At 38.3% G+C, this 42,894-nt stretch carries 37 protein-coding genes, 1 tRNA gene and 1 pseudogene; 29 read left to right on the top strand and 10 right to left on the bottom strand.

Annotation, left to right across the window (positions count from 1 at the left end; all coding sequences use genetic code 11):
• Window positions 1-229: 229 nt before the first annotated feature.
• The 24 genes and pseudogenes from guaC (at window position 230) to holA (ending at window position 28,654) form a co-directional block, all read left to right on the top strand.
• Window positions 230-1,207, top strand: a complete 978-nt coding sequence (gene guaC, locus HMPREF2731_RS03425; protein WP_002313834.1) for a GMP reductase — start codon at window positions 230-232, stop codon at window positions 1,205-1,207.
• A 134-nt stretch (window positions 1,208-1,341) separates the two neighbouring features.
• The gene (locus tag HMPREF2731_RS03420; RefSeq protein ID WP_002320073.1) at window positions 1,342-2,766 is read left to right on the top strand and encodes an aminotransferase-like domain-containing protein; all 1,425 of its coding nucleotides are present in this window, start codon (window positions 1,342-1,344) and stop codon (window positions 2,764-2,766) included.
• A 460-nt stretch (window positions 2,767-3,226) separates the two neighbouring features.
• On the top strand, window positions 3,227-4,336 hold the full coding sequence (pdhA, locus tag HMPREF2731_RS03415) for a pyruvate dehydrogenase (acetyl-transferring) E1 component subunit alpha (protein WP_002292209.1): 1,110 nt from the start codon (window positions 3,227-3,229) through the stop codon (window positions 4,334-4,336).
• A gap of 2 nt (window positions 4,337-4,338) precedes the next feature.
• Window positions 4,339-5,316, top strand: coding sequence for an alpha-ketoacid dehydrogenase subunit beta (locus HMPREF2731_RS03410; protein WP_002292208.1), 978 nt, complete (start codon window positions 4,339-4,341; stop codon window positions 5,314-5,316).
• 24 nt (window positions 5,317-5,340) lie between these two features.
• A complete protein-coding gene (locus HMPREF2731_RS03405) occupies window positions 5,341-6,984 on the top strand; it encodes a dihydrolipoyllysine-residue acetyltransferase (protein WP_002313832.1) in 1,644 nt (547 codons plus the stop codon).
• A 7-nt stretch (window positions 6,985-6,991) separates the two neighbouring features.
• A complete protein-coding gene (lpdA, locus tag HMPREF2731_RS03400) occupies window positions 6,992-8,398 on the top strand; it encodes a dihydrolipoyl dehydrogenase (RefSeq protein ID WP_070872330.1) in 1,407 nt (468 codons plus the stop codon).
• A gap of 162 nt (window positions 8,399-8,560) precedes the next feature.
• Window positions 8,561-9,163 carry a hypothetical protein gene (locus HMPREF2731_RS03395; RefSeq protein WP_002309457.1) on the top strand — a complete coding sequence of 201 codons (603 nt, stop codon included), beginning with the start codon at window positions 8,561-8,563 and terminating at the stop codon, window positions 9,161-9,163.
• Window positions 9,164-9,362: 199 nt separating this feature from the next.
• Complete coding sequence (locus tag HMPREF2731_RS03390; RefSeq protein WP_002313830.1) at window positions 9,363-9,638, top strand: UPF0223 family protein; 276 nt, start codon at window positions 9,363-9,365, stop codon at window positions 9,636-9,638.
• Between the two features lie 5 nt (window positions 9,639-9,643).
• Window positions 9,644-10,411, top strand: coding sequence for an inositol monophosphatase family protein (locus tag HMPREF2731_RS03385; protein ID WP_002313829.1), 768 nt, complete (start codon window positions 9,644-9,646; stop codon window positions 10,409-10,411).
• A gap of 166 nt (window positions 10,412-10,577) precedes the next feature.
• Entirely contained in the window at window positions 10,578-12,407 is a 1,830-nt protein-coding gene (gene typA / locus HMPREF2731_RS03380) for a translational GTPase TypA (protein WP_002292204.1), read from the top strand.
• Between the two features lie 258 nt (window positions 12,408-12,665).
• Window positions 12,666-14,465 (top strand): DNA helicase RecQ, encoded by a 1,800-nt coding sequence (gene recQ, locus HMPREF2731_RS03375; protein WP_070872328.1) that lies wholly within the window; start codon window positions 12,666-12,668, stop codon window positions 14,463-14,465.
• Window positions 14,466-14,550: 85 nt separating this feature from the next.
• Window positions 14,551-14,853 carry an Fpa/YlaN family protein gene (locus tag HMPREF2731_RS03370; protein WP_070872326.1) on the top strand — a complete coding sequence of 101 codons (303 nt, stop codon included), beginning with the start codon at window positions 14,551-14,553 and terminating at the stop codon, window positions 14,851-14,853.
• 2 nt (window positions 14,854-14,855) lie between these two features.
• Window positions 14,856-16,019 carry an FtsW/RodA/SpoVE family cell cycle protein gene (locus HMPREF2731_RS03365; RefSeq protein ID WP_002309450.1) on the top strand — a complete coding sequence of 388 codons (1,164 nt, stop codon included), beginning with the start codon at window positions 14,856-14,858 and terminating at the stop codon, window positions 16,017-16,019.
• Window positions 16,020-16,044: 25 nt separating this feature from the next.
• Complete coding sequence (locus tag HMPREF2731_RS03360; RefSeq protein WP_070872324.1) at window positions 16,045-19,473, top strand: pyruvate carboxylase; 3,429 nt, start codon at window positions 16,045-16,047, stop codon at window positions 19,471-19,473.
• 20 nt (window positions 19,474-19,493) lie between these two features.
• The gene (locus HMPREF2731_RS03355; RefSeq protein ID WP_002309448.1) at window positions 19,494-20,618 is read left to right on the top strand and encodes a CAP-associated domain-containing protein; all 1,125 of its coding nucleotides are present in this window, start codon (window positions 19,494-19,496) and stop codon (window positions 20,616-20,618) included.
• On the top strand, window positions 20,599-21,039 hold the full coding sequence (locus HMPREF2731_RS03350; protein WP_002313826.1) for a YlbF/YmcA family competence regulator: 441 nt from the start codon (window positions 20,599-20,601) through the stop codon (window positions 21,037-21,039). The genes HMPREF2731_RS03355 and HMPREF2731_RS03350 overlap by 20 nt, the downstream gene beginning before the upstream one ends.
• Window positions 21,029-21,367: a YlbG family protein gene (locus tag HMPREF2731_RS03345; protein WP_002309446.1), complete on the top strand. Its 339-nt coding sequence runs from the start codon at window positions 21,029-21,031 to the stop codon at window positions 21,365-21,367. Before HMPREF2731_RS03350 ends, HMPREF2731_RS03345 begins: the two co-directional genes overlap by 11 nt.
• A 130-nt stretch (window positions 21,368-21,497) precedes the next feature.
• Window positions 21,498-22,058 (top strand): 16S rRNA (guanine(966)-N(2))-methyltransferase RsmD, encoded by a 561-nt coding sequence (rsmD, locus tag HMPREF2731_RS03340; RefSeq protein ID WP_002313825.1) that lies wholly within the window; start codon window positions 21,498-21,500, stop codon window positions 22,056-22,058.
• Complete coding sequence (coaD, locus tag HMPREF2731_RS03335; protein ID WP_070872322.1) at window positions 22,055-22,546, top strand: pantetheine-phosphate adenylyltransferase; 492 nt, start codon at window positions 22,055-22,057, stop codon at window positions 22,544-22,546. Before rsmD ends, coaD begins: the two co-directional genes overlap by 4 nt.
• Entirely contained in the window at window positions 22,536-23,579 is a 1,044-nt protein-coding gene (locus HMPREF2731_RS03330; protein ID WP_002309443.1) for a SepM family pheromone-processing serine protease, read from the top strand. The genes coaD and HMPREF2731_RS03330 overlap by 11 nt, the downstream gene beginning before the upstream one ends.
• Before the next feature lie 429 nt (window positions 23,580-24,008).
• Window positions 24,009-24,587: a helix-hairpin-helix domain-containing protein gene (locus HMPREF2731_RS03325; protein ID WP_225479099.1), complete on the top strand. Its 579-nt coding sequence runs from the start codon at window positions 24,009-24,011 to the stop codon at window positions 24,585-24,587.
• Between the two features lie 179 nt (window positions 24,588-24,766).
• Entirely contained in the window at window positions 24,767-25,306 is a 540-nt protein-coding gene (locus tag HMPREF2731_RS03320) for a ComE operon protein 2 (protein WP_002309439.1), read from the top strand.
• Window positions 25,299-27,571 (top strand): annotated as a pseudogene (locus HMPREF2731_RS15250) (DNA internalization-related competence protein ComEC/Rec2). Before HMPREF2731_RS03320 ends, HMPREF2731_RS15250 begins: the two are co-directional and overlap by 8 nt.
• A gap of 36 nt (window positions 27,572-27,607) precedes the next feature.
• Window positions 27,608-28,654 (top strand): DNA polymerase III subunit delta, encoded by a 1,047-nt coding sequence (gene holA / locus HMPREF2731_RS03310; protein WP_002335668.1) that lies wholly within the window; start codon window positions 27,608-27,610, stop codon window positions 28,652-28,654.
• Window positions 28,655-28,741: 87 nt separating this feature from the next.
• On the opposite strand, the gene rpsT is transcribed toward holA, so the two are convergent.
• From rpsT to HMPREF2731_RS03275, 8 genes are all read right to left on the bottom strand, one after another.
• Window positions 28,742-28,996, bottom strand: a complete 255-nt coding sequence (gene rpsT / locus HMPREF2731_RS03305; protein ID WP_002292188.1) for a 30S ribosomal protein S20 — start codon at window positions 28,994-28,996, stop codon at window positions 28,742-28,744.
• Window positions 28,997-29,394: 398 nt separating this feature from the next.
• Complete coding sequence (locus tag HMPREF2731_RS03300; protein ID WP_002289125.1) at window positions 29,395-29,664, bottom strand: hypothetical protein; 270 nt, start codon at window positions 29,662-29,664, stop codon at window positions 29,395-29,397.
• Between the two features lie 244 nt (window positions 29,665-29,908).
• The gene (locus HMPREF2731_RS15245) at window positions 29,909-30,037 is read right to left on the bottom strand and encodes a hypothetical protein (RefSeq protein ID WP_002292186.1); all 129 of its coding nucleotides are present in this window, start codon (window positions 30,035-30,037) and stop codon (window positions 29,909-29,911) included.
• 80 nt (window positions 30,038-30,117) lie between these two features.
• A complete protein-coding gene (locus HMPREF2731_RS03295) occupies window positions 30,118-30,573 on the bottom strand; it encodes a DUF441 domain-containing protein (RefSeq protein ID WP_002292185.1) in 456 nt (151 codons plus the stop codon).
• A gap of 136 nt (window positions 30,574-30,709) precedes the next feature.
• Window positions 30,710-32,638, bottom strand: a complete 1,929-nt coding sequence (locus HMPREF2731_RS03290; protein WP_070872320.1) for a heavy metal translocating P-type ATPase — start codon at window positions 32,636-32,638, stop codon at window positions 30,710-30,712.
• A gap of 196 nt (window positions 32,639-32,834) precedes the next feature.
• A complete protein-coding gene (locus HMPREF2731_RS03285; protein WP_002309434.1) occupies window positions 32,835-33,668 on the bottom strand; it encodes an undecaprenyl-diphosphate phosphatase in 834 nt (277 codons plus the stop codon).
• A 191-nt stretch (window positions 33,669-33,859) separates the two neighbouring features.
• Complete coding sequence (locus tag HMPREF2731_RS03280; RefSeq protein ID WP_002309433.1) at window positions 33,860-34,564, bottom strand: histidine phosphatase family protein; 705 nt, start codon at window positions 34,562-34,564, stop codon at window positions 33,860-33,862.
• A gap of 23 nt (window positions 34,565-34,587) precedes the next feature.
• Window positions 34,588-35,214, bottom strand: coding sequence for an MBL fold metallo-hydrolase (locus HMPREF2731_RS03275; protein WP_002292180.1), 627 nt, complete (start codon window positions 35,212-35,214; stop codon window positions 34,588-34,590).
• Between the two features lie 326 nt (window positions 35,215-35,540).
• Between HMPREF2731_RS03275 and HMPREF2731_RS03270 the strand changes: the two genes are divergently transcribed.
• Window positions 35,541-37,916: an ATP-dependent DNA helicase gene (locus HMPREF2731_RS03270; protein WP_070872318.1), complete on the top strand. Its 2,376-nt coding sequence runs from the start codon at window positions 35,541-35,543 to the stop codon at window positions 37,914-37,916.
• A gap of 24 nt (window positions 37,917-37,940) precedes the next feature.
• Here HMPREF2731_RS03270 and HMPREF2731_RS03265 read toward each other — a convergent pair whose 3' ends face one another.
• Window positions 37,941-38,432, bottom strand: a complete 492-nt coding sequence (locus tag HMPREF2731_RS03265; protein WP_002309430.1) for a YajQ family cyclic di-GMP-binding protein — start codon at window positions 38,430-38,432, stop codon at window positions 37,941-37,943.
• Between the two features lie 184 nt (window positions 38,433-38,616).
• Here HMPREF2731_RS03265 and HMPREF2731_RS03260 point away from each other — a divergent pair, with 184 nt between their 5' ends.
• Both HMPREF2731_RS03260 and HMPREF2731_RS03255 read left to right on the top strand, forming a co-directional pair.
• Window positions 38,617-39,537 (top strand): YitT family protein, encoded by a 921-nt coding sequence (locus HMPREF2731_RS03260; protein ID WP_002316215.1) that lies wholly within the window; start codon window positions 38,617-38,619, stop codon window positions 39,535-39,537.
• A gap of 151 nt (window positions 39,538-39,688) precedes the next feature.
• On the top strand, window positions 39,689-40,033 hold the full coding sequence (locus HMPREF2731_RS03255; RefSeq protein WP_002292174.1) for a metal-sulfur cluster assembly factor: 345 nt from the start codon (window positions 39,689-39,691) through the stop codon (window positions 40,031-40,033).
• A gap of 188 nt (window positions 40,034-40,221) precedes the next feature.
• On the opposite strand, the gene HMPREF2731_RS03250 is transcribed toward HMPREF2731_RS03255, so the two are convergent.
• Window positions 40,222-40,722 (bottom strand): GNAT family N-acetyltransferase, encoded by a 501-nt coding sequence (locus HMPREF2731_RS03250; RefSeq protein WP_002292172.1) that lies wholly within the window; start codon window positions 40,720-40,722, stop codon window positions 40,222-40,224.
• Between the two features lie 297 nt (window positions 40,723-41,019).
• On the opposite strand from HMPREF2731_RS03250, the gene HMPREF2731_RS03245 reads away from it, so the two are divergent.
• On the top strand, window positions 41,020-42,540 hold the full coding sequence (locus HMPREF2731_RS03245; protein ID WP_002292170.1) for a coiled-coil domain-containing protein: 1,521 nt from the start codon (window positions 41,020-41,022) through the stop codon (window positions 42,538-42,540).
• Window positions 42,541-42,563: 23 nt separating this feature from the next.
• A tRNA-Leu gene (locus HMPREF2731_RS03240) sits at window positions 42,564-42,645 on the top strand.
• The last annotated feature ends 249 nt before the right edge of the window (window positions 42,646-42,894 follow it).

The following is a 42,894-nucleotide window of genomic DNA, read 5'->3' as shown; positions in this document are numbered from 1 at the left end:
AATGATGTTCCCCTCTAATCTTAGTATGTTTTCGCTAAAAGCGAACATTCATTGCTTCGTTTGTATAGACTAAAAATAATATATGTTTTTTATCCATTCGTATAAATTCTCTTTTTGCTCTTGATTTTTTCGCTTAATTGAGTTAAATTACATAGGGCGCTAAAAAAAGCCCTGATTAAATTAATAATGTTCGTGTTTTACTGGATGTGAACATCAGGAGGATAATGTAATGAAAGTATTTGATTACGAAGATATTCAATTAATTCCTAATAAATGTATCGTAAATAGCCGTTCTGAATGTGATACAACGGTCACATTAGGTAAACATACATTCAAAATGCCAGTAGTGCCTGCCAACATGCAGACGATTATTGATGAAACGATTGCAGAATTCTTAGCGGAAAATGGTTATTTCTATATCATGCATCGGTTTGATGAAGTAGCCCGAATTCCGTTTATCAAAAAAATGAAAAAGCGCGGATTGATTACCTCAATCAGTGTTGGCGTCAAGAAAGAGGAATATTCCTTTATAGAGAAGTTGGCAGAAGAATCGCTAAATCCTGATTATATCACTATCGACATCGCACATGGACATGCTAACTCAGTTATTGATATGATCCAGCATATTAAAAAATATTTGCCTGAAACTTTTGTGATTGCCGGTAATGTTGGTACACCGGAAGCCGTCCGTGAATTGGAAAATGCGGGTGCAGATGCAACAAAAGTCGGGATTGGTCCAGGAAAAGTATGTATTACAAAAATCAAGACAGGCTTTGGAACTGGAGGCTGGCAACTGGCCGCTCTTAGATGGTGTGCGAAAGCAGCTCGTAAGCCGATCATCGCTGACGGTGGGATCAGAACACATGGCGATATTGCAAAATCTGTCCGTTTTGGAGCGACAATGGTTATGATTGGCTCATTGTTTGCCGGTCACGAGGAATCTCCTGGCGAAACAAAAGTCGAAAACGGAATTGTATATAAAGAATACTTTGGTTCTGCTTCAGAATTCCAAAAAGGTGAAAAACGAAATGTTGAAGGAAAGAAAATCTGGATCCAACATAAAGGATCTTTGAAAGATACACTAGTGGAAATGCAACAAGACCTTCAGTCATCTATTTCGTATGCTGGAGGAAGAGATCTGGAATCCATTCGGAAAGTTGATTATGTCATCGTGAAAAATTCGATTTTTAATGGAGATACGATCTAAATAATGAGTAAAATATCAGCGGAAGGTTCATAACAGAACCTTCCGTTTTTTATGTTTTGCAAAAAAAGCTTTTCTTTTTTCTCGTAAATTCGGTAAAATCAATAGAAAGAATGGACAACAGAAAAGAGAGGACTATGTGGGGAAAAGTAGAGAAAAAACAAGGACCGATTTATCGTCAAATCATGGAACAGATCATGAGAGAAATCGAAAGTGGAAGAATCAATCCTGGAGATCAACTTGAATCGGAACGAAAACTAGGGCAATTTTTTGGTGTAAATCGTTCCACCGTTGTTCATGCATTGGAAGAACTTAGAGAGCTTGGCGTATTAACAAGTAAACGTGGTAGCGGTTGGTTCGTCAATCAGACTGAATGGGGGAAATTCGCCGTTCCAAGAATCGATTGGCGAAAAATGATCTCACCTCGCTATGAACAGACGGATTGGTATGAACAAAAAATAAAAGAAGCAAAGCAGAGCCAAAGAACATTGTTCCTTGACTTATATGCGAGTGAGATGCCAGATGAGCTTTTGCCGAATTTTGAGTTTCCTTCTTATTCTCTTGAAGAAATCTTAGTGGAAGAAAAAGAAATGGATCTTTTAGGCTATACTCCGTTACGTAACAAAATCAAACAGTATTTGGAAAGTAAATTTGAACTGACCTTTTCCCTAAACCAGCTTCTGGTGACTGGTGGTGGTCAGCAAGCAATCTTTTTGATCTTACAAACGATTCTTTCTGCTGGAGAGGGGATAGCTGTAGAGTCACCTTCTTTTTTTTACCGATTACCTCTTTTCAAAGCTTCAGGAACGCGTTTATTTGGGATACCGATGGATGAAGAAGGGATCGACTTAGAAAAACTGAAAGAATCGATCCATAAAAATAAATTGAAAGCAGTGCTGATCAACCCCAATTTTCAAAACCCTACAGGAAAAGTGATGAGTCAAAAGCGACGAGAAAAGCTAGTAGAATTGTGTCGGCAGTATCGGCTTCCAATTATTGAAGACGATGTATTTACGGACCTTTCATTTCTAAACCAAGATGAAGTTCTTCCTATACGAACGATTGATCCGGATAATGTATTATATGTCGGTTCGTTATCTAGAATTTTAGGAAAAACAACGAAAATCGGTTGGTTGATCGGACCAGAGGCCTTTATCTCGCAACTAGCTAAAGCGCAAGAAATGATGGAGTTTTCGATGAACATCCTTACACAAATCACGGCCGCTAATGTATTTGATGAAGCAATTGATTTGAAAATGTTGGATGTAAGAAAAAAATTGAAAGAAAAAAGCCAACTGATAAGCATTTGGGCGGAGTCTCAATCGTTTTTCAAGCTTCATTCGATTTTAGGTGGTTATTATGCTTGGATCACTTGGGATGGAAAAAAGCTGGACCCCCAACTAGCAGAAAAAGTAGTAGATTTGGGTCTAGGAATCGCACCAAGTCTACTTTTTGGGCAAGATATAAATGGAATCAGAATCAATTACAGTCGTCTAGATGAAGCCAACATATCGTTGTTTTATTCAAAGATGAAAATTTTAGAACAGTGGTTAACAGAATAATTTCACAAAGTAAAAAGATTAAAGAATATAACAGCTGGGATTTAAATTTCCGGCTGTTTCTTTTTTTTCGTAAAAAGAAGACGAGGCAAAGTATTAGAGAAAAATACACTCTTTGTATAGCCATTCACGATGTCTTAAGAAAATAAATAGTTGCAGCAAAACTGTATAACACCAGCGTTTCTAAATAGAAACAGATCATTGCAAGTTTGATTAGAAAATAGAAAAAACACAGCCTAAATATAAAACGCTTTCCTCATTGTGATTATATTCACTAAAGCTGTTAATATGCGGATTGACATAATTTCCTTTCATCGTGAAAATTTGTGCTTTTAGCTTGTATTTCTCATAAATCCATGATAATTTATTAATGAAGACGGTTAAATAGTGATACAGTTTTATTCGCTGTTTCAATCGCAGAATGAAGAGATTTTCTTATAGATGAGAGAGGAATGTGTGACAAATGGCAAACAAAAAAGCACCGATCGACTTCCAAGCACTGCTAGATGAAGTCAATGCAGATTTCCCAGTATATCAAGCACTTGATCAAGATGGAAACGTAGTTAACAAAGATTTAGTACCTGATTTATCCGATGATGAACTCGTTGAATTAATGACTCACATGGTATGGTCTCGTGTATTAGACCAACGTTCCACAGCGCTGAACCGCCAAGGACGCCTAGGCTTTTTTGCACCAACTGCAGGACAAGAGGCAAGTCAGCTGGCCAGCGCGTATGCATTTGATAAAGAAGATGTTCTTCTTCCAGGTTATCGAGATGTCCCTCAACTAGTAAAACATGGTTTACCTTTATCACAAGCATTTTTATGGTCTAGAGGACATGCTGCAGGTAATTCTTATCCAGAAGAATTGAAAGCTCTACCACCACAAATCATCATCGGTGCACAATATGTACAAGCAGCCGGTGTTGCATTAGGTTTGAAGAAACGCAACAAGAAAAATGTTGTCTTCACTTATACTGGTGATGGCGGTTCATCACAAGGTGATTTTTACGAAGCAATCAATTTCGCTGGCGCTTACCATGCAAATGCTGTGTTTTATATCCAAAACAACGGGTATGCGATCTCTACACCTCGTGAAAAACAAACCGCAGCAAAAACACTTGCACAAAAAGCTGTCGCAGCTGGGATTCCAGGTATTCAAGTCGATGGAATGGATCCGCTTGCAGTGTATACTGTATCTAAAATGGCACGGGAATGGGCGATCAGCGGAAATGGACCAGTCCTAATCGAAACACTGACTTATCGTTACGGACCCCATACACTATCTGGGGACGATCCAACACGCTACCGTACAAAAGACACAGATGACGAATGGCAGAAAAAAGATCCATTGATCCGCTTCCGTAAATATCTGACGGAAAAAGGACTTTGGTCTGAAGAAAAAGAAGAACAAGTGATTGAAGCAACTAAAGAAGAAATCAAAGCAGCTATCGCAGAAGCCGACAAAGTTCCAAAACAAAAGGTTTCAGATTTCTTGAAAAACATGTTCGAAGTATCTCCACAATCAATCAAAGAACAAATTGCAATTTATGAAGCGAAGGAGTCGAAATAATCATGGCACAAAAAACAATGATCCAAGCAATCACCGATGCCTTAGCACTTGAACTAGAAAATGACGAGAATGTCGTTGTTTTTGGTGAAGATGTTGGGAAAAACGGAGGAGTTTTCCGGGCAACTGAAGGATTGCAGGAAAAATTCGGAGAAGACCGAGTATTCGATACTCCTTTAGCTGAATCTGGAATCGCAGGGTTGAGTTTTGGGCTTGCGTTGGAAGGATTTCGTCCAGTTCCTGAAATCCAATTCTTTGGTTTTATTTTCGAAGCAATGGATGAAGTAGTAGCTCAAATGGCTCGTACAAGATATCGAATGAGCGGTACTAGAAATCTACCAATCACGATCCGTTCACCATTTGGTGGCGGTGTTCATACACCAGAACTGCATTCAGATAATTTAGAAGGTTTGATTGCCCAGTCTCCTGGTATTCGAGTAGTGATCCCATCAAATCCTTACGATGCAAAAGGACTATTGATTTCTTCTATTAGAAGTAACGATCCAGTTGTTTTCCTAGAACACATGAAACTATATCGCTCATTCCGAGAAGAAGTGCCGGATGAAGCTTACGAAGTTCCTTTGGACAAAGCAGCAGTTACTCGTGAAGGAACAGATGTATCTGTTATCACATACGGGGCAATGGTGCGTGAAGCAATCAAAGCAGCAGATAATCTTGCAAAAGAAAATATCTCTGTTGAAATCATTGATCTTCGTACAGTTGCGCCATTAGATGTAGAAACGATCATTCAATCCGTGGAAAAAACGGGTCGCGTAGTCGTTGTCCAAGAAGCACAACGACAAGCGGGTGTTGCTGCGCAAGTAGTTTCTGAGATCTCAGAACGCGCTATCCTTTCATTAGAAGCCCCAATCGGACGAGTTTCTGCACCTGATACAGTCTTCCCGTTTGGACAAGCAGAAAATGTTTGGTTACCAAACGCAAAAGATATCGAAGACAAAGTAAAAGAAATCGCGGAATTTTAAGAAAAGAAGGGACGAAACAAAGTCATGGCTTATCAATTTAAATTGCCGGATATCGGTGAAGGAATTGCAGAAGGTGAAATCGTCAAATGGTTCGTCAAACCAGGAGATACGATTAATGAAGATGATACATTATTAGAAGTTCAAAACGACAAATCAGTAGAAGAAATCCCCTCACCTGTAACAGGAACGGTTAAAAATGTCATTGTTCCAGAAGGTACAGTAGCAAATGTTGGGGATGTATTGGTAGAAATCGATGCACCAGGACACGAAGACAATGAAGGGGACAGTGGTGTAGCCGCAGAATCCCAAACTCCAGCTAACCCGGCTGCTGAACCAACTGTTGATACAGGATCAGCTGGATCGTCAAGCGAAGGAGTCTTCCAATTCAAGTTACCGGATATCGGTGAAGGAATTGCAGAAGGTGAAATCGTCAAATGGTTCGTCAAACCAGGAGATACGATTAATGAAGATGATACATTATTAGAAGTTCAAAACGACAAATCAGTAGAAGAAATCCCGTCACCCGTAACCGGGACAGTTAAAAACGTGATTGTCCCAGAAGGCACAGTAGCAAATGTTGGGGACGTGTTAGTAGAAATCGATGCTCCTGGACACAATGGTGCACCATCAACTAGTGCGCCATCAGCTGAAGCACCAAAAGAAAAAGTGGAAACATCAGGTTCAGCAAGTGTCGTTGAAGCTGCCGATCCAAATAAACGTGTATTGGCTATGCCATCTGTTCGTCAATTTGCCCGCGAAAAAGATGTAGATATCTCACAAGTAACTGCAACTGGAAAAGGTGGCAGAGTAACAAAAGAGGACATCGAAAACTTCTTGACAGGTGGTCCAAGCAGTGCACCAGCGAAATCAGTAGCGCCAGAAGCGGCAGCGCCGAAAGAAGCAGCTGCTGCAGCAGAAAGCAAACCAGCTGCAACAGCAAAACCATTCAAGTCCAACTTAGGAGATTTGGAAGAACGTGTAGCAATGACACCAACACGTAAAGCTATTGCTAAAGCAATGGTCAACAGTAAGCATACAGCTCCACACGTGACATTGCATGATGAAGTAGAAGTGTCTAAACTATGGGATAACCGGAAACGATTTAAAGAAGTTGCTGCTGCAAATGGTACGAAACTTACTTTCTTGCCATATGTCGTGAAAGCTTTAACAGCGACTGTGAAGAAATACCCAGTATTGAATGCATCTATCGACGATGCAAACCAAGAAATCGTTTATAAACATTACTACAATATCGGTATTGCAACTGATACGGATCACGGACTATATGTACCAAATGTGAAAGATGCAGACCGCAAAGGAATGTTTGCTATTGCAGACGAAATCAATGAGAAAGCAAAATTAGCTCATGACGGCAAACTATCTGCAGAAGATATGCGCAATGGAACGATTACGATCAGCAATATCGGATCTGTAGGTGGCGGTTGGTTTACACCAGTCATCAACTATCCAGAAGTAGCTATTTTAGGTGTAGGAACGATTGCACAACAACCAATCGTAAATGCTGAAGGCGAAATCGTTGTCGGTCGTGTGATGAAACTGTCATTAAGTTTCGATCACCGTATCGTAGATGGAGCAACTGCGCAACAAGCAATGAATAATATCAAACGTCTTTTAGCTGATCCAGAGCTATTAATGATGGAAGGATGATAAACAAATGGTAGTTGGAGATTTTGCTGTAGAATTAGATACAGTTGTAATCGGTGCGGGACCTGGTGGCTATGTAGCTGCCATCCGCGCTGCTGAAATGGGACAAAAAGTAGCAATCATTGAAAGAGAGTATATTGGCGGTGTTTGTTTGAACGTCGGCTGTATTCCTTCAAAAGCACTGATAGCTGCAGGACACCATTATCAAGAGTCACTAGATTCTGAAATGTTTGGAGTAACTAGTGAAAATGTCAAACTAGATTTTGCGAAAACACAAGAATGGAAAGAAAACAAAGTTGTTCATACGTTGACTTCTGGTGTTGGTTTCCTATTAAAAAAACATAAGGTTGAAACAATCGAAGGAGAAGCGTTCTTCGTAGATGATCACACACTACGCGTCATTCATCCAGATTCAGCTCAAACTTATTCGTTCAATAACGCAATCATCGCAACAGGTTCCCGTCCAATCGAGATTCCAGGATTTAAGTTCGGAGGACGTGTGTTAGATTCTACTGGCGGATTAGCATTGAAAGAAGTACCTAAGAAATTTGTGATCATCGGTGGCGGTGTGATTGGTGCCGAATTGGGCGGAGCGTACGCAAACTTAGGAGCAGAAGTAACGATCCTTGAAGGCTCACCACAAATTTTACCAACTTACGAAAAAGATTTAGTAAAATTAGTAGAAGATGATTTCAAGAAAAAAGGCGTAACAGTCGTAACGAATGCAATGGCGAAAGAAGCAGTCGATAACGGCGACAGCGTGACAGTGAAATATGCAGTGGATGGGAAAGAAGAATCCGTTACTGCTGATTATGTGATGGTCACTGTAGGTCGTCGTCCGAATACGGATGATATGGGCTTAGAACAAGCAGGCGTCGAAGTAGGAGAACGAGGATTGATCATGGTAGATAAACAAGGACGTACGAACGTACCTAATATCTATGCCATCGGTGATATCGTTCCAGGGGCGGCATTAGCACACAAAGCCAGTTATGAAGCAAAAATCGCTGCTGAAGCAATCTCTGGCAAAAAAGTAGCTGTAGATTATAAAGCAATGCCGGCAGTAGCCTTTACTGATCCTGAATTGGCTTCTGTAGGTATGACGATCAAAGAAGCAAAAGATGCTGGTATCGAAGCAAAAGCATATAAATTCCCATTTTCAGGGAACGGTCGAGCATTATCGCTTGGTAAAACAGAAGGATTCATCCGTCTAGTTACGACGATTGAAGATAACGTGCTGATTGGTGCACAAATCGGGGGAGTCGGTGCAAGCGATATGGTTTCTGAATTAGCTTTAGCAATCGAATCAGGAATGAATGCTGAAGATATCGCCTTGACGATTCATCCGCATCCATCTCTTGGCGAAATCGTCATGGATGCTTCGGAATTAGCATTAGGCTTGCCAATTCATATTTGATTTGAATAATATAGGCGAAACGCAACTGAGAAATCAGTTGCGTTTTTTTCTTTTTCTGGAAAATAATGGTACGTATTTTTATTACATAAACTGATATCATAAAAAATAAACAGAAATATTTGAGTAATGTAATCCATCAAATGGGAAAGAAGGAAGTTAGAAATGAAAATTCCAGGAACTGAGGTAGGCGCAAGCATCCAAATTGACCCATCGTTATCACTTGATCAACAACCACAAATAGAACAGATTAGACAATTGATTCGTAGAACTGAAGAGCGCTTCTTTGATCATTTGTCTGATTTGTTTGACGCAGATTCCGAGAAATACGCAAAGATTGAAACTATCATGCTCCGAAATGCTAATATCGATGGACCTTCTTTGCTCGAGGTACTTGAGCGTAAAGGTAAAGGAATTGAACGAAGCCAAGTAGTATTTGCAGATGATTCTGAATTGATTTGGTATAAAAAAAATACGATTATAGCGCTTAGAGAACAATCTGATATAGAAGCAAGTAATACATTATGGGAAACATACGCTAAAAATCAAGATCATACCCTTCGTGAAATCATGAACCCTAGCTTTGATAAACTTATCAATGAAGAAAAAATTTTTATAAATAATGGAGTACAAGAAAGGCTAAGAAGGAAAGCAGAACGTCAAATGGAAGAAAAAAACAAAAACGGCCAGACAATCCGAGTGATTAACTCTCAATTACTCGCCAAGAGTAGAAAAACAAGCAATCTTACACGTGATCATCTAAGATAAATCAAGTTTTTTTGGAATTAATACGAAGAAACTCAATAATAGATAAGAATGATAAAAAGGAGTAAGTTTTCAGTCTCCTTTTTTATTTCTTTTTTATTATCAATAATTTAATTATGTAAACTTGTGATACGACTACTTCTTGGTTTATTACCGTCTCCTATGCTACACTAAAGAAGAATATGAAATAGGAGAGTTGAAGATGCAAGAATATCAGTATCCACTTGATTTAGACTGGACAACAGATGAAATGGTCATTGTAATGAAGATGTGGGAAGATCTGGAACGTGCGAACGAAAAAGGGATAAACAATGAAGATTTTTTGAAGACCTATCAGCAGTTCAAAACAGTTGTCAAATCCATCGGAGAAGAAAAACGATTGGGTCGGGAATTTGAGAAAGCTTCCGGGTACTCCTTATATCGTACAGTGCAGCAAGCAAAAAAAAATCCAAACAAAACTTTGAGAATGAACGGGTGAGATAAATGGAACAGATGATTGATCATATCAAATCCTGGCTAGAAGAAGCTGGTGAGAAAATCCAATCTTCTCAACAAACATTAACGATCTCGCAAAAATCAAATCGAACGGATCTAGTGACAAATGTTGACCGTAACATCCAGAATTTTCTAATCGAAAAAATCCATTCCTATGATTCAGAGGCGAAAATATTGGCAGAAGAAGAAGGGTATAATCAACTAGCAGATCTTGATGGAAGAGTCTTTATCATTGATCCTATTGATGGCACATTGAATTTCGTGATTGAAGGGGAAAATTTTTGTATCATGCTCGCTGTTTATGAATCCGGCGTTGGAAAACTTGGTTTCATTTATGACGTCATGAGAAATGAGCTTTTTTGGGGTGGAAAAGGAATAGGTGTTTACAAAAATGATAAACCAATGCCTAAACCAGCAAATAAATCTTTATCAGAAGGCTTACTTGGTGTGAATAGCTATCTTTTCGGTCATAATAAATATGGAATCCGAGAGATTGCGGAAAGCAGCATGGGAACACGTATGTACGGGTGTGCAGGTCTTGAACTAGCCGCAATCTTGAAAGGAAACCATATTGCTTACATTTCGAACCTCAGTCCTTGGGATTATGCAGCGGGAAATGTCTTATTGGAAGAGTTTGGTATGGTAACAAGCGGTCTTTTTGGCACTCCATTGACCTTTGATAAAAGGGAATACTATTTAGCAGGGACTCCTTGTGCATATGCAGAAATCGCAGACCTTTTGAAAAAAGAAGGCTGAAAAAAGGTAGAAAACATTCACAAAGATGATAAAAACGGGCAAAAGATTAATTTTCTCGAAAAAATGAAAACATTTTACTATATTTCATGAAAAAAGTCTGCTATAATTAGCAGTCGAGTAAAATTTGCCCTGTCATAAAGAACCAATAAAAAAGGAGTTAGTTACATTGAATTATAGAAACGATATCCGTAACGTCGCAATTATTGCCCACGTTGACCACGGAAAAACAACATTAGTTGATGAACTGTTAAAACAATCAGATACATTAGACGCACATACACAATTGCAAGAACGTGCGATGGACTCAAATGCGCTAGAAAAAGAACGTGGTATCACGATTTTAGCCAAAAACACAGCTGTAGACTATAAAGGAATTCGCGTAAATATCATGGATACTCCAGGACACGCGGACTTCGGTGGCGAAGTAGAACGGATCATGAAAATGGTTGACGGCGTCGTGTTGGTCGTAGATGCATATGAAGGAACAATGCCTCAAACACGTTTTGTATTGAAAAAAGCATTGGAACAACATATCACACCAATCGTTGTCGTAAACAAGATTGACAAACCTTCTGCTCGTCCTGAGCATGTCGTTGATGAAGTACTTGAACTATTCATCGAATTGGGAGCAGATGATGATCAGTTAGACTTTCCTGTGATTTATGCGTCTGCACTGAATGGTACGTCAAGCTTATCAGACGACCCTGCAGATCAAGAACCAACAATGGCACCTATTTTTGACACGATCATTGAAAAAATTCCTGCTCCTGTCGATAATAGCGACGAACCATTACAATTCCAAGTTTCATTACTTGACTACAACGATTATGTAGGTCGTATCGGAATCGGACGTGTATTTAGAGGAACAATCAAAGTAGGCGACCAAGTAGCATTAATTAAATTAGACGGAACAGTTAAGAAATTCCGTGTAACGAAATTATTTGGTTTCTTTGGACTAAAACGTCTAGAGATTCAAGAAGCAAAAGCTGGAGACTTGATTGCTGTCTCAGGTATGGAAGACATCTTTGTCGGTGAAACAGTTACTCCTGTGGATCATCAAGATGCGTTACCTATCCTTCACATTGACGAACCAACATTGCAAATGACTTTCTTAGTTAATAATTCGCCATTTGCCGGTCGTGAAGGTAAATATGTAACTGCTCGTAAAATTGAAGAACGTTTGATGGCAGAACTTCAAACAGATGTATCTTTACGAGTTGAACCAACAAACTCTCCAGATGCTTGGACTGTTTCTGGTCGTGGAGAATTGCATTTGTCTATCTTGATTGAAAACATGCGTCGTGAAGGATACGAATTGCAAGTATCTCGTCCAGAAGTTATTGAAAAAGAAATCGACGGTGTAAAATGCGAACCGTTTGAACGCGTACAAATCGACACACCAGAAGAATATATGGGTAGTGTCATCGAATCCTTGAGCTTACGTAAAGGTGAAATGCAAGATATGGTCCATACAGGAAACGGACAAATCCGTTTGACATTCTTGACCCCTGCCCGTGGTTTGATCGGTTATTCAACTGAATTCCTTTCAATGACACGCGGTTACGGAATCATGAACCATACTTTTGATCAATATTTGCCAATGCTTCCTGGTCAAATCGGTGGACGTCACCAAGGTGCGCTTGTTTCAATCGATACCGGAAAAGCAACGACCTATTCTATCATGAGTATCGAAGAACGCGGTACAGTCTTCGTAGAACCAGGTACAGAAGTATATGAAGGAATGATTATCGGAGAAAACAGCCGTGATAATGATTTGACTGTCAACATCACGAAAGCAAAACAAATGACAAACGTACGGTCTGCTACTAAAGACCAAACATCTGTTATCAAAAAACCAAAACAATTGACGTTGGAAGAATCTTTGGAATTCTTGAATGATGATGAATATTGCGAAGTAACACCAGAAAGCATTCGCTTGAGAAAACAAATTTTAGAGAAAAATGCTCGTGAAAAAGCATCTAAAAAGAAAAAATAATCTGTAAAAGGATGAAGAGAGAAACCAGCTTGTTATAAAAAATAGCTGGTTTCTTTTTTTGTCCAACTCATTTCTGTGGAGAAGTCATCGTTGTCAATGGACATAAATTCAGAAAATACGCCAAAAGACATTTTAAAGACTTTTAAAGAACTTAACTCCGACGTGTTTTTGTTTCATATCGCACTTATGTTTCACGAGAGGGCCGACTTGTCCTTCGGTGAAAACCGAAGTAAAATGGCAAGGGAAAGGAGCGGGAAGATGAACGACTTATTAAAACAATACTTTGGTTATGATAAGTTTAGACCTGGTCAAAAAGAAATTATCCAGAAAGTCATTGATCAGGAAAATGTATTAGGGATCATGCCTACCGGAAGTGGGAAATCAATCTGTTACCAGCTTCCATCTTTACTATTAGATGGGCTTACTGTGGTTGTATCCCCTTTGATCTCTCTGATGAAGGATCAGGTGGATGCAGCAAATCAATTAGGTGTACCCGCCACTTTTATCAATAGCTCGTTAGATGATTACGAAACAGCTAGGCGCTTCCAAGAAATCGATAGGCAGCAGTATCGTTTACTTTATATTGCTCCAGAACGTTTTATCATGCCGGATTTCATTCAAGCGATGAATCGATGGAACGTCTGTATGATTGCCATTGACGAGGCGCATTGTATCTCTCAGTGGGGGCATGATTTCCGTCCAAGTTATTTACAAATGGCGAAACAGCTAAATCAACTGCCAAATCGACCTGTTATTGTTGCACTGACAGCTACAGCAACTATACAAGTAGCCGCTGACATAAAACGACTTTTAAAAATCCCTGACGGCAATCACATCCAGACTGGTTTTGAACGGGAAAATCTCCGCTTTCAAGTAGTGAAAGACCAAAAAAAAGAACAGTATCTAGTCGAGTATTTGAAAATCAACAAAAATCAATCTGGTATTATTTATGCAGCGACGAGAAAAGAAGTAGACCGAATCTATCATTTGCTTAAAAAATTTGGATTTTCTATAGGCAGATATCATGGTGGCCTAAATGAGAATGAACGAACGGCAATGCAAGAGGCCTTTTTATACGATCGCTTACAGCTAATCGTAGCGACCAATGCATTCGGCATGGGCATAAATAAAAGCAATGTCCGTTTTGTTATCCATTATCAAATCCCTGGCTCTCTAGAAGCATACTATCAGGAAGCTGGTCGTGCGGGAAGAGATGGTCTTTCCAGTGAAGCCATCCTGCTTTTCGCTCCTCAAGATACTCAGGTCCAAAAGTTTTTTATCCAGCAGTCCCAAAGAGAAGAGGAGCAAAAGCAAAAAGAATATGAAAAATTAAAAGCGATGACAGAATACGCGTATATAGAATCCTGTCTTCAGCAATACATCCTAAACTATTTTGGCGAGACAAGCAGTCCGTGCAATCGTTGTGGTAACTGTTTAGATGATAGAGAAATAGTAGAAGTAACGACACAAGCACAGATGGTCCTTTCTTGTTTGAAACGTATGGGGGAGAATTATGGCAAGCAGATGCTAATGAAAGTCTTAGCAGGATCGAAAGAACAAAAGCTGCGAGCCTTAGGGTTTGAACGTTTATCTACCTATGGACTGATGAAAAATCAATCGCAAAAAGAAACGATGCAGTTGATTGAATATTTGATATCGAATGGCTATCTTCTGACCGTTGATGGAGAATATCCTATCTTGAAAGTAACAGAAAGAGGGATCCAAGTATTAAAAGGACAAGAAGCTGTTTATCGAAAGGAACCCAAGAAAGTCCAGCAGCTGTCGGATGAAGAGACCGATACACTATTTGAAGTGTTGCGGGAACTTCGAACGGATCTAGCATCAGAAGCAGGCGTTCCCCCGTATGTCGTATTTTCAGATTCCACCTTGAAAGAAATGAGCCGAATACGTCCATCAAGCAGACTGGAGATGCTTCAGATAAAGGGAGTTGGTCAAAGCAAGCTTGATAAATACGGAGAAGCCTTTTTATCTCGGATAAAAAATATGGATCCTAATGTTCTGGATAAGCAAGAAGGACCATTACGTAAAAATGAATAAAAACAACTGGTTAAATCTGTTTTTTTGCTCCCTATGAAAATGAAATATGTTATAATTGAGGAATTAGAACGGGAGGTAAGCACAGATGGATTCTTTGTCGAAAAAACTTGCGATCCAAGTATTAAATGATGAAGCAGAACGGATCAAACGATTAATCCGAAACCAAAATAACAGTCTCTGTATCTCGCAATGCAAAGCCTTCGAAGAAGTGGTAGATACACAGATGTACGGTTTCTCCCAGCAAGTCGGGTTTGCTGTTCGTATAGGAGTAATCGAAAAAAACGAGGGGAAGCTGATGTTAAGTGAGCTGGAACGAGAATTGAATCAGTTATACAGTGAGGTTTACCAAGAAAATTATGATAAAAAAGAAGTTGGCAAGGAGGAATAGACTTGCCTAAGAAAGTAAAAAAAAGGCATCTATTAGACTATAGTATCTTGATTCCCTATTTGATTTTATGTGTTTTGGGTTTGATCATGGTATATAGTTCTACGTCGTATCTATTATTAGAAAACGGACAAAATCCGTCCGCATCAGTCATTAACCAAAGTATTTTTTGGGTGCTCAGCTTGATTGCTATCGCACTACTCTACAAAATGAAAACAGATGTTTTGAAAAACCAGCGTTTAATCATGGCAGCCATCGCAGTTTTGACGATTTTGCTGCTAATCGTTGTGTTTTTCGGTAAAGAAATCAATGGTGCAAAAGGTTGGCTTCAAATTGCAGGATTTTCGATCCAACCTGCCGAATACCTAAAGATTATTTCTATCTGGTATCTGTCTCTGACTTTATCAAAAAGGCAAAACAGTGTACAAAAAGATTTCCTAGGGACTGTAAAACGTCCACTTGCAATGGTTATCGGACTGACTGCTTTGGTCGCTATCCTTCCCGATTTTGGGAATGCGGCAGTTATCTTTTTGATTATTTTGGTTCTGCTTTTAGCCAGCGGAGTCAATTATGTGTATACTTTGATTGTAGGAGTAGGCGGTTTTTGTTTAAGTACTTTTACGATCTGGCTAATCAATATTACAAACGGAAAAATCTTGCCTGGGCGTTTACAGTATATCTATAATCGCTTTGCTATTTACCAAAATCCTTTCTCGGATGAATTAAATAAAGGCCATCAATTAGTTAACGGCTACTATGCCATGTTCAATGGCGGGTTATTTGGCAGAGGGTTAGGTAACAGTATCCAGAAAAAGGGATTTTTACAAGAAGCACAAACCGATTTTATCTATGCAATCGTAGTGGAAGAGCTCGGAGTGATTATGGGGATTTTGATATTAGCGTTGCTATTCTTTATGATCGTGCGCATTATTCTTGTAGGGATTCGTTCAAGAGATCCGTTCAATTCGCTTTTGTGCATTGGGATCGGCGCAATGTTTTTGATCCAAGTGTTTGTCAATCTGGGAGGAATCACTGGTGTCATTCCTCTGACAGGGATTACATTCCCATTCTTAAGTCAAGGAGGATCCAGTTTGCTGATGCTTTCGATCTGTGTCGGCTTTGTCCTTAACATTAGTGCGGATGAAAAACGCAAGAGCTTAGGTTTATAATAAAAAAAGATGTAGGAGTGGTTCGATGAAAAAAGTTTTAGTTGCTAACAGGGGTGAAATTGCTGTACGTGTATTTCGTGCTTGTACAGAATTAGGAATTAAAACTGTTGGAATCTATGCAGAAGAAGATGAATATTCCGTACACCGTTTTAAAGCGGACGAAGCATATTTAGTAGGACAAGGAAAAAAACCGATTGATGCGTACCTAGATATTGAAGGAATCATCTCGATCGCGAAAGAATGCGGGGCTGATGCCATTCATCCTGGTTATGGTCTTTTATCGGAAAACTTGAATTTTGCGCAACGGTGCGAGGAAGAGGGCATCACTTTTGTTGGACCCAAACTGCATCATTTGGATATTTTTGGAGATAAAATCAAAGCAAAAGCTGCAGCCATCGAAGCAGGAATTGCCTCAATTCCAGGTACAGATGGTCCAATCGCTTCTGTAGACGATGCATTGGAATTTGCTGAACGATTCGGTTATCCGATTATGATCAAGGCAGCTCTAGGCGGCGGAGGTCGCGGAATGCGTGTGGCTCATGATGAAAAGAGTGCAAGAGAAGGTTACGAACGTGCAAAAAGCGAAGCAAAAGCTGCCTTTGGTAGCGATGAAGTGTATGTTGAAAAATACATCGCCAATCCTAAGCATATCGAAGTACAGATTCTTGGTGACACACATGGAAACGTCATCCATCTTTTCGAAAGAGACTGTTCTGTTCAGCGTCGCCACCAAAAAGTAGTAGAAGTAGCGCCTTGTGTCTCTATGAACGAACAGCAACGTCAAAAAATTTGTCAGGCAGCTATCCAATTGATGAAACATGTTGGGTATGTCAATGCGGGTACGGTAGAATTTCTTGTTGAAGGAGATGATTTTTACTTTATCGAAGTCAATCCTCGCGTCCAAGTGGAACATACGATCACAGAAATGATTACAGATATTGATATCGTGACAACGCAACTATTGATTGCCCAAGGGCTAGATTTGCATAAAGAAATCGGATTGCCTCAGCAAGAAGAAATCAAATTGAATGGGTCAGCTATTCAATGCCGAATCACTACGGAAGACCCGTTGAATAACTTTTTACCAGACACAGGAAAAATTGATACGTATCGTTCACCTGGCGGATTTGGCGTACGTCTGGATGTAGGGAATGCTTACGCTGGCTATGTGGTGACGCCGTATTTTGATTCATTGTTAGTAAAAGTATGTACGCATGGCGCTACTTTTGAAACAGCCATTCAGAAAATGGAACGTTGCTTGAAAGAATTCAGGATCCGTGGAGTAAAAACAAATATTCCATTTATGCTAAATGTCATCACACATCCTGAATTCCAATCAGGAAATGCAAAAACAACTTTTATCGATAGTACAGCAACATTATTTGAATTTCCTCGACTACGAGACCGCGGAAATAAAACGATGAAATATATCGGTGAAATTACTGTCAATGGTTTTCCAGGTATCGAAAGTGGCGAAAAACCATTTTATGAAGAACCACGTATGCCTAAAGATCTAATCACAAGAACTGATTACGTAACGGCTAAGAACGTATTAGATGCAAATGGTGCCGATGCTTTGGTCGAATGGATCAAAGGACAGGAAAATTTATTGTTGACGGATACGACATTTAGAGACGCCCATCAAAGTCTGCTAGCAACTCGTGTTCGGACAAAGGATTTCAAGCAGATTGCACGCTTAACGGGAGAAGGTCTTCCTGAACTCTTTTCAAGTGAGATGTGGGGGGGAGCAACATTTGATGTGGCTTACCGCTTTTTGAATGAAGATCCTTGGCAACGATTGAGAAAAATCCGTTCTTTAATGCCTAATACATTGCTGCAAATGCTTTTCAGGGGATCAAATGCCGTTGGGTATTCTAATTATCCTGACAATGTACTGGTGGAATTTGTCAAAGAAGCAGCAGCACAAGGGATTGATGTTTTCCGAATCTTTGATAGTCTGAACTGGACTCCTCAAATGGAAAAAAGTATCCAAGCTGTACGGGATACTGGTAAAATCGCAGAGGCAGCCATCTGCTATACTGGCGATATCAACGATCCAAGCCGAGCAAAATACAATGTTCAGTATTATAAAGACATGGCAAAAGAACTAGAACAATTGGGTGCGCATATCATTGCAATCAAAGATATGGCTGGATTGCTTAAACCGCAAGCAGCTTATCGCTTGATTAGTGAATTGAAAGAAACGACGGATCTGCCAATCCATCTGCATACTCATGATACTAGTGGAAACGGGATTATCACTTATTCCGCTGCTTCAAAAGCAGGAGTAGATATCGTTGACGTAGCAATGAGTGCAATGAGTGGGAACACGAGTCAGCCTAGCATGAGCAGCTTGTATTATGCGCTGGTCAATGGGCCACGGCTGCCAGAAATCACAATTGAAAATGCACAGAAATTGAACCATTATTGGGAAGATGTGCGTATGTATTACAAACCATTTGAAAATGGCTTGAATGCTCCTGAAACAGAAGTATATATGCATGAGATGCCAGGAGGACAGTATTCGAATCTGCAGCAACAGGCAAAAGCTGTCGGACTAGGTCATCGCTGGGATGAAATCAAACAAATGTACCATACTGTCAATTTGATGTTTGGCGATATCGTTAAAGTAACTCCATCATCTAAAGTCGTAGGAGATATGGCACTATTCATGGTCCAAAATGATCTCACAGAAGAAGACATCTATGAAAAAGGCGAAACACTAAGTTTCCCTGAATCTGTAGTAACTTTCTTCCAAGGAAAACTAGGGCAACCAGTCGGCGGATTTCCTGAAAAACTGCAAAAGATCATTCTTAAGGGCAGACCCGCGTTGAGTGAACGTCCAGGTCTATTGGCGAAATCAGTCGATTTCAACGAAGTGAAAAAAGAATTGGCAGAAAAAATCGGCTATGAACCAAAACAAGACGAAGTATTAAGTTATTTGATGTATCCGCAAGTCTTTTTGGACTATCAAAAAGCGTACAATCAATTTGGCGATGTTACATTACTGGATACACCAACATTCTTCCAAGGGATACGTTTAGGTGAAACAATCAATGTACAAATCGAACGTGGAAAAACGCTTATCATTCGTTTAGATGAAATCGGAGAACCCGATATCGAAGGAAATCGCGTACTGTTCTTCAATTTGAATGGGCAAAGACGTGAAATCACTATCAAAGATAATTCAATCATCAGTGCGGTCCAAACTCGATTGAAAGCTGAACCAACAAATCGTGAACAAATCGGAGCAACGATGTCTGGTTCTGTGCTTGATGTATTAGTGAAAAAAGGGGATAACGTCAAAAAAGGCGACACGTTGATGATTACTGAAGCAATGAAAATGGAAACAGCCATCGAAGCACGTTTTGACGGAGAAGTCGCACATGTATATGTATCTTCAGGAGACACGATTTCATCTGGCGACCTTTTGATTGAAGTGACTGAAAAATAATAAGTGAAAGGTGGGGAAATATGAAAAGACTGGGTTTGTTTTGGCTGATTCTGCTATTAGTTATTGCGGCATTCTATATGGAACCAGTCTTGTTCCCGCCAAAACTTGAAGTGAAGGAAAACTCTGATCAACAACTCTCAAATCAAATGACAACGTGGAAATACCAGGAGCTTAAAGCAACTGGTTTTTCTACTTATATTGGAAAACCGATCGAACAGCTAGAAAAAGATTTTGGACCATCCTATGATCGATTAACTAGTGGGTTTGGTTTTGAAACAAGATATTATGAAAACAAAGCCAGTCATCTCACTTTTGAAGTGAATGTCCAAGATAGCATGGTCACAACTGTTAAAGTACTGCAAACAGGACCTGCTGATATCACGCCGTTTTATTTAGGGATGACGATGCAGGACCTAACAAAGCTCACGACTATCTATACTAATTTCACTTTTGAGTATCATGACACAGAAGTTGGAATCGAACTGATGGAAGAGGATATGAATTATCGTCCACTGATTGCTTTTGATAACGACACTTTTGCTATTTTGTTTTTTGATCAAACAACTAACGGTCTGTTTTCAGTTGTATATTTAGATAAAGATAGTCTTTTGAAACTTTTACCGTATCAAGTGTTTGGTGAAGGTCTCCCACATTATGAAGCAGATAAATCGGCTGACTGGGAATCGATCAATCGCGGTAAAGAACGAAAAAGTACGACTTTACTAAACATGCTTAGAAGAGAAGACGAACTTCCTATATACAACCAACCACTTGCCTTTCAAAACCACAGTCGGCTGCTGCTACATGATTTCTTGACAAAGCCTGAAGAAATCTTGTCAGACGAACGTATGGCTGATTGGCAAAAATCGCTAGGTAGTGGACAAACGATAACGAAATTTTCCTTGACGAATGATGAATTGGAGAAGTTAATCAGTAAACAGAAATTAGAAAATACTAGTGGACTGTTTATTCATCCAGCAATCGACGCTACTTTTTCGTTTTTATATTGGTACAGCGATCCATATAATCATGACCGCTTTATGGATCCGGGAACGGATTCATTAGGCATTGCTTTTTCTAAAGAAAATATGTTAGTCTTATTGCAAGAAGAAAACGGAGAAAGTAGTGATAGCAGTGATCGTTAATGAAGAGCTGTTTCAACTGGAGGATCAATGCCTCCGAGTCGCTGAAATGATAAAAAAGAGTAAAACGATGGCTTCTTATTTCAAACATAAACAATCAATGAAAGAATCTGCAGAAGTCTGCCAATTAAAAGAAGCGTTCCTGTCGCAGAAAAAGGTGTTTGAAAATGTAGCGGCATACGGTGAATATGCACCTGATTACCGTGAAAAAAAACGTGCTCTTCGAAAAGCAAAAAGACAGCTTGATCTGAATGAGCATGTCGCAGCTTTTAGGTATAGTGAAACACAGTTACAAAGTCTGTTGGATCAAATTGTCCAAGCACTTGCTGAAGAAGTTTCTAATGAAATCAAGATAGATGCAGGTAGTCCGTTCTTTGAAACGAAAAAACACTTTGGATGCGGAGGGAATTGTCATGCAAGTTGACAATAGTGAATTTGAAATAATAAAACGACGCGGGCTGATCGTATGGGTCTACAGCTTAAAACAATTAAAGAATCTAAAAAAGTTCGGCTTGTTGCATTATGTCTCAAGAAAAATGAAATATGTCGTTCTTTACTTGAATGAAGAGACATTTGAAGAGACAGAAGAACGAATCCGTAAATTACATTTTGTTCGAAACGTAGAACGTTCTTACCGACCAGATATCGAAATGAATTTTGCTGATAAAATAGGTAATAAAACGGTATTAAAAGAAGAAGGTTTCGAAATCGAAGAGCTGAATACAGAAATCCGATTAGCTGAACATCTTTAAAAATCTCTTATGAGCAGTTTTTTAATAGAAAAATAACTTGGACAACTATCAAAAATTGATCATTGTCCAAGTATTTTTTTGTCTTTTTTTTGGTATACTAGTACCAGTACCATTTCTAAGGAGTGAGTAGATGCGGATAATATCAGGAAATTATGGCGGACGCCGCTTAAAAAGTTTAGCAGGGGCGAATACCAGACCAACTACAGATAAAGTAAAAGAATCCATATTCAATATGATTGGACCCTATTTTGATGGAGAGACAGTATTGGATCTGTTTGCAGGAAGCGGAGGTTTAGCTATCGAAGCCGTATCCAGAGGCTGTAGTCATGCAGTATGCGTAGACAAAAATTACCAAGCGCTAAAAATCATTAAAGAAAACATCGAGATTACGAAAGAACCAGAGAAGTTTACCACAATAAAACTTGATGCGGACAAAGCAATCGAACGGCTAGCAACAGAGAAACAACAATTTGATTACTTGTTTCTTGATCCGCCGTATGCAAAACAAAAAATCATTGATCAAATCCATAAAATGGAAGAACTGGGACTTTTTTCTAAAACCGCAGTTATCGTATGCGAAACGGATAAAACAGTCGAATTGCCAGAATCTGTGGCTGGATTTCATCAAATAAGAAAACAGATTTATGGCATAACAGCTGTGACTATCTATAGAAAAGAGGGAAAACGATGAAACGTGCATTATTCCCAGGAAGTTTTGATCCTTTTACAAAAGGACACTTAGATACAGTGGAGCGTGCGGCTAAATTATTCGATGAGGTGGTAATTGGTGTTTTTATCAATACTTCAAAGAACAGTTTGTTTCCTCCAGAAGAAAGAATGACATTGATTGCAAAAGCTGTGGCACATCTTCCTAATGTAAAAGTCATACATCAGGAAAATCAATTGACAGTGGAAACGGCAAAAGAAATCGGCGCGGATGCCTTGGTCAGAGGAATACGGAGTATCAAAGACTTCGAATATGAACGAGAAATCGCTCAGATGAACCATCATCTAAACGAGGAATTGGAAACGGTGTTCTTATTGGCAAAACCAGAATATAACCATGTCAGTTCCAGTATTTTAAAAGAAGTACTGCACTTTGGTGGAGACGTAAGCAGTTATTTACCGCCAGTTATCAACGAAGCTCTAGCTGGAAAGCGTGAATCAAATGAAAGCTAAACAATGGTTCAAAACAGTACTGATTATCATATTTGGAATGTTGATCATCGGATTTGTAGTAGTTCCTCTGCCATATTATGTGGAATCACCAGGAGCAACGATTGATCTGAAAGAATTAATTACAGTCAATGACAAAGAAGACAAAGGTTCTGGCTCTTTCTCTCTTACATCCGTCGGTATCAGGCAAGCTACCGGATTTTTGGCTCTAAAGGCTAAACTAGCCCCCTTTGAAGAATTGATTAGTAAAGAAGAATTGACTGGTGGGGCAACAAATGAAGAATATAATCAAATGCAACAGTATTATATGGATTCTTCCCAAAACGCAGCAATCGAACAAGCGTTGAAGCTTGCAGGCAAGCCTTATAAAATGGAATTCAAAGGCGTATATGTCATGAGCGTAGAGAAGACATCGAACTTTTTTGGCAAGCTTTCAGTAGGAGATACAGTAACAAAAGTAGACGGCAAAAGCTTTCAAAGTACAGAAGCATTTATGGATTATGTAAAAAGCCAAAAAGTTGGACAAACAATCGAAATCAGTTATTTGCATAATGGTGAAGAAAAAACAGCTTCTGGTGATCTGATTGAGTTGCCAACAGATAAAAAGGCAGGAATAGGCATCACACTTACTGATCATACAGAGATCGAATCAGATACAGATGTTCGCATTAATTCTGGCTCTATTGGTGGGCCGTCAGCAGGATTGATGTTCACTTTAGAAATCTATGAACAGGTCACTGGTAAAAATTTGCGACATGGTAAGCAAATTGCCGGAACTGGAACGATCAACAGCGAAGGAGAAGTCGGCCGAATCGGAGGAATCGATAAAAAAGTAGCAAGCGCGGATAAAGCCGGTGTAGAGATTTTCTTTGCACCAGATGATACGATCTCAGACGATGTTAAGAAAGAATATCCTGAAATAAAAACCAACTATGAAGAAGCAAAAGCCGCTGCCAAAAAATTGAATTCCTCTATGAAAATCGTACCAGTAAAAACAGTACAAGATGCGCTTGACTATCTAGAGAAAATGAAATGAACCAACTAAAAAAATTGTGAAAAAGCTACTCTGTATCAAGTAATAAGAATAGCTACGCAAAAACAGCTTCTCCTCTTTTGTTTGGATTTATTTACTGCAGATGCAAGCTTTTGAGCTAATTGACTACTATTTATTTTGAATAAGGGATTGTGACATATTTTCTGTCACAATCCTTTTTTTTCGTCAAAATATCTTTCTGCTAAAAAAAAAGAAAAAATTGACGTAATTAGATGTTGAAGGGACGATTTTGTCAGAGCACATTGTTTCTTCGATTTCAAATGAAAGGAGAAATGAATGGTTTTTACTGATCATTCTTTGTAAAAAGAAATAATGATAGAAAAAATCAACAAGAAAATACTCACCTCCCCTAAGTTAATCGTTTTTATGTCTACGGTAGTTCTTATTTTTTGTATAGTCAGTGGTTTTTTATTGTCAAATCTGTTATTTCATAGAGAACCAGAAGAAATCGCTGCAAAAGAAATACTTTCTCCATTTAGTTCCAGTGAAGAAAATCAATTGCCTGAAGGAAATACTGTAGAAGAGGATGCTCGTCCAAAGGTTATGTATACCGATATCAAAGGAAGTGTGAAGGAGCCTGGTATCTATTCATTTTCTTCAGAAGAACGGGTCTATGATGTACTAAAGCGCGCAGGAGGATTATTAGAAGAAGCGGATAGCGATCGAATCAACTTTTCTGCGAAGATAGAAGATCAGCAAGTCCTATATATCCCTGCTGTAGGTGAAGAGCCGCCGGAACATCTTAATCAGTCAGCATCCCCCGAAGGAAAACAGTCTACAGCAGATACCGAGCCTTCAAAAATAAATATCAATACAGCCAGTCCCTCAGAACTCCAGCAGATTCCTGGGATCGGATCAGTCAAGGCGCAAGAAATCATTCGATTTAGAGAAGAAAACGGATCATTCCAGAAAGTGGAAGACTTGCAGGAGATCTCTGGTATCGGTGAAAAGACAGTTGAAAAACTAAAAAACTTCGTTACAATTAAATAGAATGATTCAGAACCAACTGAAAAGAGCAATAAATGGAGGCTAATGGATGACGGGCTTCATTTCGGCAGTGAAGCATATGCTCTTTTGTCAGACATGATGATTCGGTATATTTAAAGAATATTTTGTTTAAGCAATGGAGTGCTTTTTTGACCAACTTGAAAAAACGGAGGAATGTAACCATGTTAGAAAAATCTTCAAAACCATGCGATACGAACAAAGAAAAAATTACTGATAAGACTCAAAACAAACGCATTCCCTGGGACCAGTATTTTATGGCTCAGGCGGTATTGTTATCTTTACGCAGCACGTGTACACGTTTAGAAGTAGGAGCGACACTTGTTAGGGAAAAACGGATCATTGCTGGCGGCTATAATGGAGCAGTCAGTGGAGATGTCCACTGCATAGATGAAGGCTGCTATATTGTAGATGGACACTGTTTGCGAACGATCCATGCAGAGATGAACGCGCTGCTACAGTGCGCGAAACTCGGTATCCCGACGGAAGGTTCGGAAATCTATGTCACACATTTTCCATGTTTAGCTTGTACAAAAGCTTTGCTGCAAGCTGGTGTTAAAGGAATCAATTATCTCCATGACTATCGAAATGATCCGTATGCTCAAGCGTTGATTGAACAATTAGGCATATCTGTACACCAAGTTGCTTTAGACTCGCAGCATTTTTCAAAACTTCAAAATGAATTAACAGGAAAACATGTCTAGCGTTTTAGAAAGGCATGTTCGAAATCGGTTGATTTTTCCGGCAATTACGTCGATGATTATTTGTTTGTTGTATGATACGGACAATTGGATTTATCGTTTGTTTCTTGCCGGAATTTTTTTGTGGTTTTCGCTAAAAGAAGGACGTTTTATCGCGTACTTCTGTATTGTGGGTAGCATAATGGTATCCGTTTCTTATAAGCTACAAGAATATTCATTTTTAGAGGAAAAAGAAACAGCTGCGCAAGTGACTTTATCTACAGATACGATTCGTGCGAATGGCAGTTTTTTGACAATGGAAGGAAGATTGTCAGAGAGTAAACAGAAGGTACAGCTTTCTTATCAAGTAAACACCGAAGAGGAATTGAAAACTTGGCTTGGATTCCGAGGGAAGGGGATAGAATTGACAGCTGAAGGCGAGTTTATTTCTCCCGAAAAAAAGCGAAATCCTTATACTTTTGACCAAGAAGCTTACTTCAGGAACCATAGAATCTCTGGTCGATTCCAAATTCAAAGGGTCGAAAAAATCACCATACAAAATCTTTGGCGAAATTGGCTCCAGAGAAAAAGAGGCGCTTTTATTTCTTTTGTCCAATCTGAATTTCCGCAAAAAACAAGTGTATATATCAATTCTTTATTATGGGGCTATAAAGATTCAGGTTTCAGAGAATCAGAAGAAATTTTTAGGGAGAGTGGTTTGCTGCATCTATTCAGCCTATCGGGATTACACATCCAATTTTATTTAGGGTGGCTGTATTATTTGTTTCGACGTATCGGATGGCCACTGCACGTCAGCATCATTCCGTTGAGCCTGCTAACTATCTGTTATGTTTCTCTTGCAGGCAGTTCTATTTCTGTCTTGCGTGCTAGTCTGTTGTTTTTATTGCGGTTGCTAGTCAAATTATTGAATAAACGTTACTCCTCTATGGACTTATTTGTAGTTGTCTTTTGGCTTCTTTTGCTATTTGATCCTCGATTTCTTTTTCATGCGGGCGGGCAGCTTAGTTTTTTCATGAGTTTTTTGTTTATCCTGATTTCTTTTGATGGAGATTGGATGAAAAAACGGCTTCTCATGTCCTATTTACCATGATCACGATGCCGTTGATTGTATGGTATTTTTATGAGTGGCCTCTTTTAGGCAGTCTTTTTACATTACTGGTTGCACCAGTATTCAAGTTTCTTTTTCTTCCTAGTGTGTTCTTTCTGACGCTTTTCAATCGCTGGTTGCCGAGAACCTTACTTTTGCTGATAGAAGAGGGACTGATCTTGTTTGAACGAATGATCGATTCGTTTTCAGGATCGACTCTTGTTATAGGGCGTCTACCTCTTGTGCTATCAGGGGTATATATTTTCGGATTACTGATTTGTATGGATAGATTGAACGAGCAGCCGATGAAACTCTTGTTTTATGTTGGTCTGTTTTCTTTGATGCTATTGACTTTGCCATTTTTACGTTTTTCTTCAACGATCGCTTTTATCGATGTTGGTCAAGGAGATAGTATCTTTTTGCAAAGTCCTTTTCGAAAAGAAACGATTTTGATTGATACGGGGGGGAAGTTACCCTTTGAAAGGGAAAAGTGGGCGCAAGGTATTGCACGACCTCCTGCTGAAAGGAATATCGTTCCATACCTAAAAGGACAGGGAATAAGTGTGATCGATAAACTCATCTTGACACACGACGATACGGATCATGTGGGAGAATTGTCCACATTATCTCAGCATTTCACCATCAAAAAAATTTATATTGGCTGGGGCGCTGGACGAAATGAACCGTTGCGAAGGCATTTAACAGAAGCTCAAAAAAATGGCACTAAAATCATTGAAGTCAAACATGGCGACAGGATCAAAGGCTATTATGATCTTTATGTATTGAACCCTTTTGAAAAGGGAGAAGGAAGAAATGAAGATTCAATTGGTTTATGGACGGAATATAACAATAGCCGTTTTTTGTTTTTAGGCGATTTGAATCAAGCGATGGAAGAACAGTTGCTTTCTATTTATCCTAATTTGAAAGCCGACGTAGTCAAATTAGGTCACCACGGTAGCCGCACATCAAGTAATACGGATTTTCTTTCCCATATTGAAGCGAAACATGGAATTATATCCTGCGGAGTAAATAATCGTTATGGTCACCCTCACAGCGAAGTATTGGAGGCACTAGAAGAAAATCAGATAAGAACATGGCGAACCGATCAGCAAGGAATGATCACCTATCGCTGGCATCCAGTTTTTCATCCTCATGGTCTAGTGGAAACAATGATAGACTAGTAATTCTCATCTTCTCATGGTAGGATAATTTTGAAAGTGGTGAGTAATTTGAGTATACAAGCAGAGTTACAAAAAATACGTAAAGAAAAACTTGCATCTTGTTACTTGATCTTAGGAACAGAAAAGTTTCTCCAAGATCAAGTTCGGGCAGAAATAGTTAAAAAAATCAAATTAGAGGGCGAAGATGATTTAAATTTTTTAAGTTTTGACATGGAAAATGCAAGTTTAGAGGAGGTAGTGGCTGAAGCAGAGACATTGCCGTTTTTCGGAGATCAACGATTAGTATTTGTGGAGAACCCATATTTTTTAACAGGTGAGAAAGTAAACAATGGGATCGAACAAAATACTGATTTACTGACAGCTTATTTGAAAGAACCACTAGAATCGACTGTATTAGTATTTTTTGCACCATATGAAAAGTTGGATGAACGGAAAAAAGTAACGAAACAATTGAAAAAAACAGCAACCATCATCAACGTCCAACAGTTGAATGAAAAAGAAGTACGTCAATATCTGATGAATACCTTAGAGAACTCCTCCATCAAAATGGAACGCAACGCCATTGATTTATTCTTGCGGTTGACTGACTTAGATTTATCCAAAATGATGAGAGAGTTACAGAAATTAATTCTTTATGGACAAAATCAACAGCAGATCACTGTTCGAGAAGTAGAACAATTAGTTCCTAAAACATTGGAACATAATATTTTTGACATGACCCAATATATTTTAAAAGGGAAGACAGAACAAGCCTTGCGTTTATATGAAGATTTAGTCATGCAAGGGGAGGAAACAATCAAAATCAATGCGATTTTACTTTCTCAATTACGTTTGTTTTTACAGACAAAATTTCTTGTAAAGATTGGCTATCAGCAGGCCAATATTGCAGAAACATTAAAAATCCATCCTTACCGTGTAAAACTTGCCATGCAAGAAGTAAGGAAATTCGATGAACAGTTGCTAGTACAATTATTTGATCAATTAGTCGAAATGGATTATCAAATCAAAACGGGGCAAATCGAAAAAGAATTAAGTTTTCAACTTTTCGTTTTGCGCACAGGGCAGTTGTTGAGAAATCGATAGGAAGAAAGAAGAAGCCAAAAGCATGCAAGAATACCGGTTGCTTTTGGTTTTTTTGACAAATAAAAAAACCGGCCGAAGCCGATTCTTTTACTTAGCGATTTTTTTGCTTAAACGAGATTTGTCGCGGTTAGCTTTGTTTTTGTGGATTAGACCTTTTGATTCAGCCATATCAATAGCTTTAACAGCTTCTTTATATAACGCATCTACGTTGTCAGCACCTGAAGCTACAGCATCTTCAAATTTTTTGATTGCAGTACGCATAGCGCTTGTTTGAGATGAATTTTTCACATTAGCGTTTTCGCTTGTACGAACACGTTTGATTGCAGATTCAATGTTTGGCATTAGTTTCACCTCCGATAACTTAAGTTCTTACGCGTGTGACCGCATAATTCAACATTCATTATTATACCTAAAGGCAGCGCGCTTTGCAATATGAACATGACAAGTTTTTTTCCTTAACAGTCTTTTATTTAAACTTTTTATCAGTAAAAACAGATAAATCAAGCTGAAAAGATCAAAAAGACGCTATTGTGGGAGGCAATAGCGTCAAACCAAACTAGATTTTTATTTATCTATTTAAACAAAGATTGAATGGGAATGTTTGGTACTAAGTCATTATATAACAAAGAGAACCGTTTGCAAAGTTTTTTTTGAAAAGGGATACGATTCCCTATTGTTCTTTGTTTTTCTATTAAGAAACTGCAGTTATTTTATAACCAGTCACCTTTGATCGGTAAAGGTTATTCTGGTGTACCGATTATTTTAATATATTCATCAATATTTTTTATCAACATTTTTTTAATGACTAACTGATTTCGACGGTTCCATTTGCCACTTACTTCCAGTACATATTTATTTAGTGGCAAACGTAAGATGTACTTTGCCAAATAGCGATCTTTAAGCAGTCCATTGATCACACGGTCCTCAAGCTGCAAGTTGATTCCAGTCAGCATCATTGGCTGTTCTTGTAAAACATACGTATCAATTAAAAGACCTTCAAAAGTTTCCACAAGCGTCTTCCTTTCTTTCCAAAGTAACCTGAAAACAGGTACTGTTTCTTCCATTTTGATATTCGTTAAAGCGGATGCAATCATTCCTTCTTTTGTCCACTGTAATCTAGTATAACAAAAAAGAGGAGAAGAGCCAAAAAGAAAAAAGTGCATCGATTTCAATAGGGAATCTCATTCGCTCGCTCCTTGTTTAAAAAAAGCCCCTGCATCGCAGGAGCATCCCTATATCATTCTAATAGGTCAATCAAAAAGCAGTATCTAACACATTTTGTATCAAATCAGGAAATAAAAGATAAGCTAAGCCTAGAATCAAAAGTACCGCTAAAAGAAACCAGCCAATTGTTCCTATGAAATACTTCAATTTTTCGAACATTGTATCACCTCGTTGTCAGTATATCACGGATCAGTAAATTGGGGGTATTAAGAATCTCCTAAAAATAGGCAAAATTTGATCTATTTTCCTAAAGCAAATACTTGTAAGATACAATAAGTAATGCCAGAAGCAATGACTGGTCCGGCGGCGATTCCTCTTAAGAAGACAACACCTAAAATCGTGCCAAAAACAAGCGCAACAGTGATTTGCGGATCAGAAGCAATCAATCCTACGCCCTTGGAAGATAAGACAGCCACTAGCCCACCGCAAAAAACAGCTACCCAGCCGATAGGGGATTTAAAGGCTTCTAATAAATCACGTAGACCGATTTCTCCTGTTGCGATAGGGATCAGAATAGCTGCAGTGATGATCGTCACACCAATATTGATTCCTTTGCCTTGAAGCCAAGGGAAAAAGGAACGAGAGGTTGGTATGAGCTTCATAATCAACACAAAAGCTGCCGCTAACATCAGACTTTGGTTCTTAGCTAAAATTGCTACAAGTAAAATAATTCCTAAAAAAAGCCAACTTTCCATAAAATATATTCCTCACTTTCTTCGAAACAATCATAACATCTTTTTGGAAAGTTGCAAAAGTAGGAATTCATCCTTCAAGACCTATTCATAAGCTGTTTTTTTCATAAAATAAATAAAATTATAAAAAACACTTCGCTTATTTAACAGAAGACAGCCGCGCTTTGTATAGTGGACAAGACTTACATTTTTTTGAAGAATCAGAAAGAGCAGGTAAAGGTCTTAGTAAACGCAAGCCATTCAGAATAACCAATATTGTGCTTCCTTCGTGTCCTACAACTCCAAGAGGTAGATTTAAAAATTGCAGGAAGTTAGAAGCAATCAACAAGAGAATAACAAGAATCGAAAAAATAATATTTTGTTTGATGATCCGCCGCATTTTTAAAGACAGCCGATGACTGTAGACAAATTTATCTAAGTCATTTTTCATTAAGACGATGTCTGCGATATCCATAGCGGCGTCTGTTCCTTGTCCCATAGCGATACCTAATGAAGCAGCTGCTAAAGCAGGCGCATCATTGACTCCATCACCAACCATCGCATTTACTTGGTAAAGTTCATTTTCTTTTTTGACTAGTTGTGTTTTTTCTTCCGGAGTACAGCTTGCATAGTAATGTTCGATCCCTACTTGTTCAGCAATAGCCTTTGCTGTGCCAGAATGGTCGCCAGTTATCATACTTGTATGGATGTTTTGGGATTTAAAGTAAGAAATCACCTGTTGGGCATTTGCTTTTGGAATATCCAACAGACCTAAAACAGCGATTAACTGTTGATCTTTAGACAGATAGATTACAGTTTTTCCTTGATTTTCTAAACGTTCGATCATTTCCTCAATCTCTTTGCTGATTCTCATCGTCTCAGGATCATAAGCGTGTTTGCCAACTTTCCATTGCGCACCTAAATAGGTAGTTTGTAAGCCAAAACCAGTAATTTCTTCTATTGATAGGGATTGGATTGCTTCGGGTATTGTGCAATCGAAATATTGTAAAATCGCATGAGCAAGAGGGTGTGTCGTTTTTTGTTCCATAGCAACAAGAAGTTGTTGTGCCAAATCCTTCTCATCAAAGAAAAAGCTGTCAGTCACAACTGGTTTTCCTTTAGTGAGTGTTCCTGTTTTATCAAAGGCAATCGCTTTTAATTCAGAAAGCTTCTCTAAATGAATCCCGCCTTTGATTAGAATCCCATTTTTTGCAGAATTTGAAAGAGCAGCTAGAGAAGCAGGAGTAGCAGATGCGACAAGCGCACAAGGAGAAGCTACGACTAGTAATACCATTCCTCGATAAAAGCTTTCATCCCAACTCCAACTTAAGAAAAAGTGGGGGAGAAGGATCATTAGAGGCACAGCAAGCAAAATCAATTTTACATAATTGTTTTCGATCCGTTCGATAAATGAAGCTGTTTGAGTTGGCGTATTCTGTGCTTCTTCCACTAATTGGATAATCTTAGCAAAGACGGTTTCGGCACTCGTTTTTGTTACTCGAATCGTAATGGGATTTCCTTGATTCAGCGTTCCTGCAAACATCTCATCTCCTAAATATTTTTCTACAGGTACAGATTCACCGCTTAATGCAGACTCATCGATCGTTGCCTGTGTGCTTTCTAAACAACCATCGATCGGAACAGCCGCTCCTTTAGCGACGAACACCAAGTCATCCACCTTTAATTGCGAAACATCTACTTCTTGCATTTGTCCGTTTTCTTTTAGTAACTGAGCTTTTTGTGGTTGAAGATTCATCAAAGCGGTAATTTCTTTTTGACTTTTATTGGTCGTGTATTCCTCTAATGCACCGCTTAAACAAAAGATGAATGTCAACATTGCTCCCTCAAAGTAATTACCAATCAAACAGGCACCGATAGCAGCTAAAGCCATCAATAAGTCCACATTCAGTGTTCGGTCATTCCACAATTCTTTCAAGCCTTCCGATGTTTGTTTGTATCCACCGATGATAATAGCGCTGATATAAAAAAGTGGGGTGATGGTAAGAGAGAATCGGTCGAAAATAAAACCGGCAATCATAAATAAAAGACAGCCAATTGTTGCTGCAAAAGCTTTTTTCTGATTAGTCATCGTTATCAGTCCTCCTTGTCAAAACAAGGATAGCATAATAACAATGTAATTGATAATAAAAACAGATAAATGAGAACGATAATGGTTATCAGATGGCTATGAAGCTTTATATAGTTTTTATTGTTTATAATAATTATCATTAAAGAAAATAAAAAACCAGAACATTTCTCATACAAGAGAAGTGTTCTGGTTTTTCTTACATTGCGATAAACCAATAACCAATTAAAATGATACCAAGGATAATACGATACCAGCCAAAAGCGGTAAAGTCGTTTTTCTTCAAATAACTTAATAAGAATTTAATAGCTAAGACAGAAACCACAAAAGATACGAATGTTCCTACAAGAAGAACAACAGTTTCTTCCATTTTGAATGAGTTCCCTTCAGCTAAATATTTGACGATCTTCAAGCCGCTTGCGCCAAACATGACAGGAATCCCTAAGAAAAATGAGAATTCTGTAGCGACAAAACGCGAAGCGCCAATCAAGATAGCTCCTAGGATCGTTGCACCAGAACGGGATGTTCCGGGAACAAGTGCCAAGACTTGGAATAACCCAACAAGAAGAGCTGCTTGGTACGTAAAGTCATTCAGCGAAGTCCAACGAGGTGTTTTGTTTTTGTTACGTTTTTCGACAATAATAAAGGCAATACCGTAAACGATCAAAACAATGGCAACGGGTAAGAACTTGTGGAAATTTGCTTCTAACCAATCATCCAAAGGCAAACCAATGATGATGGCTGGTATACAAGCAACGATCACTTTAAACCAAAGTGTCCAAGTATCTTTTTTTTCTATCGTTGATTTACTTGGAGAAAAGGGGTTTAATTTGTGAAAATAAAGAACGACGACAGCTAAGATCGCCCCTAATTGGATAACGACATTGAACATCGACATAAACTGTGAACTGGCATCCAGTTTGATGAATTCATCTGCTAGGATCAGATGACCAGTACTACTGATGGGCAGCCATTCCGTTATTCCTTCAATAATACCGAGAATCACTGCTTTGATAATATTTGCAAAAAACATAAATTCCTTCCTTCCCAATTAAGATACATCTTATAGTATACCGTTATTTTTTGATAAACCCAATCTGTTTTTTAATATTAAGAAAAACTTGAGAAATGAAGCAGATAAGAATACGAAGAGAAAAAAAGAAGACAAAGCCCTCGTTCAGACTTTGCCTTTTATGATTCTCTGTTAAAAATTAAAATATCCCATCATAAAAACGAGTTTCGACTATGTGCTTTCCCGTTTTCGATATAAGACGTATCGTTGATACCAAGGATAGAAAATCGACCGTTTGCATAAGTAACCTTTGTTACACTGCCATTTAAAAGACCAGCACGAACAGGCTGTTTAGGATCGATCAGATTAAGCAAGAAGGCAATCGTCAAACCATGTGATACGACTAAAACATTTCCGCCGCCGTTTTTTTCGCAGTGATGGGCGATATCTTCAAATCCTGTCCACACACGATCTCGTAATGTTTCATAAGTTTCTGCCCATCCAGCCGTATCCAAATTGTATACAGCATTGGCAATTTGTTCAAAAGAAACTTCTGTGGTGAACATTTCATCATATGTTTTAAAATTCAATACGCGAGGGATCACACCCCACATTTCCATGTCATAGCCGCCTTCAAGAGACCCGAAGCACCATTCTCTGATCCGTTTCTCGATAAAATAAGGAATTTCTTTTCCCTTAGAATGTTCTCCTAGAATAATACGGGCAGTTTCGATCGCCCGACCACTGTCACTAGAATAAGCAAAAGAAAAGTCGACATCTTTTAACCCGCGCCCTAAATAATGGATGCCTTCTTGTCCTTGTTTTGTGAGTGGCGTATCACACCAGCCTTGTACGCGTTCGATTGTATTGAACATCGTTTTTCCATGCCGTACGATATAAAGTGTAGTTTCTGTCATTTTATTCTCCTCCTAAATCATTTTTAACGATTGAAAAAAGGATTTGTCCTTTTTTCCTGTTCAATCGTTGTTGCATCACCATGTCCTGGATAGACTGCAAATTCATCAGGTAAAACAAACAGCTGGGTCCGAATACTGTGAAGTAATTGTTCTAAATTTCCTGTATACAGATCGGTTCTACCGATACTTCCTCTAAATAGGGCGTCGCCAGAAACGACAAAATCATCAAAAATAAAGCTAACGCTTCCGATGGAGTGCCCTGGAGTAGGGACCACACGAAAAGACATGTTTCCTAAAGTATAAGTTTTCATTTCAAATTCATATTCTGCAGGCGAGACAATAATATCAGCAATATCATCATGTCGTCCGAGTCCAGAAAGGTTCAAAATCGGATCACCTAGCCATTTTTGTTCTAGTGGGCTGACATACACCGGGATTTGATAATATGCGCGTAAGGGTTCTACTGCACCAATATGATCATAGTGGGTATGGGTAAGTAAAATCGCTACCGGTTGTTGGTTTGTTTTTTTGATTTCTTGTTTGATTTGTTCCGCATCTTCTCCAGGGTCAATGATCAAAAGTGCTTCTTCGTTGTAGACCAAATAACAGTTTTCTTCAATCATTCCTGTTTTTAATCTTTCGATATGCATGTGCATTCCTCCTTGATAGCCAAAACTTCTTTCATCCATTAGTATAACGCATTCATTGCTAGGAAACAAAAACAGGTACTTATTTCTCTTTACTTATCTGAATTATCAGACTATATGAAAAGTATTTGGATATTCTAAAGAGAAGGAAAGTAAGTTTTCATAGCATTTTAATATGTCCTTGTTACATTAGACCCATCCAAAAATCCAAATTCTATATCCTATATCCCTGCCTAATCAGCAGGGTGTTTTTTTTATGCTTGAAAAGAGAGCTCTTTTTGCTAAACTAGGCTTTTTCAGGTAATCTTAGAGAGAAAGAGGTGGTGGAAATGATCAAACAGTCAAAAATATCTGTGCGGCACTTAGTAGAATTTATTTTGCGACGTGGAAGTATCGACAATCGTAAAAAAAGTAGCCATACTGCATTAGAAGGAGCAAGAATCCACCGCAAGCTCCAAAAAGATGCGGGAGAAGACTATGAAAAAGAAGTTTTTTTAAAAACAACAGTTCCATTAGATGAATATCACCTGATCGTTGAAGGCCGTGCAGACGGTATTTTCAAAAGAGACGGTATTTATTATATAGATGAAATCAAAACCTCCGAACCACGATTTGAAGATTTAGAACCAGAACAAGTGGAACTTTTCTTTCATCAAGCAAGGGTATACGCCTATATCTATAGTCAAGAGCATGATTTACAAGAAATAAATCTGCAGTTGACTTACTTTCAGACGGCAGAAGAAGTGATTACGAGAAAGGTCGAACATCAGACAAGAGAGCAGTTAGAAATTTTTTTTAAAAAACTGACTGAAGATTATAAAGAATGGCTTGTTTTTCAAGAAAACTGGCGTACTATACGCAATGCCTCTTTGATGGCTTTGAAATTCCCCCATGATGAGTATAGGAAAGGCCAGCGTGAACTAGCAGTAGCTGCTTATAAAACAATCCGTACGAAACAGAAATTGTTTGTAGAAGCACCTACCGGAACTGGAAAAACAATCTCTACGTTATTCCCCGCTTTGAAAGCTGTAGGGGAAGAAGAGGGAGAAAAGATTTTTTATCTAACGGCCAAAACAATAACTAGACAAGTAGCTGAAGATGCCATGACAGCATTAAAAGATACTGGAGCTGAAGTAAAAAGTGTCACTTTGACGGCTAAAGATAAGATCTGCTTTTTAGATGAGACGACCTGTAATCCAGATCAGTGCCCGTATGCCAATGGTTATTACAATCGTATCAACGAAGGATTATGGGATCTTTTGAATCATGAGAATCAGATCACTCGAGAAGTCATCGAAACTTATGCAAGGAAGCATACACTTTGTCCTTTCGAACTATCATTAGATGTCAGTATCTGGTGCGACGTGATCATTGGGGATTACAATTATTTGTTTGATCCCACTGTTTATTTAAGACATTTTTTTGAAGATGAAAAAAACGAGGATTATCTGTTTTTGATTGATGAGGCACATAATTTGGTGAATCGTTCCCGAGAGATGTATTCGGCAGAACTATCTTATGAAAAAACGAAACGAAGTAAGGAAGCTATACCAAAGGAATTCAAAAAACTCCATCGTCGTTTCAACAAACTATTGAAAGAATTTGATTCGATCCGAGAAATAGCAAAAGAAGATCATTGGGATTATCATCATCAAAAAGCACCGGCTGAATCTTTAGTAAAGGCAGGTTATCAATTAAGCGAAAAAATCAAAGAATGGCTAGCAGAATTTCCTGAGCATCCATCACAAGAACAATTGCTTCCTTATTATTTTGATTTGCTTCATTTTTTGAAGGTCAGTGAATTTTATGATGATCACTATGAAACAACGGTCGAAAAAACGTATCGCGATCTGATAGTAAAAGAGTTTTGTATTGATCCAAGCTTGTTTCTTGAGCAGTCGTTGGATAAAGGAAGAAGCAGTATCCTTTTTTCTGCGAGTTTTTCACCCCTATCTTATTATCAGGAAACACTGGGCGGACAAAAAAGTCTCGCTTACAAACTGCCGAGTCCTTTTCCAGAAGGAAACCAGCAAGTTTTCATCGCAAATTACTTAGAGACGACTTATCGAAAAAGGGAACAAAGTCTGGCACAATTAGTTGAGACAATCCATGCTTTTGCTGATGGAAAGGTCGGAAATTATTTCGTTTTCTTTCCTTCTTATCAATATTTAGACCTTGCGGCGGAAGCATTCAAACAGCAATATCCTGACAGCGATGTGCTGATTCAAGAAACGGACATGAATGAAGAAGAACGCGAACGATTTTTAGCAAAATTCCAATCAGATCCCGATGAAACATTGATAGGATTTTGTGTACTTGGTGGGATTTTTTCAGAAGGAATCGATTTGAGAGGGAACCGATTGATCGGCAGTATGATTGTAGGTGTAGGTTTGCCGCAGATGAATCATGAGCAGGAACTGATCAAATCATATTATGATGAGAAGGAACACCTTGGATTTGCTTACGCTTATCAGCTTCCTGGAATGAACAAAGTCTTGCAAGCTGGTGGTCGAGTGATTCGTGGCATGGCGGATCAAGGAATCGTGGTATTGGCAGATCAACGATTTGCTCGTTTTTCTTATCGACATTTATTCCCACAACATTGGCAAACAGCAAGAGAAGTACGAAGTGTTGGAGAATTGGAAGAAGGAATACAGCGTTTTTGGTCATCCAAAGAAGCAGTAAATCAAAAAAACGAGGGATGACAGATGTCAGCCTCGTTTTTTTCATTAACGATAGTTAGTGAATTGCAACTCGATTGGTAAGTCAAGTTTACGTAATAAAGCAATCACAGCTTGAAGATCATCACGGTTTTTACCTGTCACTCTAATCTGATCTTCTTGGATTTGTGCTTTTACTTTCAGTTTTTCATTTTTGATAGCTGTAGTGATTTTTTTCGCGTTTTCACGATCGATTCCGTTGACAAGATCGGCAGTTTGACGAGCTTTGCCACCTAGCGCGTGTTCCGATTCGGAAAAATGGATATTTTTGATTGGCACATTTCTTTTGATCAACTTACCAAATAATACATCTTTGATCTGTTCGATTTTGAAATCATCATCGCTCAAGACAACTAGATTGCTGTTCTCTAATTTGATTTCTACCGTAGAATCCTTGAAGTCAAATCGATTAGTCAATTCTTTTGTTGTTTGCTGAATCGCATTTTTTACTTCTTCTGTATTGACTTCTGATACAATGTCGAAGCTAGCATCTTTTGCCATAAGAACCCTCCTGATATACGTATAAGTTTACTATACATCTATCTTATCATAGGAATGGGGCAGATTCTTACTTGTTTGCTAAAATTCTTCTCATTTGAGTTCGAAGTATTTTATTTTAATAGATAAACTGTTATTCTTACATTTGGAATAACAAAGTAGAGGAGAGGTGCTTGTGAGCAAAATTATGACTGCGTATCATAAAAATGAAAGATTAAAAAAAATAGTGGTTATTTTGATAACCGGATTGACCGCTGCGGTCGCTTTAAATTATTTTTTGATTCCAGCCAATGTCTTTTCTGCAGGGATGAATGGGATCGCTCAAATCATTTCCTCGCTTTTATATGAATGGTTTCATATCAAGGTAGACACAGGAACATTTATTTTTATTTTGAATATCCCTGTGTTTGTATTAGGGTTCCTCAAAGTAGGAAAACGAGCAACGATCCTTAGTTTTGTGAACGTTGTATGCGTATCAGTGATGACGATGCTACTTCCAGTCGGACAGATCACTGATAATATTTTGATGAATGCCTTAGTAGGCGGTGTTTTATTAGGTCTTGGCGTAGGGTTATCTTTAAAAATGGGCTTTACAACTGGGGGAATGGACATCATCTCTCTTGTGCTTTCACAAACAACTGGAAAAACAGTCGGAAATTACATGCTGATTCTAAATGGGATCATTGTAGTCATCGCAGGCTTCTTCTTTAACTGGGAAAGTGCCTTGTATACGATTATTTCCATTTATGCAATGACTCAAGTGATTGATGCCATCCATACGAGTCATCAAAAAGTAACAGCGATGATCGTGACCGTCAAACCGGAAGAGGTAACAGAAGAACTAGCGAAACGGATGGTACGTGGAATGACATTGCTTCCGTCTGTCGGTGGCTATTCAAAAAAACAAGGAAATATGATCATGATGGTCATCACCCGCTATGAAATGTATGATCTTGATCAGATCGTTCATGAAATCGACGACGATGCATTTATCAATATTTTACCAACTCATTCAGTATTTGGCCGATTTGCAAATGAAAACGAACAAAAAATGTATCGTACAACAGGTGTGTTGCCAGAAATAAAAAATCGTTCACAAAAAAAATGAGGAATCAGTTTTATTTAGAATGAATTTAATGTATTCCGTCTAATAAGGACATTTTATAAATTTAAACGAGAATCTTCCTTCTAAATTCTCATTTACAAGTAGTTAAAAAAAGAGTATGATAAATAAAAATCGTGTTAAGGAGTGTCGTACGATGAGCGAAGCAAACCAAGAACGGTCTGCGCAAGAAATAGAACTGATCAAAGAACGTATTCTTGCTGCCTTGGAAATGGTGATCGATCCTGAATTAGGAATCGATATTGTCAACTTAGGCTTGATTTATGATATAGAATTCAATCCTGAAAACGGAGAAACAGTCATCAAAATGACGCTAACAACTATGGGCTGTCCACTAGCCGATATTTTAACAGAATCTATCCATGACGCATTGAAAGAAGTACCAGAAGTAACGAAAGCAGAAGTAAAACTTGTCTGGTATCCCGCATGGACGACCGATAAGATGAGCCGTTATGCACGGATTGCGTTGGGGATTCGATAGGGATCTTGACTGACTAGCTATGAGAAGCAAATAGTAAAAACAAAAAACCTTTTATCCTTTCTAGAAGAAAAGAGATAAGAGGTTTTTTTGTTTATAAAATTTTGTCTGCTATATTAGAAGTTAATCAAATAAATGTGTTCTATTGATAAAGGACATTCAAATCTCTTTTCTTTTGCCATCCATATTTTTTACATCAATTTGATTTTCGTATAGTATTCTTTCTCATCTTCACGATAAATCGTGGCCCCATTTTTTTGCTGCGCCTTAAGACTGCCAAGATTTTTTTTATTTACAGACAAAAGTGCCTCATCGATGCCGATTTTTTTTGCCTCTTGTAGTACTAATGCTAAACCTTGTGTTGCATATCCTTTTTTACGATAGTCAGGGGAGATGCCGTAACCGATATGGCCAGCGCCGTTTCTTAATGATTCGTTCAGTTTATGGCGCAGATTAAAAATTCCTACATACTCATGTCCATCATTTTCCAAAATAAAGACGGTTGCGGGAACGTAATTCTCAGGAAGATCAATACCTAAAGAAGTGTTTTCGCATTTTTTTACATAATCTAAAAATTCAGCAAGTGTATAGCCATAAGCACTGTTGATAAATCCATTCTCGTTTGGTCCGAAGCTAGTTTGCAGCCGATAAGCTTTCTCCAAATCTGCTTCCCATAGTTTGATCAATTTCATCGAATCCGCCTCTTCCTAAGTAAACATATTTTTTCTACTATAGCACTATTTTGGCGAATAGCCATTCTTATTTTTATTTTTTTGTGATGTATCGTATTAAGAATAATTTAACAAAATAAATGATTGCAGATTTTTGTTATTTATTGTATTGTTTTTATAATAGATGAATCCTCGTTATCTTTTAAAAATGATCTTATTGATTGATATTGAAAGTTCAAGATAAATTGAATTTTTAATAAATGTGTTATTTTTAAAGTTTTTTCGTCCGTTGCTTATGATCACTAGAAAGGAGATCTCGTGAACTACTTTAGCGGTTATAAAAGAATTCCAGAAGGATGGCGGCAAACAGAAGCAAAAAATGATCAGTATCAAAACGAAAGAAGAAGACAGTTGTTGGAGAAAATGCAGCAAAAACAGCTGAATCGAGAGAAAAAGAAGAACAAAGAAACGAAGAAAAAGCAGCAAAATAAAATAGCTACCGATCCCAGAATCGTTCGTTTAAACAATGAAATGAATCAATTGAAGCAAGAATTGAGTAAAGCAAAAAAACAAGTAGCTACTGTGAGCAAGAAAAGAAGAGAGGACAAGAAACACATCAGAGAGCTGTCACAGCAACTCGAACGACAGCACCAACAAGCAAAAGTAGAAAAAGAAGAGATGAGACAAAAAGCCATCGAACAGCAGAGGAAAACAGAACTATTGTATCAAAAATTAGAAGAAGTGGGCTGGGATACAGATAATCACGCACTTCAGGAACTCCAAAAACGTAACCAGATCATCATTTATTTGCTGCAAAAAAATAGCCAAATGCAACATTATCTAGAGAGCATACATAAAGCGTCAGGTTTATTAAAGAAAAGAAATGATCGACTGAACAAGAAATTAGAAAAGCTTTCAAATAGAAATGCTACGTATCTGAAAATCATGGAGAAGAAAAAACAAGAACTGCAACAGTTGTATAAAGTCAACCAGCGACAAACAGAACAATTAGCAAAGAAAAAACAAAACTTCGTACAAGCAGCACCTCAAGATCTGATCCATGCATTGATCCAACAGTTAGATACCCAATCATTTTATAAGTTCAATCAGCTGAACAAGCTGTTCAATAGGTATCAATGGATCTTTGAACAACAAGCGAATAATTTGCAGTATCAAGAAACAAATATTTTTTATGGTTTTGTAGAAATAGAAGAGGACAACATTTATTTCTATGAGGTCAATACGGAGCAAAGAAGACCACTGATAGTAGAAGAGAGCTTTAAACGCAAAGATCTTTTAACAGATGGCATAGCAGTACGAGTACATCAAAAAATAGTAGACGGTCCAGTATATCTAAGGTATTGCTATCCTATCGTTGAACAGAATAAGTCAAAAAGAAGAAGCGACAAATATCTAAAGAGAACAAGACAAAAATCTAAACAGTCAAGTAAAAAGCAATTGAGCATAGACGCTGAAAAGTGGGCATCATCACTCAAAATTGCTGTGATCGGGAACAAACAAATAAAAGGATTCGTAAAAGGATTGCAGAAATATGTAGAAACTGTCGAAAGAATCGATGCATATGAGTACGGGGAGAAAGCACTATTTGAAAGAATCCGTGCTGTTGACTATGTCTATGTTTGCATCGACAGCGTCCCGCATCATGTGACCAATTTTCTGAAAAGTGAAATTGAGCTTATGGAAAAAACAGAATTTTTTTATCGCCCTTCAATAGATGATGGAGTTATTCGGATGAACTATTTGTATTGGTTGCAAGAGGGAAAACGCGTAGAGATAAAAAAGAACAAAAAATATGTTCTTGACAAAAAACAAATGTAATCCTAAACTAGAACATATGATGCGGCTATGGCGGAATTGGCAGACGCGCTAGCTTCAGGCGCTAGTGAGGGCGACCTCGTGGAAGTTCGAATCTTCTTAGCCCCATAATTTTTATATATACTGAGAAAAGATGTCGAGGGAGAGATCCCATCGGTATTTTTTTATAAAATCTGATATAAAATAGATTTCGGTAAGAAAGTCATAGAAGTAATAGATGAGCAAAAAACTCGCTCTAATGTGACAAAACAACTCAAAAAGAGGCCATGCGATGTATTCTTTCGCATGGCCTCTTCCTATTTTGAATGTGTTTAAACGTTCAAATAATGAATCTTAGTACCAACCGTTTGCTTCCCA

This window comes from Enterococcus sp. HMSC072F02 (assembly GCF_001837725.1).
Lineage (GTDB): Bacteria > Bacillota > Bacilli > Lactobacillales > Enterococcaceae > Enterococcus_B > Enterococcus_B lactis.
Note: the sequence above shows the minus strand (reverse complement) of the source record. Positions and strands in the feature narration are given on the sequence as shown.

Bases quoted from the DNA above. Each gene is read 5' to 3' on its own strand.
- HMPREF2731_RS03255 (WP_002292174.1), top strand. From the start codon at position 39,689: ATGAGCGAAGCAAACCAAGAACGGTCTGCGCAAGAAATAGAACTGATC.
- HMPREF2731_RS03355 (WP_002309448.1), top strand. From the start codon at position 19,494: ATGAAAAGACTGGGTTTGTTTTGGCTGATTCTGCTATTAGTTATTGCG.
- guaC (WP_002313834.1), top strand. From the start codon at position 230: ATGAAAGTATTTGATTACGAAGATATTCAATTAATTCCTAATAAATGT.
- HMPREF2731_RS03320 (WP_002309439.1), top strand. From the start codon at position 24,767: ATGTTAGAAAAATCTTCAAAACCATGCGATACGAACAAAGAAAAAATT.
- HMPREF2731_RS03370 (WP_070872326.1), top strand. From the start codon at position 14,551: ATGGATTCTTTGTCGAAAAAACTTGCGATCCAAGTATTAAATGATGAA.
- HMPREF2731_RS15245 (WP_002292186.1), bottom strand. From the start codon at position 30,037: ATGTTCGAAAAATTGAAGTATTTCATAGGAACAATTGGCTGGTTTCTT.
- rsmD (WP_002313825.1), top strand. From the start codon at position 21,498: ATGCGGATAATATCAGGAAATTATGGCGGACGCCGCTTAAAAAGTTTA.
- HMPREF2731_RS03270 (WP_070872318.1), top strand. From the start codon at position 35,541: ATGATCAAACAGTCAAAAATATCTGTGCGGCACTTAGTAGAATTTATT.
- HMPREF2731_RS03385 (WP_002313829.1), top strand. From the start codon at position 9,644: ATGGAACAGATGATTGATCATATCAAATCCTGGCTAGAAGAAGCTGGT.
- rpsT (WP_002292188.1), bottom strand. From the start codon at position 28,996: ATGCCAAACATTGAATCTGCAATCAAACGTGTTCGTACAAGCGAAAAC.
- HMPREF2731_RS03410 (WP_002292208.1), top strand. From the start codon at position 4,339: ATGGCACAAAAAACAATGATCCAAGCAATCACCGATGCCTTAGCACTT.
- recQ (WP_070872328.1), top strand. From the start codon at position 12,666: ATGAACGACTTATTAAAACAATACTTTGGTTATGATAAGTTTAGACCT.
- HMPREF2731_RS03420 (WP_002320073.1), top strand. From the start codon at position 1,342: ATGTGGGGAAAAGTAGAGAAAAAACAAGGACCGATTTATCGTCAAATC.
- coaD (WP_070872322.1), top strand. From the start codon at position 22,055: ATGAAACGTGCATTATTCCCAGGAAGTTTTGATCCTTTTACAAAAGGA.
- HMPREF2731_RS03280 (WP_002309433.1), bottom strand. From the start codon at position 34,564: ATGACAGAAACTACACTTTATATCGTACGGCATGGAAAAACGATGTTC.
- HMPREF2731_RS03360 (WP_070872324.1), top strand. From the start codon at position 16,045: ATGAAAAAAGTTTTAGTTGCTAACAGGGGTGAAATTGCTGTACGTGTA.
- lpdA (WP_070872330.1), top strand. From the start codon at position 6,992: ATGGTAGTTGGAGATTTTGCTGTAGAATTAGATACAGTTGTAATCGGT.
- HMPREF2731_RS03260 (WP_002316215.1), top strand. From the start codon at position 38,617: ATGACTGCGTATCATAAAAATGAAAGATTAAAAAAAATAGTGGTTATT.
- HMPREF2731_RS03290 (WP_070872320.1), bottom strand. From the start codon at position 32,638: ATGACTAATCAGAAAAAAGCTTTTGCAGCAACAATTGGCTGTCTTTTA.
- HMPREF2731_RS03285 (WP_002309434.1), bottom strand. From the start codon at position 33,668: ATGTTTTTTGCAAATATTATCAAAGCAGTGATTCTCGGTATTATTGAA.
- HMPREF2731_RS03330 (WP_002309443.1), top strand. From the start codon at position 22,536: ATGAAAGCTAAACAATGGTTCAAAACAGTACTGATTATCATATTTGGA.
- HMPREF2731_RS03345 (WP_002309446.1), top strand. From the start codon at position 21,029: ATGCAAGTTGACAATAGTGAATTTGAAATAATAAAACGACGCGGGCTG.
- pdhA (WP_002292209.1), top strand. From the start codon at position 3,227: ATGGCAAACAAAAAAGCACCGATCGACTTCCAAGCACTGCTAGATGAA.
- HMPREF2731_RS03250 (WP_002292172.1), bottom strand. From the start codon at position 40,722: ATGAAATTGATCAAACTATGGGAAGCAGATTTGGAGAAAGCTTATCGG.
- HMPREF2731_RS03405 (WP_002313832.1), top strand. From the start codon at position 5,341: ATGGCTTATCAATTTAAATTGCCGGATATCGGTGAAGGAATTGCAGAA.
- HMPREF2731_RS03295 (WP_002292185.1), bottom strand. From the start codon at position 30,573: ATGGAAAGTTGGCTTTTTTTAGGAATTATTTTACTTGTAGCAATTTTA.
- HMPREF2731_RS03275 (WP_002292180.1), bottom strand. From the start codon at position 35,214: ATGCATATCGAAAGATTAAAAACAGGAATGATTGAAGAAAACTGTTAT.
- HMPREF2731_RS03265 (WP_002309430.1), bottom strand. From the start codon at position 38,432: ATGGCAAAAGATGCTAGCTTCGACATTGTATCAGAAGTCAATACAGAA.
- HMPREF2731_RS03390 (WP_002313830.1), top strand. From the start codon at position 9,363: ATGCAAGAATATCAGTATCCACTTGATTTAGACTGGACAACAGATGAA.
- HMPREF2731_RS03395 (WP_002309457.1), top strand. From the start codon at position 8,561: ATGAAAATTCCAGGAACTGAGGTAGGCGCAAGCATCCAAATTGACCCA.